At 70.2% G+C, this 57671-nt stretch carries 37 protein-coding genes, 2 tRNA genes and 1 pseudogene (1 of these 40 running past the window's edge); 32 read left to right on the top strand and 8 right to left on the bottom strand.

Going from position 1 to position 57671, the window contains the following annotated elements; translation table 11 throughout:
* From AC0T5L_RS18755 to AC0T5L_RS18730, 6 genes are all read left to right on the top strand, one after another.
* A protein-coding gene (locus tag AC0T5L_RS18755; protein ID WP_476166741.1) for an AfsR/SARP family transcriptional regulator crosses the window boundary here: on the top strand, window positions 1–835 show its final stretch. The gene continues 1016 nt to the left of window position 1, outside the view; only the last 835 of its 1851 coding nucleotides appear in the window; the start codon falls outside the window, past its left edge; it ends in the stop codon at window positions 833–835.
* 154 nt (window positions 836–989) lie between these two features.
* Complete coding sequence (locus AC0T5L_RS18750) at window positions 990–1175, top strand: hypothetical protein (protein ID WP_476166740.1); 186 nt, start codon at window positions 990–992, stop codon at window positions 1173–1175.
* 140 nt (window positions 1176–1315) lie between these two features.
* Window positions 1316–1389, top strand: a tRNA-Lys gene (locus tag AC0T5L_RS18745).
* Between the two features lie 179 nt (window positions 1390–1568).
* Window positions 1569–1642, top strand: a tRNA-Lys gene (locus tag AC0T5L_RS18740).
* Between the two features lie 443 nt (window positions 1643–2085).
* The gene (locus AC0T5L_RS18735; protein WP_476166739.1) at window positions 2086–2586 is read left to right on the top strand and encodes a septum formation family protein; all 501 of its coding nucleotides are present in this window, start codon (window positions 2086–2088) and stop codon (window positions 2584–2586) included.
* A 222-nt stretch (window positions 2587–2808) separates the two neighbouring features.
* Complete coding sequence (locus tag AC0T5L_RS18730) at window positions 2809–3405, top strand: septum formation family protein (protein ID WP_476166738.1); 597 nt, start codon at window positions 2809–2811, stop codon at window positions 3403–3405.
* A gap of 75 nt (window positions 3406–3480) precedes the next feature.
* On the opposite strand, the gene AC0T5L_RS18725 is transcribed toward AC0T5L_RS18730, so the two are convergent.
* On the bottom strand, window positions 3481–5175 hold the full coding sequence (locus AC0T5L_RS18725; protein ID WP_476166737.1) for an alpha/beta fold hydrolase: 1695 nt from the start codon (window positions 5173–5175) through the stop codon (window positions 3481–3483).
* Window positions 5176–5449: 274 nt separating this feature from the next.
* Here AC0T5L_RS18725 and AC0T5L_RS18720 point away from each other — a divergent pair, with 274 nt between their 5' ends.
* The 14 genes from AC0T5L_RS18720 to AC0T5L_RS18655 all read left to right on the top strand — a co-directional run bounded on the left by AC0T5L_RS18720 (window position 5450) and on the right by AC0T5L_RS18655 (window position 36211).
* Complete coding sequence (locus tag AC0T5L_RS18720; RefSeq protein WP_476166736.1) at window positions 5450–6505, top strand: ABC transporter permease; 1056 nt, start codon at window positions 5450–5452, stop codon at window positions 6503–6505.
* A 10-nt stretch (window positions 6506–6515) separates the two neighbouring features.
* Window positions 6516–7394 carry an ABC transporter permease gene (locus AC0T5L_RS18715; RefSeq protein WP_476166735.1) on the top strand — a complete coding sequence of 293 codons (879 nt, stop codon included), beginning with the start codon at window positions 6516–6518 and terminating at the stop codon, window positions 7392–7394.
* Between the two features lie 5 nt (window positions 7395–7399).
* Window positions 7400–8458: an ABC transporter ATP-binding protein gene (locus tag AC0T5L_RS18710; RefSeq protein ID WP_476166734.1), complete on the top strand. Its 1059-nt coding sequence runs from the start codon at window positions 7400–7402 to the stop codon at window positions 8456–8458.
* Window positions 8451–9491: an ABC transporter ATP-binding protein gene (locus AC0T5L_RS18705; RefSeq protein ID WP_476166733.1), complete on the top strand. Its 1041-nt coding sequence runs from the start codon at window positions 8451–8453 to the stop codon at window positions 9489–9491. Before AC0T5L_RS18710 ends, AC0T5L_RS18705 begins: the two co-directional genes overlap by 8 nt.
* A gap of 6 nt (window positions 9492–9497) precedes the next feature.
* On the top strand, window positions 9498–9686 hold the full coding sequence (locus AC0T5L_RS18700) for a hypothetical protein (RefSeq protein WP_476166732.1): 189 nt from the start codon (window positions 9498–9500) through the stop codon (window positions 9684–9686).
* A complete protein-coding gene (locus tag AC0T5L_RS18695; RefSeq protein WP_476166731.1) occupies window positions 9683–11485 on the top strand; it encodes an ABC transporter substrate-binding protein in 1803 nt (600 codons plus the stop codon). Before AC0T5L_RS18700 ends, AC0T5L_RS18695 begins: the two co-directional genes overlap by 4 nt.
* A 1288-nt stretch (window positions 11486–12773) precedes the next feature.
* Window positions 12774–15236 (top strand): sensor histidine kinase, encoded by a 2463-nt coding sequence (locus tag AC0T5L_RS18690; protein ID WP_476166730.1) that lies wholly within the window; start codon window positions 12774–12776, stop codon window positions 15234–15236.
* 100 nt (window positions 15237–15336) lie between these two features.
* Window positions 15337–15762 carry a roadblock/LC7 domain-containing protein gene (locus AC0T5L_RS18685; RefSeq protein WP_073702711.1) on the top strand — a complete coding sequence of 142 codons (426 nt, stop codon included), beginning with the start codon at window positions 15337–15339 and terminating at the stop codon, window positions 15760–15762.
* A gap of 45 nt (window positions 15763–15807) precedes the next feature.
* Window positions 15808–16167 carry a DUF742 domain-containing protein gene (locus tag AC0T5L_RS18680; protein ID WP_013151545.1) on the top strand — a complete coding sequence of 120 codons (360 nt, stop codon included), beginning with the start codon at window positions 15808–15810 and terminating at the stop codon, window positions 16165–16167.
* A gap of 22 nt (window positions 16168–16189) precedes the next feature.
* A complete protein-coding gene (locus tag AC0T5L_RS18675) occupies window positions 16190–16747 on the top strand; it encodes a GTP-binding protein (RefSeq protein WP_476166729.1) in 558 nt (185 codons plus the stop codon).
* A 62-nt stretch (window positions 16748–16809) separates the two neighbouring features.
* Window positions 16810–18066, top strand: coding sequence for a styrene monooxygenase/indole monooxygenase family protein (locus tag AC0T5L_RS18670; RefSeq protein WP_476166728.1), 1257 nt, complete (start codon window positions 16810–16812; stop codon window positions 18064–18066).
* Between the two features lie 409 nt (window positions 18067–18475).
* Window positions 18476–26596, top strand: coding sequence for an SDR family NAD(P)-dependent oxidoreductase (locus AC0T5L_RS18665; RefSeq protein ID WP_476166727.1), 8121 nt, complete (start codon window positions 18476–18478; stop codon window positions 26594–26596).
* A complete protein-coding gene (locus AC0T5L_RS18660; RefSeq protein WP_476166726.1) occupies window positions 26583–29930 on the top strand; it encodes a type I polyketide synthase in 3348 nt (1115 codons plus the stop codon). The genes AC0T5L_RS18665 and AC0T5L_RS18660 overlap by 14 nt, the downstream gene beginning before the upstream one ends.
* Before the next feature lie 20 nt (window positions 29931–29950).
* Window positions 29951–36211, top strand: a complete 6261-nt coding sequence (locus tag AC0T5L_RS18655; protein ID WP_476166725.1) for a type I polyketide synthase — start codon at window positions 29951–29953, stop codon at window positions 36209–36211.
* Window positions 36212–36328: 117 nt separating this feature from the next.
* Here AC0T5L_RS18655 and AC0T5L_RS18650 read toward each other — a convergent pair whose 3' ends face one another.
* Window positions 36329–36904: a TetR/AcrR family transcriptional regulator gene (locus AC0T5L_RS18650; protein WP_476166724.1), complete on the bottom strand. Its 576-nt coding sequence runs from the start codon at window positions 36902–36904 to the stop codon at window positions 36329–36331.
* 252 nt (window positions 36905–37156) lie between these two features.
* On the opposite strand from AC0T5L_RS18650, the gene hrpA reads away from it, so the two are divergent.
* The 3 genes and pseudogenes from hrpA to AC0T5L_RS18635 all read left to right on the top strand — a co-directional run bounded on the left by hrpA (window position 37157) and on the right by AC0T5L_RS18635 (window position 43742).
* Entirely contained in the window at window positions 37157–41107 is a 3951-nt protein-coding gene (gene hrpA, locus AC0T5L_RS18645; protein ID WP_476166723.1) for an ATP-dependent RNA helicase HrpA, read from the top strand.
* A 339-nt stretch (window positions 41108–41446) separates the two neighbouring features.
* Window positions 41447–42817, top strand: a complete 1371-nt coding sequence (locus AC0T5L_RS18640) for an MFS transporter (RefSeq protein ID WP_476166722.1) — start codon at window positions 41447–41449, stop codon at window positions 42815–42817.
* An 85-nt stretch (window positions 42818–42902) separates the two neighbouring features.
* Window positions 42903–43742 (top strand): annotated as a pseudogene (locus AC0T5L_RS18635) (IS5 family transposase).
* 175 nt (window positions 43743–43917) lie between these two features.
* On the opposite strand, the gene AC0T5L_RS18630 reads toward AC0T5L_RS18635, so the two are convergent.
* The 4 genes from AC0T5L_RS18630 to AC0T5L_RS18615 are packed head-to-tail and all read right to left on the bottom strand — an operon-like array spanning window position 43918 to window position 46772.
* The gene (locus AC0T5L_RS18630) at window positions 43918–44916 is read right to left on the bottom strand and encodes an L-histidine N(alpha)-methyltransferase (protein WP_476166721.1); all 999 of its coding nucleotides are present in this window, start codon (window positions 44914–44916) and stop codon (window positions 43918–43920) included.
* Window positions 44913–45914, bottom strand: coding sequence for an iron-containing redox enzyme family protein (locus AC0T5L_RS18625; RefSeq protein ID WP_476166720.1), 1002 nt, complete (start codon window positions 45912–45914; stop codon window positions 44913–44915). Before AC0T5L_RS18625 ends, AC0T5L_RS18630 begins: the two co-directional genes overlap by 4 nt.
* Window positions 45911–46126 (bottom strand): CDGSH iron-sulfur domain-containing protein, encoded by a 216-nt coding sequence (locus AC0T5L_RS18620; RefSeq protein WP_476166719.1) that lies wholly within the window; start codon window positions 46124–46126, stop codon window positions 45911–45913. The genes AC0T5L_RS18625 and AC0T5L_RS18620 overlap by 4 nt, the downstream gene beginning before the upstream one ends.
* Window positions 46119–46772, bottom strand: a complete 654-nt coding sequence (locus tag AC0T5L_RS18615; RefSeq protein WP_476166718.1) for a HemK2/MTQ2 family protein methyltransferase — start codon at window positions 46770–46772, stop codon at window positions 46119–46121. The genes AC0T5L_RS18620 and AC0T5L_RS18615 overlap by 8 nt, the downstream gene beginning before the upstream one ends.
* 282 nt (window positions 46773–47054) lie before the next feature.
* On the opposite strand from AC0T5L_RS18615, the gene AC0T5L_RS18610 reads away from it, so the two are divergent.
* Together AC0T5L_RS18610 and AC0T5L_RS18605 are read left to right on the top strand one after the other, a co-directional pair.
* Complete coding sequence (locus AC0T5L_RS18610) at window positions 47055–48011, top strand: hypothetical protein (RefSeq protein ID WP_476166717.1); 957 nt, start codon at window positions 47055–47057, stop codon at window positions 48009–48011.
* 181 nt (window positions 48012–48192) lie between these two features.
* A complete protein-coding gene (locus AC0T5L_RS18605) occupies window positions 48193–49278 on the top strand; it encodes a lactonase family protein (RefSeq protein WP_476166716.1) in 1086 nt (361 codons plus the stop codon).
* 81 nt (window positions 49279–49359) lie between these two features.
* Here AC0T5L_RS18605 and AC0T5L_RS18600 read toward each other — a convergent pair whose 3' ends face one another.
* Entirely contained in the window at window positions 49360–49524 is a 165-nt protein-coding gene (locus AC0T5L_RS18600; protein ID WP_476166715.1) for a hypothetical protein, read from the bottom strand.
* Window positions 49525–49878: 354 nt separating this feature from the next.
* On the opposite strand from AC0T5L_RS18600, the gene AC0T5L_RS18595 reads away from it, so the two are divergent.
* From AC0T5L_RS18595 to AC0T5L_RS18570, 6 genes are all read left to right on the top strand, one after another.
* Window positions 49879–50574 carry a glycoside hydrolase family 11 protein gene (locus AC0T5L_RS18595; RefSeq protein ID WP_476166714.1) on the top strand — a complete coding sequence of 232 codons (696 nt, stop codon included), beginning with the start codon at window positions 49879–49881 and terminating at the stop codon, window positions 50572–50574.
* Window positions 50575–50903: 329 nt separating this feature from the next.
* The gene (locus AC0T5L_RS18590; protein WP_476166713.1) at window positions 50904–52502 is read left to right on the top strand and encodes a hypothetical protein; all 1599 of its coding nucleotides are present in this window, start codon (window positions 50904–50906) and stop codon (window positions 52500–52502) included.
* The gene (locus AC0T5L_RS18585) at window positions 52499–53011 is read left to right on the top strand and encodes a hypothetical protein (protein WP_476166712.1); all 513 of its coding nucleotides are present in this window, start codon (window positions 52499–52501) and stop codon (window positions 53009–53011) included. Before AC0T5L_RS18590 ends, AC0T5L_RS18585 begins: the two co-directional genes overlap by 4 nt.
* 310 nt (window positions 53012–53321) lie before the next feature.
* Window positions 53322–54329, top strand: coding sequence for a hypothetical protein (locus AC0T5L_RS18580; protein WP_476166711.1), 1008 nt, complete (start codon window positions 53322–53324; stop codon window positions 54327–54329).
* Window positions 54330–54529: 200 nt separating this feature from the next.
* Entirely contained in the window at window positions 54530–55012 is a 483-nt protein-coding gene (locus AC0T5L_RS18575; RefSeq protein WP_476166710.1) for a hypothetical protein, read from the top strand.
* 154 nt (window positions 55013–55166) lie between these two features.
* Window positions 55167–55904, top strand: coding sequence for an immunity 49 family protein (locus AC0T5L_RS18570; RefSeq protein WP_476166709.1), 738 nt, complete (start codon window positions 55167–55169; stop codon window positions 55902–55904).
* A gap of 344 nt (window positions 55905–56248) precedes the next feature.
* On the opposite strand, the gene AC0T5L_RS18565 is transcribed toward AC0T5L_RS18570, so the two are convergent.
* Complete coding sequence (locus AC0T5L_RS18565) at window positions 56249–56605, bottom strand: DoxX family protein (RefSeq protein WP_476166708.1); 357 nt, start codon at window positions 56603–56605, stop codon at window positions 56249–56251.
* A gap of 376 nt (window positions 56606–56981) precedes the next feature.
* Between AC0T5L_RS18565 and AC0T5L_RS18560 the strand changes: the two genes are divergently transcribed.
* Window positions 56982–57671: cbb3-type cytochrome c oxidase subunit I (locus AC0T5L_RS18560; protein WP_476166707.1), on the top strand; the 690-nt coding region annotated here is incomplete at its 3' end.

Below are 57671 nucleotides of genomic sequence, written 5' to 3'. Positions count from 1 at the left end.
CGCCGCGCCCGCCGCGCTGGTGGGACGCGAGGAGGCCCTGGCCGAGCTGGACCGGCTGGTCGGCCCGCGTGGCGCCGCCCCCGGCGGCGTCCTGGTGCGCGGACCCGCCGGCGCGGGCACCAGCGCGCTCACCCTGAGCTGGGCGCACGCGGCCGCTCCGCGTTTTCCGGACGGGCAGCTCTACGTCGACCTGCGCCGCGGCGACGGCACCCCGCGCGATCCCGCCGAAGTGCTGCGCCGCCTGGTGCGCTCCCTGACCTCCGACACACGCGACACTCCGGCCATGGACGTCGACGAGTCGGCCGCGCGGGCCCGTACGCTCCTGGCGCACCGACGCGTCCTGCTCATCCTGGACAACGCCGCCTCCTCCCGCCAGGTGCGCCCTCTGCTGCCGGGCGGATCCGGTTGCGCCGCGGTGGTCACCAGCCGGTACTGGCTGACCGACCTGCTGGTGCGCGACGGTCTGCGGACCCTGCCCGTGGGACCTCTGCCCCCGGACGTCGCGGTGGAACTGCTGCGCGCGCACGCGGGACCGGGGCGGTGCGCGGAACCGGTGCTGCGCCGCCTCGCCCGCCAGGCCGGTCTCCTGCCCCTGCCGTTGCGCATGGCGGCGGTCTGGCTCGACACCCATCCGAACCGGTCCGCCGTCGAGCTGGTACGGCGTCTGGAGGAGGTGGACCCGGCACGCTGTGGCACGCCCGCGGGCCGGATGGCCGTCGTGCTGCGCGCCGGGCCCGAGGAGGGCCGGGACGGCCGCGGGGAAGTACCGGTCGCACCCCGCCCTCCCGATACGAGTGTCGGCCAGAGGTCTTACGTTCGGCTTTCACACGGATGAGCGGCGGTGACCCGTCCCGTGGACGGGGAGTCAGCGCCTCGCTCCACACTGTTCGGGGCGCACGTCCGAAGGGGTGCCCCGGATCCGGGACGCGCTCACGATCAGCCCTTGGGATGGTTTCTCACCACTCATACGATTCGCTAGTGTCAATCCCATGACACAGAACAACGATCCCAACATGGACCCGGCGGGGAACACCCAGCACTTCCGCCGCTTCGTCGACGAGAACCCGGAACCCGAGGAGCCCGCGCGCCGCCCGGTCCTACCGATCCTGCTCGCGGTCGTCGGTGTGGCCCTGATCGCCGCCGTGATCGTCGCGGTGTTCCTGGCCTTTGCCTAGGCCTTCCCCCAGGAGGAGGTCAAGCGGTACGGGGCTGACCACAGGCCGGCCCTGCATCGGTTCGCGGCTCCCTCGTGGTCCTGCTAGAGTTAACGACGTCGCCGGGTGCGGCCCACGAGGTCGACACCGGTGAGCGGCGGGCGCCATTAGCTCAGTTGGTCAGAGCAGCTGACTCTTAATCAGCGGGTCCGGGGTTCGAGTCCCTGATGGCGCACAGCGAGAACGGCCCCGGGTGGAGCATCCCCTCCTCCCGGGGCCGTTCTTCTGCCGGAGCGGGGGTCGGGTGGTGTGCCCCACATCCGGCCCGAAGTGGCCCGGAGCGCTCCGCGAGTCGGGTAAGGTTGAAGACGTCGCCAAGGCCGGAAGGCCGGGCGGTGAACAAGTGGACAACAGGCGTCATTAGCTCAGTCGGTCAGAGCAGCTGACTCTTAATCAGCGGGTCCGGGGTTCGAGTCCCTGATGACGCACACGAGGCGAAGGCCCCGGTCGATACGGCCGGGGCCTTCGTGCTGTCCGGACGGGCTCCGCCGGTGCCCCGCGTGAACGCCGGGGATGGTTCTTCACCTCTCCTCGCGATTATTACCCGACGCATTCCGGTGAGAGCATTCCGTCCCCTTTCCAGGAAGGGGAACCGGTGCTCCGTAGGTGTGGGAATGGTTGCTCTCGGTCGTGGCCGGAGGGGAGCGCGATCGCGCGGAGAATGTCGTAGCCGCATGATGTGCTGCTTCGTGTCCAAGGACGTCCGCAGGGGTGCGATCCGGTCTGCGCGGCGGCACGGCGCGTTACCGCGTGCTTGCTTTTCGCTGCTGGCGCAAATGAGATTGACATGAATTCCCTGATGGTGAATGGTTGCCCACCCGCCATCCTCCTGTGGGCGGTAATCACCATGCATAACCTCCGGAGTATCCCCATGTCTACTGTCTCCTCCGCCCTGCGTGCCGTTGGTGTGTCGGTGCTCGCCACGGGCACCGTGTTCGCCCTCAGCGGCTGCGGTGCCCTCATGTCCGCCCTCGGCGGCGGCAACGTGATGGAGCTCAACGTCGGAGACTGCTTCGTCGAGTCCGAGATGAGCGCCGCGCTCTCCGGCGGCGAGGTCACCGACGTCCCGCTGGTCGACTGCGCGGAGGAGCACGACTCGGAGTTCTTCCACTCCAGCGAGATGACCGGGTCCGAGTACCCGGGCCAGAGCGAGGTCGAGTCCCAGGCGGAGGAGGTCTGCACCGGCGACGGCTTCACCGACTTCGTCGGTCTCCCCTACGAGGACTCGGAGGTCCACGCCGCCTACCTCGTCCCGACCCAGGAGACCTGGGAGCAGCTGGACGACCGCGAGATCCTCTGCTACGCCACCACCGTCGGGCCCGACGGGGCCGGGGAGCCGGTCACCGGCACCCTCGAGGGCACGGAGCGCTGACCGCCACCCGTCCGGCCCGGCGGGGGCCGTGGCCCGCCTTCGCCTCCCCGCGCTCCCACCTGCGGTGGAACACGACACGCCGCGCCCGGGAAACACCAGGAAAATCTGATTCGTCCGGACCCGGGGCGGAACCTTCCCCCAGTCCCGTGCATCTGGACAGGTGTCGCCGACTCCCTCCCCCCCGCGTCGGCCCGAGTACCTCAACGATCCAGTGGAGTCCCCATGCTGTCCGAAACGCGCCGCCCCCTGCTCGGCCGCGCCACCTTCGGGACCCTGGCCGTCGGCGCCGCCCTGGCACTCACGGCGTGCGGTCCGCTGCCCCTGCTGCCCCCCGCCTTCACCGACGGCGGGGAGGAGGCCTCCCCGGAGCCCGCGGACACCGAGACCCCGGCCGAGCCCACCGATACGGCCGAGGCCGTGGAGACCGAGGAGCCCGAGCCCGCCGGGCCCGAGGACACCGACGTCTTCGCGATCTTCGTCGGTGACTGCGTCAACGAGGTCGACTCCGACGACGAGTTCTCCGAGGCGCCCACGATCGACTGCTCGGAGCCGCACGACTACGAGGTCTACCACTCGGGGGACCTCCAGGAGAGCGGTGCCTACCCGGGCTTCGACCAGGTCTCCGAGATGGCCGGTCAGATGTGCTTCGACGAGTTCGAGGGCTTCGTCGGTGCCTCCTACGAGAGCTCCGCCCTCGATTTCACGCCCTGGTTCCCGACTGAGACGGGCTGGACCGACCACGATGACCGCGAGGTCCTCTGCCTGGTCTTCGACCCGGCCGGTCAGAGCACCGGCACGCTCGCCGGTTCCGGTATCTAGACGCTTCCTCCTCCGACGGGGGACGGCCCGCACCAACCGGTTCTCCGGTGGTGCGGGCCGCCGCTGTTCGCGGGGTCAGACCACCGGGCCGTGGGGAACGGTCCGGCTCGGTGGCAGCACGATCTCCTCGGTCTCCGGTGCGGGCTCGGCGTCCAGCAGGAGCTCCGCGCCCGTCCGTGCCGGTGCCAGTCCCCGGCAGGTGAGGTCCTCGGGCGCCTTCCCGTCCACCAGGTAGGCGTCCACCGCGTCGGCCACGCAGTCCAGGCCGTAGCCATGGTAGAAGCCGTGTCCGCCGTCGCCGGCGACGGTGATCAGGGAGTCGTCCAGCCGCTCGGCCATGGCCACACCGCCCTCGTAGGAGGTGTTGGCGTCGAACTCGCCGGCGATGACCAGCCCCTCGGGGTATCCGTCGCGTTCCAGCTCGACCGGGGACTCGGGCCGGTCCAGGGTGTCGAAGGCGCAGGGTTGGGGGGAGGCCCAGTAGGCACCGCTCCCGTACGGGTGCTCCTCCCGGTACTCGTACGTGTCCGCCCGGTAGAGGCTCATCCGTGAGGGCCACTCGGCCTCGCACAGAACCGCCGTCTGGAGGTCGAGGGTGGAGGATTCGTGCTCGGCGGGAGCGAAGAGGGTGATGGCCGAGAATTCCTCGGGTACTGGCTGGTCGTTGACGAAGAACCACAGGTACGTGGCCATGAGGCTCCAGTTGGCCTGTAGACGCGAGTGGTAGCCCACCTCCATGTCGAACATGTGGTTGTCGTAGAACTCCATGTGCGGGTGGCCCGTGCTCGGCTGTGCCCGCAGCCGCTCGGAGGTCGTGTCGATCGTCGTGTACACCTCCTCCTGTGTCGTACCGAAACCGAAGGCGTCGTCTTGCTCCGCGAGCCAGGCGGTGTACCGGTCCATGTTCGCGCTATAGGCCGGGGCCTGCTCCAGGAAAGCCTCGCGCCAGACGCCGTCGGGGGACACCGCCGAGTCCAGGACGCTGCGGTCCAGCCGCTCGGGGAACAGGCTTCCGTACACCGCGCCCAGATAGGTGCCGTAGGAGTAGCCCAGGTAGTTGGTCTTCTCCTCGCCCAGCGCGGCGCGGATGACGTCCATGTCCCGGGCCGTGTTGGCCGTCGTCATGTGGGGCAGCAGGTGGCCCTGGTTCTGCTCGCAGGCGCGCTGGTAGTTGATCGCCGCCCTTGTCAGCTGGGAGAACTCCTCGTCGTTCGGGCGCGGGTAGAGGGACGGCGGCTCGGCCCCGCAGTCGATCCGGGGCGATGAGCCGCCGCTGCCGCGAGGGTCCATGCCGATGAGGTCGTACACCTCAGCGGCCCGCGTGTCCCCGACGAGGCCGAGTCCCGTCTGCGGGTCGAGCGGAAGGGGCAGGTGGCGCCCGTGCCCGCCCGGGCCCCCGGGGTTGGTGAGCAGGATGCCGCGCCGCTGGTCGGGGTCGGTGGCGGTCGCACGGCTGATGGCCACCGTGATGCGCTCACCGCCGGGGTCGGAGTAGTCCAGAGGGGCCTCGACGTCAGCGCACTCCAGGCCCTGGAGCACTTCCTCGGTGCAGGGTGCCCACACGACCTCCTGGTCGTGGAATTCGGCGAGCGCGGTGTCGCCGGTGGGGGAGCCGTCGGTCAGGGGGTCGGCCGCGGCGGGGGAGGCCGCCGCGAGGGATGCGGACAGGGCGGCCACGAGGACGCCTGCGCTGATGGTGTTCGCGCGTGCTCTGCGCACGGGGGTTGCCTCCGCGTTCTCGGCCCGTTCGGGGAACGGGGTCGCGTACATCGGGGCAGCAAACGTACGAATCACCCGGGCGGGGGCAACACCAACAAAAGTCATATGTGTGCGTAAGTGGCCAGATGCGGTCACCTGTTGGGCGTCTTTATGTGATGGTTTATCGATTTTTGTTCGTTTTGTAATGCCGATCTTGTCGCGCGCAGGACGCCGTTTGGTCACGAAGGTGGCGTGGGCCACGCGGGCCGGGTTACCGTGATCTTCTATTAGGAAACTTTCCTAATAGAAACGTGGTTCCCCCAGACGTACCTCCCGAAGGAGCCCCGTGGCCACCGAAATCGCGGACTCCCCGCCACCGCCACCCGTCCCCCTGCCGCTGCGCATCTGGCGCCACTACGCCCTCGTCAAGGTCCGCAAGGCCGTCGTCGTGGTGTTCGTCGTCGCCAACGCGACCTTCTTCCTCGGCCGCGCCATGCCGGGCGACCCGATCGACGTGATGGCCGGACGCCTCACACAGGGCGGTATGACGATCGAGGAGGCCCGCGCCATCGCGGCGAACTCGATGGCCTACGACCCCGGCGCCCCCCTGTACCAGCAGTGGTGGGACTTCCTCGTCGGCCTGGTCACCCTCGACATGGGCATGACCATCAACCGGCCGGGCCAGAGCGTCATGGAAGCCATCGGCGCCTACCTGCCCTGGACGCTGTTCAGCATCGGCGTCGGCACCGTCGTCGCCATCTGCCTCGGACTGGCCCTGGGCATGGTGATGGCCTATCGGCGCAACCGCTTCCTGGACCATGTCCTCAGCGTCCTGGCCTCGGTCCTGGGCGCCGTCCCCAACTACCTCATCGCGATGGTCCTGGTCGTGGGCGGAGGCATGTACCTGGGGTGGTTCGACCCCATCGACCTGCGCGGCACACTCAGCCCGGGTGTGGCCCCCGGGTTCACGGCGGAGTTCCTCGGCGACGCCCTCTACCACGCGGCCCTGCCGATCCTCACCTACGTGCTCGCCATCATCGGCACGTGGATGCTCATCATGAAGGCCTCCACCACCGAGGTCCTCAGCGAGGACTACGTCACCGTCGCCTACGCCCGGGGGCTGTACGACCGCCGCATCGCCACCTCCTACGTCGGACGCAACGCGGTCCTGCCCCTGGTCGCCCAGATCGCCATCTCCTTCGGCACCCTCGTCGGCGGCGCGATCTTCGTCGAACAGGTCCTGGTCTACAAGGGCGTCGGCGGCCTGCTCCTGGACGCCGTCAACTACCGCGACTACCCGCTCCTGCAAGGGCTGCTCGTCATCATCACCTCGTGCGTGGTGATCGCCAACCTCACCGCCGACCTGCTCTACAGCCGCCTCGACCCGCGTATCCGGAAGTAGGACCCCTCACATGGCAGTCACCACCGCCACCCCCGCGGCCGGGGTCTGGGGAGCCATCTGGCAGGGCCTCACCCGCAGTACCAGCGGGTTCGTCGGCTTGTGCCTCGTCCTCAGCGTCCTGGCCTTCTCCTTCGTCGGGCCGTTCCTCGTCGACGCCCACAACCCCACGGACGTCGCCAGCATCTGGGGCCCGATCAGCGCCGACCACTGGCTCGGCACCAACCATGAGGGCAAGGACACCTTCGTCCAGCTCGTGCTGGGCGGACGCGAACCCATCTGGGTCGGCTTCGTCGCCGCCCTGGTCACCGTGGCCGTCGCCGTCGTCCTCGGCGGAGTCGCCGGGTACGTCCGCGGGCGCGTCGACCACTTCCTGCTCCAGCTCACCGACATCACGATGACCATCCCCTTCATCGTGCTGATGCTGGTCATCGCGTCGTTCTACCGCACCGCCTCGCCGCTGATGGTCTCGCTCATCATCGGTCTGGTCACCTGGCCCCACCTCATGCGCTCCATCCGCGCCCAGGTGCTCACCCTCAAGGAGCGCGAGTTCGTCGAGGCCGCCCGACTACAGGACCTGGGCACCGCACGCATCCTCTTCATCGAGGTGCTGCCCAACATGGCGGGCTACATCTTCATCAACTTCATCATCGCCATCACCAACGCGATCTACGCGGTGGTCGGCATGTACCTGCTCGGCCTGCTGCCCAGCACAGCCAACAACTGGGGCTTGATGATCCAGCAGGCCTGGGACAACAACGCGTTCCTGCTGCCCCAGGCCGCGCCCTTCCTCCTCGCCCCGATGGTGATGATCATGCTTTTCCAGATCGGCCTGGTCACCATGACCCGGTCCCTGGAACAGGCCCTCAACCCACGACTCCGGGACAGGTGAGCCACGTGACCGACCACCCCGCCGCCCCGCCAGCCGAGGGGACCCTGCTCTCCGTCCGCGGTGTCGACGTCGGCTACCGCACCGGCCGTAGGAGCCAGGTCACCGCGGTCCACGACATCTCCTTCGACCTGTACCCCGGCCAGTCCATGGCCCTGGTGGGGGAGTCCGGCTGCGGCAAGACCACCCTGGGCCTCGGCCTGCTCCGGCTGCTACCGCGCACCGGCGTCGTCTCCGCCGGAGAGATCCTCTTCCGCCGCAAGGACGGCCGTCTCGTCGACGTGCGCACTCTGGCCCGGGAGGACCTGCGCCGCTTCCGCTGGAACGAGGCCGCCATGGTCTTCCAGGGAGCCATGAACGCCTTCAACCCCGTGCTCAGAGTGCGCGACCACTTCCTCGACACCTTCCGTGCCCACGGCAGCGGTCGCCGCCCGCGCGCGCAGATCCTCGAACAGTCCGCCGAGCTGCTCCGGACGGTCCGGCTCGACCCCACGCGTGTGCTGGACAGTTTTCCGCACGAGCTCTCCGGCGGCATGCGTCAGCGCACCCTCATCGCGCTCGCGCTGGCCCTGGAGCCGCAGCTGCTCATCCTGGACGAGCCCACCACCGCGCTGGACATCCTCACCCAGCGCTCCATCGTCGAGCGTCTGGCCGAACTGCGCGAGGAACTGCGCTTCGCGATGGTCTTCATCACCCACGACCTGGGGTTGGCCGCCGAACTCGCCGACCGCGTCGGCACCATGTACGCGGGGCGGATGGTCGAGACCGGTACCACCCGCGACATCTTCCACCGCGCCAGGCACCCCTACACCTCGGCGCTGATCAACTCGGTCCCCCCGGTCACGGGCGACCTGAGGGTCCCCGAATCCCTGCCGGGCGGCCCGCCCGGCATCTCCGCCCTGCCACCCGGGTGCTCCTTCGCGCCGCGCTGCGCGCACGCCGTGGAGCAGTGCACGTCCACCCGACCCGCGCTCGACGTGCTCAGGACCCGCACCGAGGGCATGAGCCACGCCGCGGCCTGCCTGCGTTCCCACGAACTCTCCACCGAGGGGGCCATCCGTGATTGACCGGACCGTTCCAGCCACCCCGCAGCACGCACCCGAGTTCCCCTCCGCCCCCGGGACCGCACCGCCGGTGCTGCGCCTCCAGGGCGTGCACCAGGTGTTCTCCACCCCGCGCGGCGACGTTCCCGCCGTCGCCGGGATCGACCTGGACGTGCGCCCCGGACAGGTGCTGTGCCTGGTGGGGGAGTCCGGCTGCGGCAAGACCACCAGCGCCCGCGTGGCCGCCGGGCTGGCCGCCCCCACCCGCGGCTCGGTGTCCTTCCGGGGCAGGGACGTCGCCTCGATGGACAGGCACGAGCGTGCCCGCTTCCGCCGCTCGGTCCAGTACATCCATCAGGACCCCTACTCCTCCCTCAACCCCGTGCGCACCGTCTACTCGACCGTCTCGGCCGGACTGCGCCGCCACAAGCTGGTCCGAGGCCATCGCGAGGCCCGCCGTGCCACCGCCGAACTGCTGGAGCGGGTCGACCTGACCCCCGCGGGCGACCACCTCGACAAGTACCCGCACCAGATGTCGGGCGGCCAGCGCCAGCGAGTCGCCGTCGCCCGCGCCCTGGCGATGGAGCCCGAGGTGATCATCGCCGACGAGTCCACCTCGATGCTGGACGTGTCCATCCGGGTCAGCCTGCTCAACACCCTCGGCAGCCTGCGTGACGATCTCGGTGTCGGCTTCCTGTTCATCACCCACGACCTGGCCGTGGCCAAGTACTTCGCCTGGGCCGGCGAGATCGCCGTCATGTACCTGGGCAGGGTCGTCGAGCACGGCCCCACTCCCAGGGTGGTCAACGATCCCCAGCACCCCTACACCCGGGCGCTCATCTCCGCGGTGTGCGAACCCGACCCCGACCTCGCCCGGACCAGGGATCGGGTCAGGCTGCGCAGCGCCGAGATCCCGGACCTGACCGACCTGCCGCCCGGATGCGACTTCCACCCGCGCTGCCCGCTCTACGAGCAGGGCGACTGCGACACCGTACGGCCTCCGCTGGCGCGCGGCCACGACCGGCTGCTCGCCTGCCACGTCGTCAGCAGGGGGTGAGGGAGGGTGCTCCTCGTCGTCGGCCGTTTCGGGCTCCTCGCCGGAGCCTTTCTCACCCTGACCAGTGCCCTCTCGGTAGTCCTCTCTCCCCCCGGCACAGCCGAGTCCGTCATCAGCGTCGTCACCGTCGTGATCGGCCTGGTCGTGCTCTCCCTCGGGCTGCTCGCCGTCCTACTGGAAAGGAAGCGTCAATGACCTCCACCCCCAACCCCCTGATGCACGATCTGAGCCGCAGGCGCCTGCTCCGTGCAGTCGGTTTCGGTGCGGCGGGCGCGGCCGGAGCCGGGCTGCTGTCATCCTGTGCGGGCGGAGACGGGGGCTCCGGCGGCGTCAGCCAGTTCACCGGGGTCTTCGACTTCGACCTGGACGCCCAGACGCGCAACGTGGCCGTGGAGGACGGCGCGCTGCTGATGAACTCCGTCTACGCCGACCTCTTCCTGCCCGCCGGCGCGTTCTACAACTGGGAGACCCACGAGTGGGACTACCTGCTCCTGGAGAACAGCGTCTGGGAGGGCGACGACCTCATCGTGACCCTGCGTCCGGGCCTGAAGTGGAGCGACGGCACCGACCTGACGGCTGAGGACCTGCACCAGAACTACGCCATCCGGGTCCTGGAGGCGTCCGCCTGGTCGGTGGGCTTCCCCCAGATCACCGAGCTGGAGCAGGTGGACGACCTCAGCGTCCGCGCGCGCTTCGACAACCCCTTCCCGGGCATCGAGCTCCAGGTCGTCAAGCACCGCGTCTTCTCCAAGTCCACCTACGGGGACTTCGGCGAGCGCGCGATCGCCATGGTGGCCGACGGGGTCCGCCAGGGCGACGACGAGCACACCGAGTTCAACGCCGAGTTCATCGAGTTCAACCCTGAGGAGATCGTCACCAGCGGTCCCTACAAGTTCGACCGGGCACAGCTGTCCGACGCCCGGATCACGCTGGTACGTGACGAGACCGGATATCAGGGAGAGCAGGTGAACTTCGACGAGCTGGTCATCCACAAGGGTGACAACCGCCAGGCGTCCCTGCTGGTCCAGCAGGGCGAGATCGACTACTCGACCCTGGCCACCTCCGCCGCCGACCAACAGGCCTTCCGAGAGGTGGAGGGGTTCCGCTGGATCGAGCACCCCGGGTACGACGGCTGCGGCCTGATGTTCAACTACGAGGCCAAGCCCGAGCTGAAGGACGCGCGGGTGCGCAAGGCGCTCAAGCACATCCTCGACAGCGACCAGATCGGCCAGGTGGCGCGGGGCGAGGCCTACAGCCGGGTCGACTACTACGCCGGGCTGGTCGACCTCCAGGCCGAGCAGATCTTCTCCGCCGAGGAGCTCGCGGAGTTCGAGACCTACGACCAGGACCTGGACCGGGCCGCCGAGCTGCTGAGGGAGGCGGACTGGACCAAGGAGGACGGGATCTGGCACACCCCGGACGGCGAGGAGGCCAGCTACGAGATCATCGGTGTCGCGGGCTGGGGCGACTTCGAGCTGACCGCCACCCAGGTCGAGGAGGCCTGGAACGACTTCGGTATCAGGACGACCGCCCGCAACGTGCCAGCGGACAACCCGTGGGGAACCTGGGCCGCCGGGGACTTCGAGGTGGCCGTGCGCCACTGGGGCAACCCGGAGATCCCCAGCTACTGGGGTGCCTTCCAGATGAACTACCTCGTGGAGAACGCGGGTACCGATGACTCCCCGGGCCAGTCCTTCGAACTGCGGGTGGACAGCCCCAGCCAGGGTGAGGTGGACCTGGCGGAGCTCGTCGAGACCGCCAAGACGGCGCAGAGCGAGGAGGAGCAGACCAAGGCCCTGAAGACGATGGCGATCGTCTTCAACGAGCTGCTGCCGCGTATCCCGATCTGGACGTACAAGTACCTGGCTCCGGCCCTGGAAGGACCACGGGTGGAGTCCTTCGTCGATGACCACCCCGCCGGCCAGAACCAGATCTACATGGACAACCACGTCATCCTGTCGCTGATCCAGGGCGACCTGGACTCGGTCGGGTAGCAGGACGGCGACGGCCAGGGAGGCCTGGCCGCCGGTAACAGGGGCGGGGCCGTGCGGCCCCGCCCCGACCTGTGCGCGGCACTCCCCATTTGTTGGCGTGCGACTCGTTCGTGTCGGTGTGAGGGGCGGGGAGGCAGCCTCCCCGCCCGCATCGCGCGGGCCTTTCCGAAGTGCCGTTCGTGTCCGCCGGAAATGTCCTTGTGTTGGGGTTTTCGGATTCACATCCGGTGTCGTGGAAATTTTTCCCTTTCTGTTTTATTTGTGGTTTGATGAGTGTGTCGGTATTGGGGGCGAAGATGGTGGAAATGGCTTCGTATTCCAGTTCGGAGCCGGGACTGGAAGGGTTTCGGGCGCGGCGGAGAACGGGAGGGCGAGTAGCCGATCGAAGAGCCGTGGCCCCGCGCCCCGCGGCCTCGCGCCTTGCGTGCGGCGGGCCCGCGACCCCCGCGGGTGTACGTGCGCCCTCCCGGGCCGAACCCCGTACGGGAGAGGGGCGGGCTCGGTCGCGGGCGTCCGACCCGGGCCGCGTGTGACGAGACGTATGTGACAAGAATCGTGGAGTCGGGTGGTCCAGGGGCGGGGCGAGCCGCTGGGGCCGGGGCGGTGCGTAGCCACCTGGATGGTGTTCTCACTGGTCACGGTGTGTTTCGGGTGGAGCTGGGCCGGGGGCGCGGGGTGCTGGTCGACTGGTTGTTGACATCAGGCCGAAAACAGACAAGACTCCATAAATCTCACAAAAGACTCCAGGGCGCGGTGTCTCCGTGACGGTGTCTGCGCACGTCAGAGGGGTGTGCCCGGGTGCTTTTCCGATGCTTCCCCGATTCGTCTGCCAAGTCCGCCGTCCTTTGTTAGTCTGACGAACCGAACGACGGTTCTCGGTGGAAGTACAGGAATTGTGCGGGGCATGGGTGCTTGTCACCGGATGAGTGCCATGTCCGTCTGGTCCCCGCCCACGCGGGGGCGCACCGCTCCCGTCGAGGCGTTCCCCCGGCGTACGGGGCTCACGGCTGCCACGGGCCCCGCCGCGGTTCCCGAGGCAGCCGCCTCCCAGGTCAGGGCGGTGGTGCGGGACCACCGCCGATCCGCCCACCTGCATACGAGGAGACGAATTGTGGCAGAGGCGCCGTCGCCGCGAGACAGCCCCGCTCCCCGCCCTCGCGGGGACGGGCCGAGACCATTGGCGGAGGACGGGCAAGGAGCCAGACGAGAGGGCAGGTTCCGCAGGGCCATTTCCCGCATGATCCGGGCCCAGGAACCCCTCTCACCGGAGACCGAGCAAGGAAATCCCGTGCATCATCCCGTGCATCCGCACTCTCAGGACCCCGGCCGTACCTCGGACCGGGAAGGCGGCCAGCACACGGCCGGGGACGCTCCCGAGGCCAGTGCCACGGAACGCGGTGGTGACCCCGTCCCGCCCGCCACCGGGCCCTTCTCCGGCTCCGCCGAGAACGGGTACCGCCCCGCCGCGAGGACGAGCGTTCCCAACCCCTACACCACCCGGCGGGTGAACGTCGACGACGTCGACACCGGGGCGACCCCGGTCAGCCAGTGGCGCGGTGTCGGCCTCGACGAGCCCGAACCGCGCCCCCCGCACATCCCCGCCACCACGGACGCCATGACTGACATCTCTTCCTCGACGGAGCGCACGGAGCGGCCAGAGGCCCCCGCGGCGCACACACAACCGTTCGCGTCGGCCCCCGACCCCGAACCCTCGCAGCCCCAGGCGCAGCGGCCCGAACCCCCGCAATCCCAGGGGCAGTACCCCCAGGGGCCGGAGGCGTCCGCCGGCGCTCAGCAGGCCGCTCCTCAACAGGCCGCGCCCCAGCAGCCCGGGACCCAGCAGGCCCCGGGCGGCGCGCCCCAGGGCGGGCAAGCGCACCAGCAGCCCCCGCAGGCAGCCGCGTGGAGCGGGTACGAGCCCGCGCCCCAGCCCTACCAGGTGCCCGGAGAGCGCCCCGCCGCGCCCGCGCCCCCGCCCGTCCAGGGGCAGCACGGGTACGCCCCGCAGCCGGGTCCCGGCCCGGCCGGCCACGACCCCTACGCGGCGTACGGCGGCCCCTACCAGCAGGCCCCGGGCCCGCAGTACGGCAACCCCTACGAGCCGCGCTGGCAGGACCAGCATCACCCCTACCAGGCACCGCCGCACCCGCCGCAGGCGCCCCGCCCCGAGGGGTACGCGCCCGCGCCACCGCAGCACGGCGGCTACGCCCACCACCCGCAGGGCCAGCCCGCTCCGTACCCCCCGCCGCACGCCGCTTACCCGGCGCCGTACCCGCCCCAGCCCATGGTCGCCTACCAGAACGCCTATCCGGCGCCCTTCCAGCCCCCCGGCTACGTTTTCCAGGGGCAACCGGTCTTCTACCCGGGCCAGTACAACCCCTACGGGCAGCCCGTTCAGCACGTCATCGTGCTCACCGCCGGGCAGCAGCCGAAGGTGGTCAGCGCCGAGTCGGCCAGCATGCTGTTCGCCGAGCACGCCGAGTCGGCCAGGTCGGAGGACGCGCGCGAGGGCCGGGCCCTGACCCGGGCCGAGCCCGAGGAGGAGGCCGAGCCCGAGAAGGAGGGGGAGGCCGAGAAGGAGGGGGAGTCCGAGAAGGCCGCCGACCCCGGGGAGGAGTTCGCCGAGGCCCAAGCCGCCACGGAGGAGCCCGCGGCCGTCGAGGCCGAGGAGGCCCCACGGCCCGCGCCCCCCGAGGAGAAGGGCGCCCTCCTTCACGAGGCCCTCGCGGGCCTGGCCATGCGCGACCTGTCGCTCGTGGACGCTCTGCTGGAGATGGTCGAGGACCTGGAGACCGACGCACAGGACCCCGACCTGCTCGACAAGCTCTTCCAGATCGACAACTTCGCGACCCGTATGCGGCGCAACGGGGAAAACTTCCTGGTGCTCACAGGACACGACGGCGGCGAGTCCGACGCCCACGACGAAATCGTCCCCCTGCTCGACGTGGCACGCGCCGCCACCTCCGAGATCAAGGACTACCCCAGGGTCCGGATGGGCAAGATCCCCCAGAGCTCCATCACCGGTATGGCGGCTGACGACATCAGCCACCTGCTCGCCGAGCTTCTGGACAACGCCACCGCCAACTCGCCCGAGCACTCCCAGGTCGTGATCAGCGCTCAGGAGCTGGACGACGGGCGGCTCATGCTCATCGTCGAGGACGAGGGCGTGGGTATCCCCGAGGGCCAGCTCGCCGAGCTCAACCAACGCCTGAGCGGCGAGCCGGCCCTGGACGACGAGGTGCCCCGCCACATGGGTCTCTACGTCGCCAGCCGGATCGCCAGGAGGCACGGGCTGGAGACCAGGCTCGAATCCCGCTCCTTCCGAGGGGTGAACGCCTACACGATCGTTCCCAAGGAGCTGCTGCGCGTGGCCACTCCTCGAACTCCCGGACAGGCCCGCACGTCAACCGTCCCGGGGACCGCCCCGGTCACCTCGGCCCCGTCCGCCCCGACGCCTCCCCGGCCCGCCCAGGGAGCCAACGGTTCGGCCAAGCCGCCCGCGGGCGGTAACTCCTCGGTCACCTCCGCTGGCCTGCCCCGGCGCAGCGCCACCCCGCACGGCTCACCCCTGCGAACGATGCCGCACCCCGGCAAGGGAGCGGACAATCCGCCCAAGAGCCGCGAGGACACCCCGCCCAAGCTGAGAGGCGAGGCCAGAGCGGAGCAGATCCGCGACGAGCTCGGCGACTTCTTCGACGGGGAACGCGAGGCGCGCGAGGGCACCGACGAGCCGGGGGACGACCAGAAGTGACGGCTCATCCGATCCCGCTCGCGGGTACCCCCTCACGGGTGCCCCCGTATCCCCAACCTCAGCGAACACCACACTCAGCCCAGGCAGGTAAGGCACAGCGATGACTGAATCCGTGAACGACAGTGTTGAGAACTTCTCCTGGCTCATCGACCGGTTCGTCCGTGACGTGCGAGGTGTCGAGCACGCCGTCGTGGTCTCCTCCGACGGCCTGGTCCTGACCCACTCCAGCGACTTCCCCGAGGAGCACGCCGAGCAGCTCGCGGCCATCGCCAGCGGCCTGCACAGCCTGGCCGTCGGCGGTGCCAGCCTCTTCCAGCGGGGCGAGTGCGAACAGCTCCTCGTCCGCTTCAACCACGGGCATCTGTTCATCATGGCGATCAGCGACGGTTCCTGCATGGCGGTCCTCACCGCCCCCGGCACCGAGCTCAAGATCGTCGGATTCCAGATGACCAAGCTCGTGGAGAACGTCGCCCACGTGCTCACGCCGCAGTTGCGTTCGCAGCTGCGCGAGGTCATCCAGAACTGACGACGGTGACCGTAACCGTTCGGGAGGAATGAGGTTGCCTCGGCTATGAGCTTCCGCAGGCGAAGGAGTAACCGTGTGCGCCCGTTCACCTTCACAGGTGGACGGACGCGCTCACGGCATCCGCTGATGGTGCAGACCCTGGTCTCGACGTCCGAGCCCGGGCAGGAGCCTCCTGGCACCCTCATGCCGGAGTCAATCAGTATCTACAAGCTGTGCCGGGAGACCCGGTCGCTGGCCGAGGTCTCGGCCGAGTTGAACATCCCCCTGGGCGTCACCCAGGTCCTGGTCAGTGACCTGGCTGAACAGGACCTGGTGTACATCCACCCGACCATCACCGGCAGCAGTCCATCGGAAAACCAGGTTCTGGAGAGGGCTCTTCGTGGTCTCGAACGACTTTTCCAGTGACAACAGGTCGAATCGCAAGAAGATGTCGAGCAAGATCGTTATCGCTGGCGGCTTCGGTGCCGGCAAGACGACCTTGGTGCGCTCGGTGTCGGAGATTCCACCGGTCACGACAGAGGCGATCATGACCGAGGCCAGCATCGGTCATGACGACAACTCGATCACACCCGACAAGACGACCACCACCGTCGCGATGGACTTCGGTCGCATCACCGTCGACGACGAGCTGGTCATGTACATGTTCGGCACACCGGGCCAGGCGCGTTTCTGGTTCATGTGGGACGATCTGGTCCGGGGCGCCGTGGGTGCCGTCGTGGTCGTCGACTGCCGAAGGCTCGCGGACTCCTTCGACGCCGTCGACTACTTCGAGACGAACAAACGCATCCCCTACATCGTGGCGTTGAACAAGTTCGAGGGCCATCTCGACTACACCTCCGAGCAGGTCCGCGAGGCGTTGGAGGTCAGTCCGGAGGTACCGATCATCGACTTCGACGCCCGGAACCGCCTGTCCGGGGGTGAAGTGCTCAAGACGCTGCTCAAGTACGCGTTGGAGCACAACCGCGCCAGCGAGCCCGTCGCCTGACGGACGGGGAGCCCCTCAGCCCTCCCCACCGCCCCGCAGATTCCCCAGGAAAGTTAGCGACAATGCGCAAGATCCTTATCGTCGGCGCGGGTCACGCCGGCCTGCACCTGGCTCACGGTCTCCTGACCCATGGCTACGACGTCACGGTGATCACGGGGCAGTCCTCGCTGGAGATCCGGACGGGCAAGTGCTCGGTGGCCCAGTTCACCTTTCCCACCGCCCTGGAGTACGAGCGCGAGTTCGACCTCGACTTCTGGAGTGCGCTGGCTCCGCAGATCCGGGAACAGAAGCTCTTCATGTACACGGCGGATGGAAACACGAGCGCCCTGCAGGGAAGCTCGCACCCGGGCAACGGCTACTCGGTCTCGGTCGACCGCCGGGTGAAGATGGCCGACTGGCTGGAGTTCTTCGAGGACCGGGGCGGCAAGGTGGTGATCCACGGGGTCACCGTCACCGACCTGGACTACTTCTCCCGGATGTTCGACCTGGTCATCGTCGCCGTCGGCCACGGCGAGCTGGGGCAGCTCTTCGACGACGACACCAGCCGCTTCAGCGGGGCCAGGCCCAGGGCCCTCGCCCAGGCGCACGTCTACGACGTGTGGCCCGACCCCGAGGCCGACGACAACATCAGCTGGGCGGCCACGGCCCAGACCGCCGGCAACCTGATGCTCATGCCGATGCTGGCGCAGGACGGGCCCTGCCACAATCTCCTGCTCGTGGACCGCAAGGGCGGGCCCATGGACGCCTGGCCGGACCGGCCGCGGCCGGAGGAGCAGCTGCGCCGGATGAAGGATCTGCTGAGGCGGCACGCGCCTCACGCCTTCGAGCGGATCAAGGACGCCGAACTCGTCGACGGTAGGAGCACGCTGGTCGAGGAGCTCACCCCGCAGGTCCGCAACCCCGTGGGCAGGCTGCCCGGCGGGGGACGCGTCCTGGGCATGGCCGACGTGGTCGTCACGATGGACCCCTACACCGGGGAGACCTGGAACAACTCCACCCGGTGCGCGCAGGCCTACCTGGAGGCCATCATCGAACACGGGGACCGGACCTTCGACGAGGAGTTCCTGGTCGCCGCCTTCGATCGGTTCTGGAAATTCGGTCAGGACAATCAGATGTGGGCGGAGTTCGTCTCCACACTCTGGGACCATGATCTACCGCCCCATGTCGGTGCGGTGATGGGTGCCGCGGCGCGGTACCGAGAGATCGCCGATCGATGGGTCCAGTCGTGGGACAACCCCTCCGAGTTCAAGGACTGGCTGTTCGACCCGGAGGTCGCGATGAAGTACGTCGAGGACGTCAAGGCCAGGAACGGCGGCTAGAGGTCCAGCGTCGGCTCTACGGCAGTGGCCCGGTGCCCCCTCGGGGCGCCGGGCCCTTTGTGTTCCGCCCTCCGTTGCGTGCGAGTTAATACCCCATCTGATTGCGCAGATGGCATGTCCGAAAAAGCTGAGTTCGTTGTCAGCGGTTGTGAACAACCGTTACTCTCCTTCAGGTTGGTGCCTGTTAGTCCCTATTGGTTCGTTGTGCGTGAGGTAAGTCATTTCTTGCCCCCCTTGACGAACGTTCGCGGGCGTGGGATTCACCTGTCACATCGAAACCGCCCCTGGCGTGGTCGGGAAATACGAGTCGCGTGCACCTGCACGGGCACCGGATGCCGATCGGCCGAAAGTAACCGGACGGCTCGGGGCGCGGAACGAGCAGGGCAGGCGAGAGTGAAAGGCAGCGATCGTGAGCGGCAGATCAGTCGGAGCCCCAGCCCACGGCCCTTGGGAGCCCATCGCCATCGTCGGACTCTCCTGTCGGCTTCCCGGTGCGCGCACACCCGAGGCCTTCTGGCGTCTACTGTGCGAGGGGCGCGAAGCCATCTCCCCGCCGCCCGACCGTCTGGGCGAGCCGCCCGCCGAGCGGGGCAGCGCCTGGGGCGGCTACCTCGACAACGCGGAGGACTTCGACGCCGCCTTCTTCGGGATCTCCCCGCGTGAGGCACTGGCGATGGACCCCCAGCAGCGTCTGATGCTCGAACTGAGCTGGGAGGCGGTGGAGAGTTCCCGCACGGCGCCCGGCACGCTGCGCGGCCTGCGGATGGGCGTGTTCACCGGAGCCATCGGCTCCGACTACGCGCTCCTGCACGACCGGGGCGGCCCCGAGGCGATCACCCACCACACGCTCACCGGCACGCACCGGAGCATGATCGCCAACCGGGTCTCCCACGCCCTGGGGCTGGTCGGTCCCAGCCTGACCGTCGACGCCGGGCAGTCCTCCGCACTGGTCGGCGTCCAGCTGGCGGTGGAGAGCCTGCGCCGGGGCGACTCCGACCTCGCGCTGGCGGGCGGTGTCAACCTCATCCTGGTCCCCGAGAGCACGGAGAACGTCGCGAAGTTCGGCGGGCTCTCCCCGGACGCGCGCTGCTACACCTTCGACTCCCGCGCCAACGGCTACGTCCGCGGTGAGGGCGGCGCCGTGGTCGTCCTCAAACCGCTCAGCCGGGCCCTGGCCGACGGTGACCGCGTCCACGCGGTGGTCCACGGCGGCGCCGTGAACCACTCCGGCGAGGGCGAGTTCCTCACCCGCCCCACCGTGAACGGGCAGGAGAGCGCGGTCCGCGCCGCCTACGCCGACGCGGGCAAGGACCCCGGCCAGGTCGCCTACGTGGAGCTGCACGGTACAGGCACCCCCGCGGGCGACCCCGTGGAGGCCGCGGCCCTGGGAGGCGTCTTCGGCCCGGGCCGCGAGGAGCCGCTGCGGGTGGGCTCGGCCAAGACCAACGTCGGGCACCTGGAGGGCGCGGCGGGCATCGTGGGCCTGATCAAGGCGGTGCTCAGCCTGGACCACCAGCAGATACCGCCCACCCTGAACTTCGCCGAGCCCAACTCCGGTATCGACCTCGACGGGCTGGGGCTGTCGGTGCAGACCCGGCGTGAGCCCTGGCCCGTGCACACCCCGCTGGCGGGGGTGTCCTCCTTCGGCATGGGCGGTACCAACTGCCACCTGGTGCTGGGCCCCGCCCCCGTGCCCGACCGCACCGCCTCCAAGCCGGTGACCAAGCGCTCCCTGGACCCGGTGCCATGGGTGCTGTCCGCCCGCTCCCCCGGGGCCCTGCGCGCCCAGGCGTCCGCTCTGCACGCCTACGTCTCCTCACGCCCCGGCATCAGGGCGCACGACGTGGGACTGTCCCTCGCCACCACCCGCGACGTGATGGAGCACCGCGCGGTGGTCCTCGCCCCCGGTGACGACAGCGCCCGCGAACTGGAGTCGGTCCGCCTGGAGAGCGGAACCGGTCCCGACATCGGGGGCCCCGGCCCCGTCCTGGTCTTCCCCGGACAGGGCGGCCAGTGGGTGGGGATGGGCCGCGACCTGCTCGACGGCGAGGGCATGCTGGCCGAGGCCTTCACCAGGCGGCTGCGCGAATGCGAACGGGCCCTGGAGCCCCACACGGACTGGTCGGTCTCCGCCGTGCTGCGCGGCGATCCCCAGGCCCCCCCGCTGGCGGGCGAGGGCTCGCGGGTGGACGTGGTCCAGCCGGTGCTGTGGGCGGTCATGGTCTCACTGGCGGGTGTGTGGGAGGCACTGGGAGTGCGCCCCTCCGCGGTGGTCGGACACTCGCAGGGCGAGCTGGCGGCGGCGTGCGTGGCCGGGGCGCTGCCCCTGGAGGAGGCGGCCCGCGTCGTGGCGCTGCGCAGCCGGGCGCTGACCACGCTGGCGGGCAGCGGCGGCATGGCCTCGCTGGGTGTCTCGGCCCAGGAGGCCGGGGAGCTCGCGGCGGCCATCCCCGACCTGCACGTGGCCGCCGTCAACGGGCCGGAGGCCGTGGTGGTCTCCGGCAACCAGCGTTCGGTGCGCGAGGCCGTGGAGCGCTGCGTGGACCGGGGCCTGCACGGCGCCCTGGTGGACGTGGACTACGCCTCGCACTCAGCGCACGTGGAGCACATCCGCGACCTGATCGCCGGGGCTCTGGGCGAGGTGACCTGGCACGCCCCGCACATCCCCTTCTACTCCACCCTCACCGGCACGCCGCTGGACGAGGACGGCCCCGCCCTGGACGCCGGGTACTGGTACGAGGCGTTGCGCAACCCGGTCCTGTTCGCCCCCGCGATCGACGCGCTCATCGCCGACGGCCGGCGCGTCTTCATCGAGGTCGGCCCGCACCCGGTGCTCTCCTACGGGGTGCGGCGCTCGCTGGAGGCGGCGGACGTGCCCGGCCACGTGCTGAAGACCCTGCGCCGTGGAGAGGGAGACCAGGCCCAGCTGCTGATGGCGGCGGCGCGTGCCTTCACCACCGGCGTGGACATCGACTGGCCGGTGCTGTTCGAGGGCACCGGTGCGCGCCGTACCGACCTGCCCACCTACCAGTTCCAGCGCGAGCGCTACTGGCCCGACCACCTGGCGGTGCGCCGGAGCCCCGTGACCGGGGAGGACGGGCGACCGTCGGCCGAACCGGCCCCGGACGAGAGGGAGGTACGGGAGCACACCACGCCGGTGCTGGAGTTGGTGTGTGAGCGCACCGCGCGCGTTCTGGACCGCGATGCGCTCGATCCAGGCGACGCGAACAGGGCTTTCCGCGACCTGGGCTTCGACTCCATCATGTTGCTCGAACTACGTGACGGACTGGGGAGACAGACCGGGGTCCGCCTGGAGGACACCGTCCTGTTCGAGGCGCCTACCCCGGTCGAGCTGGCCGCGTTCCTGACCTCGGAGCTGGGCAGCGACGAGGTCGTCACGGCCGGGGAGCCGTCCCGGCCCGCCCCCGCGTCCAAGGCGGCGGCACCGCCTCGGCCCGCCTCCACCTCCGTGGCGGTACCGGCCCGGCGCCCCGACGAGAACGACCCCATCGCCATCACCGCGATGGCCTGCCGCCTGCCGGGCGGCGCATCCTCGCCCGAGCAGCTGTGGCGCCTGGTCGAGGAGGGCGTGGACGCCACGGGCGATCTACCCGAGAACCGGTTCTGGGACCTGGACGCGCTCTACGACCCCGAGCCGGGCACCCCCGGGCGCACCTACGCCCGCAGGGGCGGCTTCCTGCACGACGCCGACCTCTTCGACGCCGAGTTCTTCGGGATCTCCCCGCGAGAGGCCGACGCCATGGACCCCCAGCAGCGGCTCCTGCTGGAGACCTCCTGGGAGGCGGTCCACCGGGCCGGGCTGTCCACCGAGGGCCTGCGCGGTGAGCGGGTGGGCGTCTTCGTCGGGGCCATGCCCAGCGACTACGGCCCCCGTCTGGCCGACCCCGTGCGCGGAAACGACGGCGGATACCGGCTCACCGGCTCCACGCTGAGCGTGGTCTCGGGCCGCATCGCCTACGTGCTGGGGCTGAGCGGCCCGGCCCTGACCATCGACACCGCCTGCTCCTCCTCCCTGGTCGCGATCCACCAGGCCGCGGAGGCGATCCGCCGGGGCGAGTGCGCAATGGCGCTGGCCGGGGGAGCGACCGTCATGGCCTCGCCCGGCATGCTCCTGGAGTTCGCCGCCCAGCGCGGGCTGTCCGCCGACGGGCGTTGCAAGGCCTTCGGCGACGGTGCCGACGGCACCGGCTGGTCCGAGGGCGCCGGTGTCCTGCTCCTGGAACGCGCCTCCCAGGCCCGACGAGCCGGACGTCCGGTCCTGGCGCTGCTCAAGGGCGGCGCGGTCAACTCCGACGGTGCCAGCAACGGGCTCACCGCCCCCAACCCGCAGGCGCAGCAGCAGGTGATCGAGAGCGCCCTGGTCTCCGCCGGCCTGGAACCGGGCGAGGTGGATGCGGTGGAGGCGCATGGGACCGGCACACGGCTCGGCGACCCCATCGAGGCCAAGGCACTCATCTCGGTCTACGGCCGGGGCCGGGCCGAAGGAGACGAGCCGCTGCGCCTGGGCTCGCTCAAGTCCAACATCGGCCACGCCCAGGCGGCCGCCGGGGTGGCCGGGGTGATCAAGACCGTGCAGGCCCTGCGCCACGGTCGACTGCCCCGGACCCTGCACGCCGACACCCCCACCACACGGGTGGACTGGGACGGCGCGGGGGTGCGCCTGCTCACCGAGGACGAGGCCTGGCCCGACACCGGCCGCCCCAGGCGAGCCGCGGTGTCCTCCTTCGGTATCAGCGGTACCAACGCCCACCTGGTACTGGAAGGGGTCGTCGACGAGGGTTCACCGGTCAGCATGGTCGATCTGCCCTTCCGCCGCCGCAGGCACTGGGTGGAGCCCGCCGCGGCGGAGGCCGAGCCCGTCCCGGCGGTCGCGAGGCTGCTGGACGAGGCGGGCCTGGAACTGGTCGACGGCAGCACGGTGTTCAGCGGCCGGGTCCGCGACACCGACCACCGCTGGGTGCGCGACCACCGCCTGTTGGGCCGGACCGTCCTGCCCGGGACGGCGCTGGCCGAGCTGGTCCTGCACGCCGGGGCGCGCACCGGCGTCCCCGCGGTGGCCGACCTGACCCTGGAGCGGCCCCTGGTGCTGGCCCGGAACAAGGAGACCTCCGTGCAGGTGGCCGTCGCCGCGCCCGACGCGGTCGGGCGGCGCGCGGTGAGCGTGCACTCGCGTGGCCAGGGCGCGGGGGAGTGGACCCGGCACGCCTCCGGTGCGCTGGAACCCGACACCGGTCAGGACGTGGTGTTCACCGAGGCCTGGCCGCCTCGGGAGGCCGCTCCGGTGCCCTTCGACCCCGGCGCGGACTACGCGCGGCTGGTGCGGCGCGGCTATGCCTACGGACCCGTCTTCCGAGGGCTGCGGTCGGTGTGGCTGCGGGGAGGCGAGACCCTGCTGGCCACGGTCGCCCTGCCTGAGGGACACGTTCCCGGGGCCTTCCAGGGCCCGCACCCGGCGCTGCTCGACGCCGCCCTGCACGCCGCGTTGCTGTTCGGCGCCCAGAGCGGTGAGGCCCCCCTGGTCCCGTTCGCCTGGAGCGGTATGCGCGTCCCGGTACGCGAGGCCCCGCCGCCCACCGAGCTGCGGGTGCTCCTGGAACCGCTCGGCGCCGACCGCCACCGCCTCACCGCCTTCGACGAGCGGGGACGACTGGTGGCGGGTGTGGACGAGCTGGCCCTGCGGCCGATCGACACCGAGGCCCTGCCGCCGTCCCCCGAGGAGGAGCCCGGGCTCTACCGGGTGCGCTGGGACCGGGTGGAGGAGTCCGCCCCCGCGGCGGAGATCCCCAGCGGACTGGCATCGCTGGACTCCCTCGGCCCCGACGACCCCGTCCCCGAGATCGTCTACTCCGAACTGTCCCCGCACGAGGTCTACGCCGACCCCGACCCGGTGCCCTCGGCGGTGTACGGAGGGCTGCGCTCGGTCCTGGACACCGTGCGCGGGTGGCTGTCCGAAGACCGGTTCGCGCACTCCCGCCTGGCCCTGGTGACGTGGCGCTCCATGTCCACATCGCCGGAGGACCGGCTCGGCGGCCCGGCGGCCTCCCCGGTGTGGGGCCTGATGCGCTCGGCCCAGCGCGAGCACCCCGACCGGTTCGTGCTCGTCGACTCCGACGGCTCGGAGGACTCCCACCGCGTGTTGTCCGCGGCCGTGGAGCTGGGCGAGCCCCAGGTGGCCCTGCGCTCGGGCCGCGTCCTGGTGCCGCGTCTGGTTCCGGCGCACGGGGAGGACACCCCCGTGCCGCCCGCCCCCGCCTGGCGGATGGATGTCAGCGCACCGGACGGTCCGGCACTGTCCGCCGTCCCCGGGGCGTCGGCCCCGCTGGGCGCCCACGAGGTGCGGATCGCCGTGCGCGCCGCAGGCACGGCCCCCTCCGACACGCCCTCTGGCCCGACCGGGGTCGTGCCCGGCCTCGACGGGCAGAGCACGGCCTCCCCGGGCGATGACGTCCAGGGCTCGGGCGTGGTCCTGGAGACCGGCGCCGAGGTGGACGACCTCGCCCCCGGGGACCGTGTCACCGGCCTGTTCGACGGTGCCTTCGCGACACAGGCCGTCACCGACCGGCGCAGGATCGCCCGCGTACCCGCGGGGTGGACCTTCGAGGAGGCCGCCGCCGTTCCGTTCCCCGCTCTGACGGCCTACCACGCCCTGGTCGACCTGGCGGCGGTGCGGCCCGGTGAGAGCGTCCTGGTGCACGCCGCCGCGCACGGAGCGGGGCCGGTGGCCGTCCAGCTCGCCCGCCACATGGGCGCCAAGGTCTTCGCCACCGCCGAAGCGCGCCAGCAGCCGCTGCTGAGGGAGTTGGGAGTGGCCGAGGAACACCTGGTCTCCGCTCGGGAACCCGGGTTCGGAGCCGCCCTGCGCGCCGCCAACGGCGGCAGGGGCATGGACGTGGTCCTCGACCCGCTCACCGGAGAGGACACCGACGCCCTGATGGGCCTGCTCACCGCTCCCTCCGACGGCGGGGGCGTGGGCGGGCGCCTCGTGGTGATGACCGGAACCGGTTCGCGCGGGGGACCGGACGGCCCCGCCGCCGATCACCCCGGACGCGGCTACGAGTCCTTCCGGCTGCTGGACGTGGGCTCCGAACGGATCGGGCAGATGCTCGACCGCGTCATGGAACTGTTCGGATCCGGCACCCTCAGCCCGCTCCCGCTGGACGTCCACGACCTGCGCGACGCGCGGGGGGCCCTCGCCGCCCCGCGGCGGGCCGCGTTCGAAGCCACCGTCCTGACGGTCCCGGCACCCTTCCCCCAGGACGGCACCGTCCTGATCACCGGAGGCACCGGAACCCTGGGCCACCAGGTGGCCCGCCACCTGGTCACCGGATACGGGGTGCGCCACCTGACCCTGATCAGCCGCAGCGGTGCCGCCGCACGCGGCCAGGACGAGCGCACCGCCGAGCTACGGCGACTGGGCGCGGACGTGGAGGTCCACTCCTGCGACGCGGCCGACCGCGACGCCCTGGCCCGCCTGCTCGACTCCCTGCCGGCCGACCGGCCCCTGCGCGGGGTCGTCCACACCGCGGGCGTCCTCAGCGACGCCACCGTGCTGTCCCTGGGAGACGAGCAGCTGGAGGAGGTACTGCGGCCCAAGGTGGACGCCGCCTGGAACCTGCATGAGCTGACCGCCACCTCGGACCTGGGCGCGTTCGTCCTGTTCTCCTCGGTCACGGGCACCCTGGGCAGCCCCGGACAGGCCAACTACGCCGCCGCCAACGTCTTCTGCGACGTGTTGGCCCGCTTGCGCCGTGAACGCGGGCTGCCCGCCCTGTCCCTGGCCTGGGGCCTGTGGGAGGAGGCCAGCGGTATGACCGCCCACCTGGACGGGGGCGACCTCGGGGCCCTGGGCCGCGCCGGACTGCTGCCGATGCCCCTCGACCGCGCTCTGGCCAAGCTCGACGCCGCCCTCTACCTGGGGGAGGAGGCTCTCGTCCCCGCCCTGCTCAACCTGGACGACGGGCTCGACCTGCCGATCCTGCGCGAGCTCACCGGCGGGGAGGGCGGCGACGGCACGGGCGGCGGAGCGGACACGGCCGGGGAACCGCCGCTGTCGGCCCACAGCCTGTCCGAGCTGGCCCCGGCCGAACGCGAGCGGACGCTGCTCACCGAGGTACGCGAGCGCACCGCGCTCGTCCTGGCCCGGGAGGACTCGGGCGAGGGGGTCCCGGCCGACCGGCCCTTCCGCGAGCTGGGACTGGACTCCCTGACAGGGGTCGAGCTGCGCAACCGGCTGGGTGCCGCCACCGGCCTGCGCCTGCCCGCGACCGCGGTGTTCGACCACCCCACCCCGCGCGCCCTGGCCCGGCTCCTGGAGGAACTGCTGTTCCCGTCCTCGGCGGCCGAGCCGGAACACCACGGGGACACGTCACCGACCGTGGACACGGAACCGGCCGCGGCCACGCAGAACAGCATCGACGACATGGACGTGGAGGACCTCCTGCACCTGGCCCTGAGCCAGGACGGGGCCGCGTCAGACGGTGAACAGGAGACGGCCGATGGCCACCGATAGCGCCCAGAACACCAAGCTCGTCACCGCTCTGCGCTCCGCGCTCAAGGAGAACGAGCGCCTGCGCAGCCGCAACCAGGAGTTGGACCGCGGGGCCGACCCCGTCGCCATCGTGGGAATGGGGTGCAGGCTTCCCGGCGGCGCGGACTCACCCGAGGCGCTGTGGGAGCTGGTGGAGCGGGGAACCGACGCGGTCGGGCCCTTCCCCGACGACCGCGGCTGGGACCTGGACGCCGTACTGGGCGGCCCCGCGCCCCTGTCCGCCATGGCCCAGGGCGGCTTCCTGGAGGGTGCCGCCGACTTCGACGCCGCGTTCTTCGGCGTCTCCCCGAAGGAGGCCGCCGCCATGGACCCCCAGCAGCGGCTGCTGCTGGAGGTCACCTGGGAGGCCCTCGAACGCGCCGGGATCGATCCCTCGGGCCTGGCCGGCACGCCCACCGGCGTCTACGTCGGGATGATGGCCACCGAGTACGGTCCCCGGCTGTCCGAGGCGCCCGAGGAGGGGCACCTGCTCACCGGGACCATGCCCAGCGTGGCCTCGGGCCGTATCGCCTACACCCTGGGGCTCTCCGGCCCCGCGCTGACCGTCGACACCGCCTGTTCCTCCTCCCTGGTCGCCCTGCACCTGGCGGCGCGGGCCCTACGCGAGCGGGAGTGCTCCCTGGCGCTGGTCAGCGGCGCCACGGTCATGGGCACCCCGGGCGTACTCGCCGAGTTCACCCGCAAGCAGGGGCTGTCCGCCGACGGCCGTTGCCGTGCCTTCGGTGCGGGCGCCGACGGCACCGGGTTCGCCGAGGGCGCGGGCGCGCTGGTCCTGGAGCGCCTCTCCGACGCCCGGCGCAACGGGCACCGCGTGCTCGCCCTGGTACGGGGCAGCGCGGTCAACCAGGACGGGGCCTCCAACGGGCTCACCGCGCCCAACGGCCCCGCCCAGGTGAGGGTGATCCGGGCCGCGCTGCACGACGCCGGGATCTCCCCGGACGAGGTCGACGCGGTCGAGGCGCACGGCACGGGGACCGCCCTGGGCGACCCCATCGAGGCCCAGGCGCTCATCGAGGCCTACGGCAGTGCGCGCAAGCACCCGCTGCTGGTGGGCTCGCTCAAGTCCAACATCGGCCACGCCCAGGCAGCCGCCGGGGTGGCCGGGGTGGTCAAGTCGGTGCAGTCCCTGGAGCACGGGACCGTCGCGCCCACCCTCCACGCGGAAGAGCCCTCCCACCACGTGGACTGGGACGACGACGCGGTCCGCATCGCCTCCCAGGCCGCTCCGCTGCCCCCGGTGGACCGCCCCGCCCGAATGGCGGTGTCCTCCTTCGGGATCAGCGGGACCAACGCCCACATCATCCTGGAGGAGCCGCCCGAGGAGACGGCCTCCGCCGAGGAGGCCGAAGGGCCCGAGGCGAAGGACGAGACCTCCGCGCCGGCCCCGGAGGCACTGCCGTTCGTGCTCTCGGCGCGCGGTGCGGACGCCCTGCGGGAGCAGGCCGTGCGTTTGCGCGTGCATCTGTCCGCGACGCCGGGGACCACCGGCTCACTGGCCGCCACGGCACACTCCCTGGCCACCACCCGTGCCCGGCTGGAGGACCGCGCCGTCGTCCTGGCCTCCGACACCGACGGCCTCATCGACGCCCTGGACGCCCTGGCCGAGGGGCGCCCCGACCCCCGCCTGGTGCGCGGACGCGCGCACACGAGCGGCTCCATCGCGTTCGTCTTCTCCGGGCAGGGCTCCCAGCGCCTGGGTATGGGACGCGACCTGTACCGGACCTATCCCGCCTTCGCCCGGGCACTGGACGAGGCGGCCGACGCGCTCGACCGTCACCTTCCGCGCCCGCTGCGCTCGGTGATGTGGGCCGAGGAGGGCACTCCCGAGGCGGCCCTGCTCGACCAGACCCTCTACACCCAGGCCGGGGTGTTCGCGGTCGAGGCGGCCGCGGTGCGGCTGCTGGAGTCCCTGGGCGTGGTGCCCGACCACGTCATCGGCCACTCCATCGGCGAGCTGGCCGCCGCGCACACGGCGGGCGTGTTCACGCTCGACGACGCCGCCGCCCTGGTCGCCGCTCGCGGTGCGCTCATGCAGGACCTGCCCGAGGGCGGAGCTATGGTCGCGGTGCAGGCCCAGGAGGACGAGGCCCGCCAGGCGGTCGCCCGCTCCGGCGGACAGGTCTCCGTCGCGGCCGTCAACGCGCCCGACGGCGTCGTGCTCTCCGGAGACGAGGCGGCCGTGACCGCCCTGGCCGACCACTTCGCCGGACAGGGCCGCCGCACCAAGCGCCTCCCGGTCTCCCGGGCCTTCCACTCCCCGCTGATGGACCCCATGCTCGGGGCTTTCTCCCGGTCGGCCGAGCGGGTCTCCTACCACCGGCCCGCCCTGCCCCTGGTGTCCAACCTGACCGGCACCAGGGCGGGGGAGGAGATCCGTGAGTCCGGCTACTGGGTGCGGCACGTACGCGAGGCGGTCCGCTTCGCCGACGGCGTCGCCCACCTGCGCGGGGCCGGGGTCACCGAGTTCGTGGAGATCGGACCCGGCGGTGTGCTCAGCTCCATGGTGCAGGCCTGCCTGGCCGACCGGGGCGGTGCGGAGGTGACCGCCCTGCTCGGCGGGGGACGCGCCGAGCCGCACGAGCTCACCGCGGGGCTGGCCGCCCTGCACGCCCGCGGCGCGCACGTGGACTGGAACGCCTGCCTGCCGCCCAATCCCGGGACGGTCACTCTGCCCACCTACGCCTTCCAGCGCGAGCGCTACTGGTTGAACCCGCCCGTAGGGGGGCGCGTCGTGGTGGAGGCCGGGTCGGCCGTCCCGGCGGCCGAACAGCCCGCCCCGGCGTTCGCCGCGCGCGCCGACCTCGCCGCGCTGGAGGGCCGCGAGCGCGCCGAGGCCCTGCTGGACCTGGTGCGTCAGGAGGCGGCCGTCCTGCTCGGCCACGCCTCGATGCGCGACGTGCCCACCGACCAGGGCTTCCTGGAGATAGGTCTGGACTCCCTGGGCGCGGTCCGCCTCGGCACGCGGCTCAGCACCGCGATCGGCCTGGAGGTCTCGGCCGCCACCGTGTTCGACCACCCCGGGCCCCGGGCCCTGGCCGACCACCTCAGCGCCGAACTCGCACCCGAAGCCGCTGACTCCGACGGCCCCCGGGGCCCGGAGGACGAGGATCGGGTCCGCGCCGCGCTCGCACGGATCCCCGTGGAGCGACTGCGCTCCGCCGGGCTGCTGGAGGCCCTGCTCGACCTGGACGAGGGCGGGGCGGCCGACACCGCCGAGGAGAAGACCCCCGCTGACGAGGACGTGGACGCCATGGACGTCGACGACCTCATGCGCATGGTGTACGGCCGAGACTGAAGAGCGATCGAGGGACACTAATGCAGAACCCAGCCGACGGCCGCCCGGACGAACGGGTGGTCCAGGCGCTGCGCGCCTCCGTCAAGGACAACGAGCGACTGCGCGAGGAGAACAGGCGCCTGTCGGACGCCGCCGCCGAACCGATCGCGATCACCGCGATGAGCTGCCGCTACCCCGGTGGCGTCCAGACCCCCGAACAGCTGTGGGACCTGCTGGTCTCCGAGCGCAACACCGCCTCGGCCTTCCCCGAGGACCGCGGGTGGGACCTGGACGGGCTCTTCGACGACGATCCCGACCAGCCCGGCCGCAGCTACACGCGCACGGCCTCCTTCCTGGACGATCCAGCCGGGTTCGACGCCGCCTTCTTCGGGATCTCCCCCAAGGAGGCCCAGACCATGGAACCCCAGCAGCGGCTGCTGCTGGAGTGCGCGTGGGAGGCCGTCGAACGCTCCGGTACCGACCCCACCGAGCTACGTGGCACCCGCACCGGCGTGTTCGCCGGGGTGGTCGCCGCCGCCTACGGTCCGCGTGCCGTGGACACCGCCGACGGCAGTGAGGGCCACCTGGTCACCGGTACCGCCGCCAGCGTCGCCGCGGGACGCATCTCCTACACCCTGGGCCTGGAGGGGCCGGCGGTCAGTTACGACACCGCGTGCTCCTCATCCCTCACCGCGCTGCACGGAGCCATGGGAGCCCTGCGCCGAGGCGAGTGCGAGCGCGCCCTGGTCGGCGGGGTCAGCGTGGTCACCGACCCCGCCGTGTTCGCCGGGCTCAGCGGCCAGCGCGCGCTCTCCCCGGACGGACGCAGCAAGGCCTTCGACGCCAGCGCCGACGGCACCGGCTGGAGCGAGGGCTGCGGCATGCTGCTGGTGGAGCGGCTCTCCGACGCCCGCCGCCACGGCCGCCCCGTCCTGGCGCTGGTGCGCGGTGTGGCCGTGAACCAGGATGGTGCCAGCAGCGGCCTCACCGCGCCCAACGGCTCGGCCCAGCGCAGGGTCATCCAGCAGGCGCTGGAGGCCGCCGGGGCCACCGCCGACCAGGTCGACGTGGTCGAGGCGCACGGTACCGGTACCGCCCTGGGCGACCCGATCGAGGCCGAGGCCGTCATCGCCACCTACGGCCGGGCGCACACGCCGGACGACCCGCTGCGCCTGGGCTCGCTCAAGTCCAACATCGGCCACACGGTCGCCGCCGCCGGGGTCTCCGGCGTCATCAAGATGGTGCTGGCGCTGCGTAACGAGACGCTGCCGCGCACCCTGAACCTGACCGAGCCCACACCCAAGGTGAACTGGTCGGCCGGGACCGTCGCCCCCCTCGTGGCGGCCCTGCCCTGGCCGAACAGGCAGGACCGACCCCGCATGGCCGCCGTGTCCTCCTTCGGGATGAGCGGCACCAACGCCCACGCCGTGTTGGAGGAGGCTCCCCCGGAGGAGCCGCCCACCGGACGGGACGACGCCGTGCCCCCGGCGGCCAGCGATCTCCTGCCCTGGCCCGTCTCGGGCCGCGGCAAAGACGCGCTCGCCGCCCAGGCCGCCCGGCTCGCCGACCACGTCGACGCCCGCCCCGACCTGTCACCCGCGGACGTCGGGCACACCCTGGCCACCGCACGCACCGACCTGCCCGACCGCGCGGTGGTCCTGGCCTCCGAGGCCGGCGGCTTCCGCGACGCCCTCCGTGCCCTGGCCGAGGGCCGTGACACCGACGCCGTCGTGCGCGGGCGCGTGCGCGAGCAGGCCAAGACCGCCCTGGTCTTCCCGGGGCAGGGATCGCAGTGGGCCGGCATGGCCGTCTCCCTCCTGGACACCGTCCCCGAGTTCGCCGAGCGCATCGATCAGTGCCAGAAGGCGTTCGCGCCCCACGTGGACTGGACGTTGACCTCCGTGCTGCGAGGGGAGCCCGGAGCACCCGACCTGAACCGCATCGACGTGCTCCAACCGGTGCTGTTCGCCGTGATGGTCGCCCTGGCCGACCTGTGGCAGGCCCACGGCCTGCGGCCCTCGGCGGTCGTCGGCCACTCCCAGGGTGAGGTCGCCGCCGCGTACGTGGCCGGGGCCCTCAGCCTGGAGGACGCCGCGCTCATCATCACCACCCGCAGCCGCCTGTTCACCTCCCTGGTCGGCCGGGGCTCCATGGCCACCCTGGCGCTCTCCCCCGACGAGGCCGCCAAGCGCATCGAGCCCTGGAAGGGACAGGTCTCCGTCGCCGTCGTCAACGGCCCCAACAGCGTGGTCGTGGCCGGAGACAAGCAGGCCGTGGCCGAGGTGGCCGACGTCTGTGAGGCCGAAGGCGTCAAGACGCGCCGCGTCGTGGACGGCGTCGCCGGACACACGTTCCACGTGGAGGGGATGCGCGAGGACCTGCTCGCCGCGCTCGCCGGCATCCGGCCCGGCCCCGCCCGCGTCCCGCTCTACTCCACCGTCACCGGTGAGCGCATCGACGGCACCGCCCTGGACGCCGAGTACTGGTACCGGAACCTGCGCCGGACCGTGCTCTTCGAACCGGCCGTGCGCGCCCTGCACGACGCCGGGTTCTCCGCCTTCGTCGAGGTCAGCAGCCACCCCGTGACCGCTTACGGTGTCCAGCAGACGCTGGACGCGGCCGGGGACGAGGGCAGCGCCGTCCTGCACACCCTGCGCAAGCAGGAGGGCGACTACGAGCACTTCCTCACCGCGCTGGCCCGGGCCCACGTGAGCGGCGTGGCCGTGGACTGGACGCGTGTCCACGCCCCCCACAGGCCCCGGACGGTGGACCTGCCCACCTACGCCTTCCAGCGCGACCGGTACTGGCTGGCCCCCAACCGGGCCTCGGACGTGCTCGGCTCGGGAGCCGACCCGGCCGGACACCCGCTGCTGGGCGCCGCCGTGGACCTGCCCGACGAGGGCGGCCACCTGTTCACCGGACAGCTGTCCCTGCGCACCTTCCCCTGGCTCGCCGACCACGCCGTGGGTGACACGGTCGTCCTGCCCGGCGCCGCCCACCTGGACCTGGTCATGCACGCCGCCGAGCACGTGGGCCGGCCGCAGGTCCGCGACCTGACCCTGCGCGCACCCCTGATCCTGCGCTCCGGCACCGACACCCGTGTCCAGGTCGCGGTGTCCGGCCCCGACGGCTCCGGCCAGCACACCGTCCGGGTGCACGCACGTCCCGCCGACCAGAACGACGGCTGGACGCTGCACGCCGAGGGCGTCATCGGACCCGACACCGCTTCCCCCGCCCCGGCCGGGGCCGTGCCGCCGTCCGGCGCCGAGCCGGTCCCCGTCGACGGCTTCTACTCCGGCCTGGCCCGCGACGGCTACGGCTACGGACCCGCCTTCCAGGGGCTGCGCGCGGCCTGGCGCGACGGCGAGGACGTGTGGGCCGAGGTGCGGCTGCCCGACGGCCACCGCGAGGACGCCGCCGCCTTCGGCGTGCACCCCGCCCTGCTGGACGCCGCCCTGCACTCCATCGCCCTGACCGCGCCGAGAGAGAGCGGCCGGGTGCGACTGCCCTTCACCTGGACGGGGGTGCGCCTGCACGCCGCGGGGGCCGGTGCCCTGCGCGTACACGCCAGCCCCGTCGGCCCCGACGAGTACGCGCTGACCATGACCGACCCGGACGGGAACCCCGTCCTCACCGCCGAGGCCCTGGCCGTGCGCCCCGTCGACGCAGCGAGCATGGCGGAGGAGGCGAACCGGGCCCTGCCCAAGGAGCTGTACGCCCTGGAGTGGCCCGCCCTGGACCTGGCGGACGCCGCCGCGGCCCCCGCCCTGGCCGTCCTGGGCCCCGACACCACCGGCCTGACCGAGGCACTCGCCCGTACCGGCGCCGTGGTGCACCCCGTCACCGGCCTCGAAGACCTGCGTGAACTGCCCGGAGAGCTCACCGTCCTGGCACCCTTCGCCGCCGCGACACCCGGGGCCGGCACCGCGCGGGTGGAGGCGGCGAAGGAGACACCCGCGGCCTCGGGATCCGACGTGCCCGAGGCCATGGCAGCCGGACTGCGCCGGGCACTGGCCCTGCTCCAGGAGTGGACCGACGACGATGCCACGGCCGACCACCGGCTCGTCTTCGTCACCCGGGGCGCGGTCGCGGTGAACTCCGGGGAGGACGTCACCGATCTGGTCCACGCCCCGCTGTGGGGCATGCTGCGGTCGGCCCAGACCGAGCAGCCCGACCGGTTCGCCCTCGTGGACCTGGACGGATCCGACGCCGCCGCGGCCGCGCTCACGCGCGCCCTGGCCCGCGACGAACCGCAGGTCGCGCTACGCGGCGCGACCGCGCACGTTCCCCGCTTCGCCAGAGCCGAGCTCCCCGACGAGCCCCTCCCCACGGACCTGGGCGGCGGCACCGTCCTGGTCACCGGCGCCACGGGTGCGCTCGGTTCCGCTTTCGTCCGCCGCCTGGTCGAGCGCCATGGCGCCCGCGACCTGCTGCTGCTCAGCCGTAGGGGCGGCGGCGCCCCCGGCGCGGCGGCCCTCGCCGAGGAGCTGACCGCCCTGGGCGCGCGGGTCTCCTTCGCCGCGTGCGACGTGTCCGACGCCGACGCCCTGGCCGCCGTCATCGACGCGGTGCCCGCCGAGAGCCCCCTGCGGGCCGTGGCGCACATCGCCGGGGGCCTCGACGACGGCGTGCTGACAGCGCTCACCCCCGAGCGCATGGACACGGTCATGCGTCCCAAGGCCGATGCCGCCCACCACCTGCACCGGCTGACCGAGCACCTGGACCTGGCCGCGTTCGTGCTCTTCTCCTCGGCCGCGGGTGTGCTGGGCAGCCCCGGCCAGGCCAACTACGCGGCGGCCAACTCCTTCCTCGACGCCCTGGCACACCACCGGCGCTCCCGCGGCCTGGCAGCCCAGTCGCTGTCCTGGGGCATGTGGGGGGCGCGCGGTGAGATCGTCTCCCACCTGGAGGACACCGACATCTCGCGTCTGCGCCGTCTGGGCATGGCCCGGGTGCTGACGCAGGAGGAGGGGCTGGACCTGCTGGACTCCGCCCTGGCCTGCGGCGCGCCCCACCTGGTGCCGCTGCCGCTGGACCTGAACGGCCTGCGCGCCCGCGCCGCCCGCACCGGCCAGCTGCCGCCGCTGTTTCGCGCACTGGTCCGGCTGCCCCGGCGCCGGGCCTCGGCCGGGGGCGGGGCCGGCGGTTCCGGGATGTCCGCCGCCCTGGCGGCCAGCACCGGTGAGGAGCGTGAGCGCCTCCTGCTGGAACTGGTGGGCACGCGCGCCATGGAGGTGCTGGGCCGCCCCGAGGCCGAGGAGATCGACCCCGACCAGGACTTCCTGGAGATGGGCATGGACTCACTGACCGCCGTCGAGCTGCGCAACGAGCTGCGGGCGGCGACGGGGCTGCGGCTGGCCGCGTCGGTGGTGCTGGCGCATTCCACCCCCGCCCGGTTGGCCCGCCATCTGGCCGCCGAGCTCCCCGAGCCCGGGGCCGCGCCCGGCGCGGCCCCGGTCCCGACCGAGGCCGATCCCCTGGAGGGCGCGGTACCGCTGTTCCGCGAGTCGTGCCGCCGGGGCCGGATCTCGGAGGGCATCCGCATGGTCCAGGCGGCCTCCCATCTGCGCCCGTCCTTCACCGGGCTGGACGACTTCGGTCCGCTACCCCGCCCGGTCACCATCGCCCGGGGACCGGTGCGCCCCCGGCTCGTGTGCCTGCCGTCGCTGGTCATGGTCTCGGGCATGCAGGAGTACGCCCGCTTCGGCGCGGCCTTCCAGGACCGGCGTGAGGTGGTGGTCCTGCCTCAGCCCGGGTTCACCTCCGGCGACCCGCTGCCGCGGACCCTGGAGTCGGCGGTGGACGTGCAGGCCGAGGCCGTGCGCGAGGTGGTCGGTGACGAACCGTACGTGCTGGTCAGCCGCTCCTCCGGCGGCTGGGTGACGCACAGTGTCACCTCCCTCATGGAGGCCGAGGGGAGGGCACCCGAGGCGGTGGTCCTGATGGACACGCCCATGCCGGACGACCAGACCGCGTTCCCGATCATCCAGGCCGGTGTGCTGGAGCGCGAGACCCAGTTCGGGCTGATGGACAGTACCCGTGTCACCGCGATGGGCCGCTACATCCAGCTGTACGAGGACTGGACACCCGCACCCACCGCCGTGCCGACCCTGGCCGTGCGCCCGGGTCGGCAGATGGCCGACGGGGAGGGGAGGCCGATCGGCGGGGAGCACTGGCGGTTCGACTGGCCGCTGCCGCACGAGGCCGTGGACGTGGGCGGCGACCACATCACCATGCTGGAGGAGCACGGTGTGGACACCGCCCTGACCGTGCACGCCTGGCTGGAGGAGCTGGTGCCGTAATCGGAGAGGGAACCTCACACGTCACACCGGCAACGTCTGCGGCCAGCACACCGGTGCTAGTTACGGTGACCACACGCTGGCCCGCCGGGTCCCGGTGGCGACATGCCACCGGGACCCTCAGCGGTCCGCCGCGTTCGCCAGTAGTTCCAGCAGGTCGTCGACGACGTCCTCGGGGCCGGTGCCGCCCTTGTCCGTGCCCAGATGGCCGGTCAGCGCGAGGTCCACCGCGCCGTGCGGGGCGGCCAGTAGCAGTGCGGTGCGCCGATCCGGGGCCCCGACCGGGATGACCGTCTCGACCTGGCACTGCCGGACCACCGCGGTCAGGGCGGCCCGGGTACGCCGGCCCGCGGCCCCGAGCTCCTCCTGGGGGCCGGACCAGGCGCCGAAGACCAGTGCGAACCGTGCCGGGTGGTCCATGGCCCAGGCCGTGTAGGAGTGCAGTACCGTCCGCAGCGCCTCCCGCGCGGTGAACGCCTGTCCCGCGGCCCGGTCGATGATGCCGCCCAGCCGTTCCAGCTCCTTGGCCGCCACCGCGGCCAGGAGGGACTCCTTGTCCGTGAAGTGCTTGTAGGGCGCCATGTGGGAAACCCCGCTCAGGCGCCCGACCTCGCGCAGCGTCACCGCCTCGGCCCCTCCGGAGTCCAGCAGTTGCCGTGCCGAGGCGACGAGGGAGCTACGCGTGTCCTGGGGCATGCGGACCATCGTAGGCACACGACCAGGCCGGGGCGGTGCTCGACCCGGAGAGGGCCGTGGACCCGCGGGCCGACCACGGCGCCCGCTCCCGGCGACCGCCGGGCCTGGCCGGGGCCGTGCACGGAACAACCCGGCCTTCCCCGGCGTTGGGTCCTACGTGCCCGCGGCCCCATGCGCGCCGGAGCGCCGCGCCGTGCAGGTGTGGTCCCGGCGGCGAAAACCGGTTGCCGCTCCTTCTACCCTTGACTATTGATGAGCACCACCACGCCCGCGCCCGCCGCGGACACACTCCGGTCCCGGCTGCGCGACCTCATGCCCTCGGACCGCCACCGGCTGCGCCGGCGTATCGACGGCCTGGACAAGATCCGCGACGAGCGCCGCCGTGCCTCGGTCACCGCACAGATCGCGGGGGACATCGACGAGGCCGCCCTGCGAGTGGACCTGCGCCGCGAGGCGGTCCCGGAGCTCACCTACCCCGAGCAGCTCCCGGTCAGCGCCCGGCGCGAGGACATCGCCGAGGCCATCCGCGACAACCAGGTCGTCATCGTCGCCGGTGAGACCGGTTCCGGAAAGACCACCCAGCTGCCCAAGATCTGCATGGAGCTGGGGCGCGGCGTCATGGGCACCATCGGCCACACCCAGCCCCGGAGGCTGGCCGCCCGCACGGTGGCCGAGCGCATCGCCGAGGAGGTCGGCACCCCGCTGGGCGAGACCATCGGCTACAAGGTCCGCTTCACCGACTCCTCCAGCACGAGCACGCTGGTCAAGCTGATGACCGACGGCATCCTGCTCGCCGAGATCCAGCACGACCGCATGCTGCGCCAGTACGACACGCTCATCATCGACGAGGCCCACGAGCGCAGCCTCAACATCGACTTCCTGCTCGGCTACCTCAAACAGCTGCTGCCCAAGCGCCCCGACCTCAAGGTCGTCATCACCTCGGCCACCATCGACCCCGAGCGCTTCTCCCGCCACTTCGACGACGCCCCCATCGTCGAGGTCTCCGGCCGCACCTACCCGGTCGAGGTCCGCTACCGGCCGATCTCGGAGGAGGTCCTCGACCCGGAGGAGAAGAATCCGGGCGGCGGTACCGACCGCGACCAGACCCAGGCCATCCTGGACGCCGTCGACGAACTCGGCCACGAGGCGCCCGGCGACGTACTGGTCTTCCTCAGCGGCGAACGCGAGATCCGCGACACCGCCGAGGCCCTGGAGAAGAAGAAGCTTCCGGGCACCGAGGTCCTGCCGCTCTACGCGCGCCTGTCGGTCGCCGAGCAAAGACGCGTGTGGTCCTCCCACGGCGGGCGCCGCGTCGTCCTGGCCACCAACGTCGCCGAGACCTCCCTGACCGTCCCCGGCATCAAGTACGTGATCGACCCGGGTACCGCGCGCATCTCCCGCTACTCCCACCGCACCAAGGTGCAGCGCCTGCCCATCGAGGCGGTCTCCCAGGCCTCCGCCAACCAGCGCAAGGGCCGCTGCGGCCGCGTCTCGGAGGGCGTCTGTATCCGGCTGTACTCGGAGGAGGACTTCCTGTCCCGCCCCGAGTACACCGACCCCGAGATCCTGCGCACCAACCTGGCCTCGGTCATCCTCCAGATGGCCGCGCTGGGCCTGGGCGACGTCGCGGCCTTCCCGTTCGTGGACGGCCCCGACCACCGCCAGATCAAGGACGGCGTCAACCTCCTCACCGAGCTGAGCGCCCTGCACCCCGACACCTCCGGCCAAAAGCGCAAGCTCACCCGGACCGGCCGACGCCTGGCCCAACTGCCCGTCGACCCGCGCCTGGGCCGGATGGTCCTGGAGGCTCACGAACGCGACTGCCTGGGCGAGGTCCTGGTCATCACCGCGGCCCTGTCCATCCAGGACCCGCGCGAGCGCCCCGTCGACAAGCAGCAGCAGGCCCAGCAGGCGCACGCCAGGTTCTCCGACAAGGAGTCGGACTTCCTGGCCTTCCTCAACCTGTGGAACCACCTGCGCGAGAAGCAGCGGGAGCTGTCGGGCAACCAGTTCCGCAGGCTGTGCCGCGATGAGTACCTCAACTACCTGCGCGTACGCGAGTGGCAGGACATCCACGGCCAGCTCAAACAGGTGCTGCGCTCCATGGACATCGACGTTCCGCGCCCACGCGAGGAAGCCGCCGACCCCCGCGGCGTGCACATGTCACTGCTGGCCGGGCTGCTCTCGCACGTCGGGCTCAAGGACCCCGACAAGCACGAGTACCTGGGCGGACGCGGCGCCCGCTTCGCGATCTTCCCCGGGTCGGCGCTGTTCAAGAAGCAGCCCCGCTTCGTGATGGCCGCCGAGCTGGTGGAGACCTCCAAACTCTGGGGCCGCATGGTCGCCAAGATCGAACCGGAGTGGGCCGAGGAGCTGGCCGGCGACATCGTCAAGCGCCACTACAGCGAACCGCACTGGGAACGCAAGCGCGGCGCCGTCATGGCCTTCGAGCGCGTCACCCTCTACGGCGTGCCCATCGTCGTGCAGCGCAAGGTGTCCTACGGCAGGATCGACCCCGAACTGTCCCGGGAGCTGTTCATCCGCCGCGCCCTGGTCGAGGGCGACTGGGAGACCCGCCACCACTTCTTCCACGACAACCGCAAGCTCCTGGACGAGGTGGAGGACCTCGAACACCGGGCCCGCCGCCGCGACATCGTCGTGGACGACGAGACGCTGTTCCAGTTCTACGACGCGCGCGTGCCGGACTCGGTGGTCTCGGCCGCCCACTTCGACTCCTGGTGGAAGAAGGCCCGCCGCACCGACCCCGAGCTGCTGGACTTCACCCGCGAGGAGCTCATCAACGAGGGCGTCGACGTCGTCAGCGAGGACGACTACCCGGACGTGTGGCGCCAGGGCGAGTTCACCTTCCCGCTGACCTACCAGTTCGAACCGGGCAGCGACTCCGACGGCGTCACCGCGCACATCCCGGTGAAGTTCCTCAACCAGGTGGACAACACCGGGTTCGACTGGCAGATCCCGGGCCTGCGCGACGAGCTCATCACCGCGATGATCCGGTCCCTGCCCAAGCCGCTGCGGCGCAACTTCGTACCCGTCCCCGACAACGCCGCCCGGGCGCGTGGCGGCCTGGACCCCTACTCGGGGCCGCTCGCCGAGGCGCTGGCCGCCGAACTCACCCAGATGGCGGGGGAGCGGATCAGCCCCTCCGACTTCCAGCTGGACCGGGTGCCCGACCACCTGCGCATCACCTTCCGCTCGGTGGACGAGCGGGGCCGGACCCTGGCCGAGTCCAAGGACCTGGAGCAGCTGCGCGCCAAACTCAAGCCGCGCCTGCGCGAGGCGATCTCCGCCGAGGCCAAGGGCGTGGAGAGGAAGGGGATCACCTCCTGGGACTTCGGTCCGCTGGAGCAGACCCTGGAGCGCAAGGCGCTCGGCCCCAAGGTGAAGGGCTATCCGGCGCTGGTGGACGGGGGCGACAGCGTCGCGATCCGCATCTTCGACACCCGGCCCGAGCAGCGCGCCGCCATGTGGGCGGGTACCCGCCGCCTGCTGCTGCTCACCGTGCCGTCGGTGGCGCACGTGGTCAGCAAGGGCCTGAACAACCCGGACAAGCTCGCCCTGGCCGACAACCCGCACGGCTCGGTCAAGAAGATGCTGGAGGACGCCGAGTCGGCCGCCGTCGACCACCTGCTCGCCCGCGAGGGCGGCCCGGTGTGGAACGGCGAGGACTTCCACAAGCTCTCCGAGCGGGTGCGCGCCGACCTCGGCGACACCCTCGCCGAGGTCATGGACAAGACGGCGCGTGTGCTGGTGCTGTGGCGCAAGGTGTCCAAGAAGGTCAAGGGCACCACGTCCCTGGCCGTGCTGCCCTCGCTCAACGACGTGCAGGGCCAGCTCGGTGACCTGGTCGGGGACGGGTTCGTCACCCGCACCGGCCTGTCGCGGCTGGACGACGTGCACCGCTACCTGCGCGGGGTGGAGTACCGGCTGAACAAGCTGCCGGAGAACCCGCGCCGCGACCAGGTGAACATGGCCAAGGTCGAGCAGATGCGCCAGGCCGTGGACAGGCTGCGCGGAAGCATCGGCCACGGCCGTGCGTCCGACCCGGACGTGGTGGAGCTGCGCTGGATGCTGGAGGAGTACCGGATCAGCCTGTTCGCCCAGGAGCTGCGTACGGCCTACCCGGTCTCGGACAAGCGCATCATGAAGGCGATCGAGGCGGCCAAGGCGGTGGGCCGGAAGTAGTCCCCTCTCCCCGGTTGATCTTGTACTTATAGCGAGGTTCGAGCGCCCAACCTCGCTATAAGAGCTCGCGCGGTTAGGGGCACAGGCCCGGAGGCACAGGTTCCCGCTGCTAGCATTTGCAGCATGTCAGCCGCTTCGTGCTCGGCCGCTTGCGCGGCAGTGACCAGGACGTCCCGCTAGCGGCGGGACGTCCGGCTCACAGCAACACCTCACCTGGAACGTCCAGCCGCTTCGTGATCCATCCGGAGCGGCCCTTTGTGCTGCTCGTAACGCTTCAGAGCGACGGAGCAATCGATGCTTTCAGGCACTTCCTCTTCCCGCGGGCAAAGCCCGTCCTCCATGCGCGCATGGCTCGTGCTGTGCGCGATGTCCATGCTGCAGTTCTTCATCGCGGTCGACGTGACCGTGGTCAACATCGCGCTGCCCTCGATCGGCGCGGACTTCGGCGTCGAGGGCCACTCCCTGACCTGGGCCGTGGTCGGTTACACCATCACCGGCGGCGGGCTGCTGATGCTCGGCGGCCGGCTCGGTGACCTTCTCGGCCGCCGCCGCACCCTTCTGGTCGGCACGACTCTCTTCGGCGCGGCTTCCCTGCTGGCGGGCCTGGCCCCATCCTTCCCGGTCCTGGTCGCCGCGCGCCTGCTCCAGGGAGCCGGCGAGGCCGTCGCGCTGCCCGCGGCGATGGCGACCATCGTGCTGCTCTTCCCTGAGGGCCCGCGCCGGTCGCGCGCCCTGAGCGTGTGGGCCGCCGTGGCCAGCTGCGGCCTGGTTCTCGGGTTCGCCCTGTCGGGGATCATCACCGCCCACCTGGGCTGGCGCTGGATCTTCCTGATCTCGGTGCCGTTCATCCTGGTCGTGATCGTGGCCGCGCTCGTCCTGGTCCCGGCAGACCGGTCCGCGTCTCGTGAGCGGGTCCGACTGGACCTTCCGGGCTCGCTCCTGCTGACCGCGTGCCCGCTGCTGTTCGTCTACGCCGCGGTCGAGGCGGGCGAGCCTGCGACCAATCCGTGGGTGAGCGTGGCCGCGCTGGTCGGCGCGGTGCTGGCCGCTGTCGGGTTCGTGCGGGTCGAGTCGAGGTCGCCGAACCCGCTGGTCCCGCTGACGTTCTTCGCGGACCGCGCTCGGCTGCGTGCGAACCTGACGACGATGCTGCTCAGCGGTGCGTTGTCGACCTCGTTCCTGCTGTTCACCTTCTACCTGCAGGACAGGCTCGGTATCGGGCCTCTGGGGGCAGGCCTCACGATGCTGCCCCTGGCCGTGGCGCTGATCGCGGCATCGGTGCTCGTGCCCCGGCTGCTGGGATGCTGGGGCGCGCGTGCGTGCGTGCTGGCCGGGCTCGCGGCTGCTGCGGGCGCGATGGCTGTGGTCGCGCTCGTGGCCGTCCTGGGCGGCGGGGCGGCATGGCTGCTCCCGGCGATGCTGCTGATCGCAGCGGGCATGGGCTTCGGACTCGTGGGTCTGCAGTACATCGCGGTCAGCGGGACCACTGACGAGGACGCCGGGATCGCCTCCGGCGTCCAGCGAGCAGCAGACCAGCTCGGCGGAGCAGCCGGTGTGGCTATCTACGTAGGTCTCGGGTTCGCCCCGGCCCTGCACGCCGGAGACCCGTTCGTGATCGCTGCGGTACTCGCCGTCATCGGGCTGATCGTCGGTGCCGTGGTCATCTCCCGGTCGCCGGCCACCGCGGTGGGGCAGCCACAGGCCGGGTAGCAGAGCAGGCTGCCGCGCCGCGCCCAGACGGCTGCGGCGCGGCAGCCCCTCCCCTTCGCTCCGCCGACGACGATCAGAAGACCACGTGCCCGTCCTGCCCACCTTCATCGCTGACCCTCTGTGGGAGCAGTTCCAAGCGCTGCTTCCCGAACGGAACATCAACCACCCTCTGGGTTGCCACCGGCCGCGCATCCCTGACCGGGTCGTCTTCGGCAAGCTTCTGGCCCGCCTCGTCCTGGGCGGCAGCTATCAGCAGCACGCCGACGAGTCCTGCTCGGCGACCACGATGCGCGCCCGGCGCGAAGAGTGGATCCGCGCCGGCGTCTTCGAACAACTCCACCACCTGGCCCTGGAGGCCTACGACTAGGCCGTCGGCCTCGACCTGCACAACCTCGTGGTCGACGGATGCATCGTCAAAGCACCGTGCGGAGGAGAAAACACCGGCCGCAGCCCTGTCGACCGCGGCAAATCAGGTCTCAAGAGATCGGTGCTCGTGGACGGCGGCGGAATTCCGGTCGGATGGGTCCTGGCCGGGGCCAACAGGAACGACTCCCCGCTCCTGCGTCCCACGCTGGAGACTCTCGCCGTGCTCGGGTTCTGGCTTCCAGAGGTCATCACAGTCCACCTGGACGCAGGCTACGACTCGGCTCGGACCCGGGATCTGCTCGCCGAGCTGGGCTGCACCCCGAACATCACTCCTCAAGGAACCTTCCTACCTATCAGCCACACTCATCGATGGGTCGTTGAGCGGACCAACTCATGGCACAACCGAGGGTTCTCGGCGCTGGCAAAGGTGACCGACCGGCAGGGGTGTGTGCAGAACGCCTGGGTCGCGCTGGCCAGCGCAGTCATCATCATCCGCCGCCTGGTCCGTCAGTCCTGGAACCGCTACAGGTGGGACGCTCGCCCTGTCCGGTGCCCTTGACCCACACGCCCTATCCGCGCGACCTCTAAGTACAAGATCACCGCAGACGGAGTGGGTTTCCCACAGGTGCGATGCGTGTTGGCGCGTCGGGCACCGCGCATCTGCGCTATGGGCTCGGTGGTGACTGACGGTTGACGAAGGCGCTCGGGAGAGCGGGCAGCGGTGTCCGTTCGGATCAGGCCTCGTCGCGCCGGAAGAGGAAGAGCCCGTACTGTGCCTCGGGATCCCGCCACCGGGCCCGCAGGCGGAAACCGTGCGCTTCCACCTCGCGGGTCAGCTGTCGGACGCCGAACTTCGCCGAGTAGCCGACGTTGAGGAACTGCCCGCGCGGTATGCGCAGTGTGAGTCCGAGTCCCGGTACGGGCACCGTCCGGTCGGCTCGGGCGCGAAGACGCCCCTCCACGGTGGAGGTGTCCGCGTTGTAACAGGCCTCCGGGACGAAGTCGTCGAGCACGAAGTCGGCGCCGTAGCGGCGATTGAGCTGGGTGAGGTAGTTGAGCCGGAAGTCGGCAAAAGCCGAGTGCCCGGCGGGATCGTTGTAGCAGGTCTCCAGGACCTCGCGGCTCTTGTCCAGATCGGCGGAGACCAGGAAGCCCTCGCCCGGGCCCAGGCAGCGGGCGACCTCGCCGAGCAGGCTGTCACGTTCCTCGCGCGTGGCGTTGCCGAAGCTGCTGCCGAGGAAGACGACCGCGAGCTGCTCACCGGGGTGGGTGCGCAGCCAGTCGAGACCGGCTTCGTAGCGCCCCCACAGGCCCGTGACCTCCAGGCGGTCCAGCTCCGAGCACAAGGCGCCGCTGGACCGCAGCATTCCCCGGTCGACGTCGATCGGAAGGTAGGTGGTCTCACGTAGGCGCACGCAGTGCTCCAACAGCAGCCGTGTCTTCTTCGCACTTCCGCTACCCAGTTCCGCGATCCGCCCGCAGGCGAGCAGCTCGGCTATCTCCGGGGAGTGGCGCTCCAGCAGGCCGCGTTCCACGCGGGTCAGGTAGTACGTGGGCAGCTCGGTGATCTGTTCGAACAGTTCGGAACCGACCGCGTCGTAGCCGAGCCAGGGCGGCAGCCGGGGCGGCGTCTGCTGGAGGCAGTCGCGCACGACCGTCTCCTCCGGCACCGCGTCGCCCCGGTCGGCGACCGGGAGGACGCCGGCTCGCACCGCTGGTCCAGGTGGTCTCATGGTCTCCCCCCGTCCACCCTGTGGCGAAAGCTCGACTCGCCGCGGTTCCAGTGGCGCAACAGGCGGTCCTCCAACCGGGCGGCCAGGAACGTGCTACTGCGGATTCCGAACACGACGTCGGAGGCCAGCCCGGGTTCGGCGCTCAGCAGCGGTGCGAGCACCTCGCGCCGGACGAGTTGCTCGTGCACCGCGTCGGCTTCGACGTGCTCGGCGTAGAACCGGATGGCGGCCGGACCGCAGCCCAGCCTCCGCATGGCTTTGACCAGCCGGTCCGAGCCGGGGGAGGAGGTGAGTTCGACGGTGGCGAACTGCCCGATCAGCGCCGCACGCAACCCGCGGTGCAGCCCGCACAGCGACATGAAATTGACCTCGGCCAGCATTTCGGCGGGAGCGGAGTCGAGATAGGCGCCATAGGCTGCGGAGAGGCCGAGCTCGGTCATCATGTCGGCGAAGAGCTTGGAGTGCGCCCGCTCGGGATCTCCCGCACCGTACTCGTCGTGCTGCACCGTCACGAGGGCGGCCTTGGGCGGGCCGTCCAGGCGCGGGATGACGAAGGTCTGCGGGTCGGCCTCCTTCAGGTGGTAGAGCGAGCGGTGTGCGACGTACTCGCGCAGTTGCCACAGTTCCCCGTGGCGGCGCAGGTGATGGGAGACGCCGAACGCGTCGACGTGTTCGACGAGGAGTCCACCGAGCTCGCTCTCGACGTCCGCACCGGCGGGCACGTCGTCTCTGAGCGCGCCGAGGAAGGCCCCTTCCAGCTCGGCGCGGATCGTCAGCAGCGCCGGGTCCCATTCGCGGTCGGCGTCGACTTCCCCGAACCCGCGGTAGTGGGGTTCGTAGCAGCAGTAGAGGGCCAGTTGGAGGTCCTCGCCGTAGGGCGGGGACCCGTCCACGGCAGGAAGCTCGGGCCGGTTCCCACGCAGTGCGCACAGAACCGCCTCGGAGACCGGGCCGCGAGGGGCGGGAAGTGTCGGCGCCTTCGGCATCGTCGCGGTCATGGGCCGTGCTCCTCACCCTCTGTGTCACGTACACGTCGGCGGTGGCTGGTATCGCAGAACGGGCGGCGCCGGCTGCGGCCGCAGGCGCACAGCGCGGTGACCGCCCGGTCGCTGTGCACGCGCGTTCCGTCGGACATCTCCACGTCGACCGGGCCGTAGACGAGGATCGGGCCCTCGTCGGTGACGATGACCCGGCGATGGGCCTCAGCCATGGTGCGCCTCGATGACCACGAGCCTCTCCTCCACCTGGTCGGGGCCGAGCAGCCCGCGGGCGCGCAGTGCCGGAGCACGTGCCCGCAGGACCGGCCCGAACGGGACGTGGGTCCTCGCGAGGACCTCAGGAGCCAGCCCGGCCTCCTTGAGCTGGTCCAACGTGATCTGCTCGTCGGCGAGCTCGGACTGCACGAGCAGTAGCGCGCCGTCCTCGCTGAGCACCGAGGACACCCCCGCGCAGATGCGGTCCAACAGGAGCCGCCCGTCCGCTCCCGCGTCCCAGCACCTCGCCATCCGGTGACGGGGCGGCAGCAGGCCGGCGGCGGGCATGTAGGGCGGGTTGGCGAGCACGAGGTCGAAGCGACGCGGGGCCACGGGAGCGAACAGGTCACCGCGCCGGACCGTCGCCGGGACCCCGTGCAACCGGCTGTTGACCCAGCTCGCCAGTACTGAGCGCCGCGACAGGTCGATCGCGGTGAGGCTGGCCGCGCCTGCGCGGAAGGCCTCGATGCCCAGCGCCCCGGTACCCGAACCGACGTCGAGGACCGAGCGGTCGGCGACCTGGCCGCGCCGGCGCAGCACGGCACGGAGCAGTGAGGTGTCCTCCTGCGCTGGGTAGACGCCCGGCGGCCTTACTAGCAGCATGCGAGCACCACTACCCGGCCTCCCCACCACCAATCGCGCCCGCTGAGCATCCCGTGCAACGAGTGGTGGCCTTGGGTGACCGTAGGCCAGACGGTGCGGACGTGTCCGAGCAGGAGCAGGACCAGGCCGGAATCGGCCCCGTTTTCCCCGGTGATCTTGTACTTATAGCGAGATTCGAGCGCCGAGCCTCGCTATAAGTACAAGATCAACGCAGGTGGAGGGGTTGTACACAGGCGGGTCCGTCCCATAGCGCCCGGAGCCCGGACCGCGGATAGTGGGTCCATGGCACACCTCCCACAGCGATCGGGCGGCGGCCCCCTCGCCGCGGCCAACGGAACCGCGCTGCGCCAGTACGGGGTCCTGAGCTGGCAGCAGGCCCACGCCCACGGACTGCGCCAGGCCGACATACGCTGCCTGCTCCGCGGTGGTGAGTGGGGGCGGCCGTACCGACAGGTGTACTCGGTGCGCTCCCTACTCCCGCCCGCCGGCAGTACCGACAGGCTCCGCAGCAGTGTCATGGCCGCACAACTGGCCCTGGGCCCGTGCTCCTTCGCCGGGGGTGAGACCGCCGCACTCCTGTGGAACATGCAGGGGCTCCCGCCCTGGAACGGCGACGACGTCCACATGGTCATCCCGGCGCTCGGAGCCCAACGCCACGTCCACGGCATCACACTGCACAGCTGGGACACCCCTCCCGAGGAGATCACCGAGGTAGGCGACGGCATCAGGATCACCCGCCCGGGTCGCACGCTGCGCGACACCCTGCTGAGAGTGGGCCGGAACACCGCCGTGTGCCTGATGGACTCGGCCCTGAACCAGGGGCTCGTCAGGCAGGAGGAGGTCCAGGAGCTGGAGGAGGCCAACCGGGGCCGCAAGGGCTGTGTGAACGTGCGCCGATGGTGGTCCCTGGCTGACTCCCGGTCCCAGAGTGCGTTGGAGACGAGAGTCCGCCTGGTCTGCGTCGACGGCGGTCTGCCTCCCGACGAGCTGCAACGCCGCTTCGTGGACGGATGGGGCAGGACGATCGCCATGGCCGACTTCTGGTGGGAGGCGGCCGAGCTCATCGGTGAAGCCGACGGTCTCGGCCCGCACGGCAACCCGCGTGCCCTCGCCCGGGACCGGGAGCGGCAGAACGCCCTCCAGCGGTGGCACCCCCATGTCCGGATCGCCCGCTTCACGTGGAAGGACCTCAAACGGCCCGAGTACATCCTGGCGACCGTCGCCAACGCCGGACGCTGACATTTCGCCTCTGGCGCGTTCACTGGTTCCGGCATCGCTGCGTACGGCACGGGGGGGCTGGCAGCTGGCCGCGAGTGGGAGCCCCACGGCGGTCGGGTGACCGCCGCGCCTGTAGCATGCGCCCTGTGGTTCAGACCACCGACGGGTGCGAGACACAGGCGCGAGGGAAACGAGGATCCCGGTGGGCGAAGCGGTGGACGGACGGCGGCTCCTGCTGGTGGGCACCTACACCCCCGACTCCGAGCCTCCGGGGGAGGGCGCCGGGGTCCACCGGGTCTGGTTCGACCCCATGACGGGGGAGATGGCCGACGGCGGCGTGGCCGCCCGCACCCCCGGGCCGTCGTTCCTGGCCTTCCACGAGGACCCGCCCACGGTGTACGCGGTCAACGAGCGCGCCGAGGGCACCGTCGCCGCCTTCCGGGTCGACGGGCAGGCCCGGCTCACCGAGCTGGGGCAGGCCCCCACCGGCGGCGGATCTCCCTGCCACGTGCTGGACCTGGGCTCCGAGCTGGCGGTCACCAACTACGCCAACGGCGTGGCGACCGTGTACGGACTGGAGAAGGACGGCACGTTCACGGCCGGGGCGGCGGAGTTCGCGCACACCGGGACCGGGCCGGTCGCCGACCGCCAGGAGGGACCGCACGCGCACAGCGCCGCCGCTCCCGACGACCGCCACGTGCTCGTGGTCGACCTGGGCACCGACGAGCTGCGCGTCATCCGCGACGGCGAGCAGACCGGTACGGTCGTGCTGCCCCCGGGCACCGGCCCCCGGCACGCGGCCGTCTCGGGGGAGTACCTCTACGTCGTCGGCGAGCTGGACTCGCGGGTGCACGTCCTGCACTGGGACCCCGACACCGGCACGGGGGAGTACCTCGGCTCGGTCCACGCCACCGGCGAGGAGGCCGCGGGCGACAACTTCCCCGCCGAGATCCTCACGAACGGCGACCACGTGTACGTGTCCAACCGGGGGGCCGACTCCGTCGCGACCATCGCCGTCCGGGACGGGGGCGCACGCCTGGAACACGTGGCCAACACCCCCGCAGGAGGGCCGTGGCCGCGCAACTTCACCGTCGTGCGCGGCCACCGCGAGGAGCCCGACCACCTGGTCGTGGCCGCCCAGAACGGGGACTCCCTGGCCTCCCTGCTCATCGACCCCGACACGGGCGTCCCCGCCGACACCGGCCACCGCCTGCGCGTCCCCGTTCCCGTGTGCGTGCTCCCGGTGCCCATCACCCGCATCCGCCGCGCCGAGGCCGCCCGGGACTGACGGGAACACCGCCACCGGGTGCCGCTTCCGCGCCCGTGAGCCGCCACCGGGCGCGGGGCCGGTCACGGGAGCCGAAGAGGCTCACGTGTGGTCCTCGACCCGGAAGGGGACGGTCTCCTCCCCGGCGCGGGCTTCGATCACCGCGCCGTCGGCGATGTCCCCCGTCTCTTCCAGGTACGCGGCGAACACCAGGACCAGGCCGCGGTCGGTCGCCGTCCCCTCCGGTCCGGCCGGTCCAGTGGTCATACCTTCCCCTCTCTCGCCGCATGACAGGGCTCGAAACTATCCGAAAACTTTCGGCGCCAGTGGCCTGGTATCCGCGCCCCGAATCGGGGTATTCCGTGTCATTTTCAGATTCACCGGCCATAGATCGCTACTGACCAGGGGATCTGCTTCCTTGGCGAGGATTAATCTAACCGAAATTTTCCGGAAACCATTGACAACCCGGCGGGGGCGGGCAAATACTCTCACACACGGCAATCAGCCAAACCCGCCGCGTTATACGACGCCGAGCGCGGTGGCCGTCCCCTGGCCACCGACGACCCCTCCGGCTCGTATCGCGCTGGCTGACCCCCCTGCCAACCTTCGCAAGGAGGAAACATGTCAACGGAAGACACCCCCACCCCCCACCTCCCCCAGATCAGCCGCAGAGGACTCATCGGCGGTGTCGGCGCACTGGCGCTGGCAGCGCCCGCGCTCATGGCGGTGCCCGGTATCGCCCACGCCCAGACCATCACCCAGAACCAGACCGGCACCCACAGCGGCTACTACTACTCGTTCTGGACCGACGGCGGCGGCTCGGTCTCCATGACCCTGGGCAACGGCGGCAACTACAGCACCCAGTGGAGCAACACCGGCAACTTCGTCTGCGGCAAGGGCTGGAGCAACGGCAGCCGCCGGAACGTGAACTACTCGGGCAGCTTCAACCCCTCCGGCAACGGATACCTGTGCCTGTACGGGTGGACCTCGAACCCGCTCGTGGAGTACTACATCGTCGACAGCTGGGGCACCTACCGGCCCACGGGAGAGCACCGGGGCACGGTCTACAGCGACGGCGGCAACTACGACGTCTACCGCACGATGCGTTACGACTCCCCCTCCGTCGAGGGCACCCAGACCTTCCCCCAGTACTGGAGCGTCCGGCAGTCGAAGAGGGTGGGCGGGACCATCACCACCGGCAACCACTTCGACGCCTGGAACAGGGCCGGAATGAACCTGGGCGGCTTCGACTACTACATGATCATGGCCACCGAGGGGTACCAGAGCAGCGGCAACTCCAACATCTACGTGGGCTGACGGACCTCCGGTCCCCGGCGGGGTCGTTGGCTCCCGGAACGTCAACGCCCCCCGGCCACAGGGGCGCCCGTGACCACGGTGGCCCGAGACACCCCTGATCCCCGGTGCCCGAGGGGCGGAGCCGAACGGCTCCGCCCCCTTTTTCGCGTGTGCGTGTCCCGCGCCCCGGCGATGCGGTTGCCTCCGCCCCCGTCGCCGACGGCCCCGGAAGCCGCAACCACGGGAGGTCTTCTAGCATCGGACACAGCGAGTGAAGCGGCGGCACGGGCATCGACGCCGGCACCGGCCTGCCCGCGAACGTTCCCGGCTTTGACGGCAGCGGCTCGCCCGTGTTCAACCTGGACCTGGACCGGTTCACCGGCGGCAACGCCGCCTCCGGCCGGCTCGCCGACGTCAGCTCCGCCCTCAACCGGCTGCTCGGCCACACCCAGGGCTCCCCGCCCACCGGTGAGGGAACGCCCGACGGCCCCAGGGCCCGACCCGCCTCCGGCACCTCTGATGCCGCCGGGGAGCGGCCCGCGCGCGGGCCCCGGCCGAACAGAAGACAGGACGAGGGCTCCCAGGACTCGGGCGAGGGTGCCGGGGCCGATCCCACCGCCCGGCAGCTCCAGGACACCGAGGATCTTCTGGAGGAGCTCTACCCCTCCTTCGACCTGGACGAGCTCACAGACACCGAACGCCGTGTCCTCGCCGAGGAGGGCGACGCCTCACGCGGCCCCGAGCTGGGCCCCTCCCAGCAGGCCGAGCAGGCGGGCCTGGACCCCTCGCTCAACTCCGTCTTCTCCGACGGGCGCGCCCTGGCCTCGGACTACCCAGCCTGGGAGGTCGGCCCGGGCACCGACGGCCCGGACTCGGCCGGGGTGCCCGCCCACGCCGGCGGCGGCAGCCCCGACACCCTGACCGCTTCCCGGGACCTGCCGGGCGCCACGCCGAGCTCCCGGGTCGATCTCACCGGCATCGGCGGCGACCGCTTCCCCGATCACCACCGCGACGGAAGTCCCAACACCCACAACCCCGACGGCCGCGGTGCCGACCACCGCCACGACGGAAGCGCTGGCGATCGCGGCCCGAACCTGCGCGACGATTCTCCAGCAGCCCGCACCAGCGCTGACGGAGGTACTCCCCACGACAGCAGATCTCCGGTTCTAGAGGATTCAGACATATCTGATTCCCGCAAAAGAGGAGAGGCAAAATATACTACCGGAAATGATTCCCCAGAACATTCAGGAGGACCACAACTTCCAACAGGACATGAAGGCACGGAGACAGAAGCAGGGGGGAACCGCCCAGAGGGCGAAGAGTACACACAGAGGACCAGTAATGGCCCCCCTGACCCCGAGGGCATGGAAAAGAAAGACGATCACGACACACGAGAGGAAGAAGACGCCAGCAATCCCGCCAAGGAAGAACAGCCACCCGAGAGCGAGGGAAAGAAGAAGCGAAGCATACCAGAAGCCGTCCTAAAGAGAATGGAGGAAGGCAACGCCTTCAATAGAAAGAGAGAGCCATACTATGAGAGCAATGGCGGACACAACGAACTGAGAGTAGGAGACATAACAGAGAAAGGTGGACGCCAGTCGGTGGACTCATACGTCCCCGGACAGGAAATTGTATCCAGGAAGCACACACAGATATCAAAGGTCCAACCCGGCACCTTCGAAGGTTACCTGAACGAACTTGCAGAAAAATACAAACCAGGAACCAAGATCCCCGACACACCAAGAAACCGGCATATTGCCCCGCATCTGATCGGGAAAGCAATGAAGGGGAACATGACCCTAGAAGTACCAGTCCAGAGGGATCCGCCTCCCAACAGGGCACTTGAGGCCGCAGCTGAAAGAGGTATCATCGTAAGAGACGAGAACGGCAAGGTTTGGCGACCAGTAAAACCCGACGAGGACACGCCAGACCAAGGAGAAAGCAAATGACAAAACCAGGCGGCCGGGAAGTTTCTTACTGCACTCGATGGAATCCAGTGCTGAAAAAACCGCTGGAACCCCTGACGGCAGAAGAGGCATCGGAGAGAAGCCAGCAGGGGGACGAGTACACGGTCCTGGTCAACTCTGACAAAGGTGACACCTGGCCGGTACTGATAGAGATCATGTGGGAAAACGGACATGCCGAAGTAAAATTCCTGGACCACTTGGGACGAGAAAAGGCATCCTACATATTCCAGAGGGAGAGTGGTGACCTTCTTTTCCTGCGAAGTCGCTACTACTGGGAATACGGAAGCGAAGACCCCGACCTACATACATTTGACGCCGTGGAAATCAACGAGATCCACGAAGATCCAAACGGCTACATGAAACACATAGCCATCGACAAGAAAAGCAACACAAAGGACACCACCGAGTACAGGGATATGCCAAACGAAATCAACTGGGAGTCGATCCCACAGTTTGGAAAATGGGACTCCATATCCAGGTTCGAAAGGTGAGCGGACAGGCCCCATCCAAATTTAGCGACACAGAGGGCTCATCTCGAAAGCCATCATCATGCTTGGCCAGGTGCTTGTAGCGGATGAGGATGCAGGCGATGCCGAGCATGGCCGGGAAGGTGAAGGCCTTGCGCTCCCAACGCACATTCAGCCTTCGGTAGGAGCCCAGCCAGGCGGATCGAGCGCTCGACCTTGTACCGATGCCGTCCCAGTCGTTGGGAGGATTCGATCCCGGTACGGGCCAGGCGCCCCCGATCCCGCACTCGCGCAGCCAGCGGCGCCGCTCCCTGGAGCAGTAGGCCTTATCGCCGTGGAGCTTCGCCGGACGTCCCCGCCGGGGAGCGGCCAGCGCGCGGGCCCCGGCCTGAAGCCCTCCCAGCAGGCCGAGCAGGCGGGGCTGGACCCCTCGCTCAACTCCGTCTTCTCCGACGGGCGCGCTCTGGCCTCGGACTATCCCGCCTGGGAGGCCGGCCCGGGCACGGGCGGCCCGGACTCGGCCGGGGTGCCCGCCCACGCCGGCGGCGGCCCCGACACCACCAACCCCAACGACCGCGGTGCCGGCCACCGCCACGACGCGAACTCCGGCGATCGCGGCCCGAACCTGCGTGACGACGGGCCCGGTGCCACCAACCGCACGGATGTCACGCCCTCCCGGGACGGGGACATTCCCAGGGACCGGGACACGTCCAGGAATGACTCCACCGACCGCCGTACCACGGGCGAGACCTCCACCCGCTCGGACAGGAGTGACGGTGAGCGTTCCGGCCCGAACCGTGACGGTCTCGACGGAGCCAGGATCGATGAGGACGGCCGCCGGCACTCGGCCTCCGGACCGCATGATCCCGAAACGCCGGATACACGCCGCGACAACGACACGACCCGGTCGTCTTCCGGGGACAGAGCAGACAGCAAGACGGAAGAACCCATCCCGGTTCCCAGGACACGGGAGGAAGCTCAGGCGAGCGCCCGCGAAATCCTCAATACCATGAATCTCGGCAAGGGCACCGACTTCATGAAGAACTTTGTCGACCTGGTCAACAATAAGAAGTACGAAGGCCTACTGGAGAGGGCTTTCTACAACAGTCTCGGACACAGGTACAGAGAAGGCATCACTATCAACGGTGAGCCCCCTTCCCAGCCTAACGAGGACCGATCCGAGCGACCCCTGGATAGCCAGGGATCTCCTTCCCCCTCCCGCCCAAATACCTGCCGGGGACGATCAGGGGTACACGATCAGGAATCGACAGCAAGAACCTCCGTAAGCTGGACTCATTCGCCGATCTTCGGCAGATCTAACTCAATGCGTACAACCCGCTGAACAAGATCGTCAAGGGCATCAAAGACAGGATCAAGAACAGCAAACCTACATCCCTAGTCCAAGAGCTCGAAGCGGCACGCGAGGACCGCAGGCCCATGGGCAGAATGAAGAAGAGACTCACCGAGCAGTTTGGGGAGCGGGCTGCAGAAAGAACGGTCAGGGAAAACTTCACCGGATCCGAGGTCTCTTTCTAAGAGCCCATGCGGAAACCGAACGGAAGCGTCGTCAAGGACGCTCGGGGTAATGAGGTCACAACCACGTGGCGCGGGACTCTACCGGAGTTGGCGGAGAACCGGCCCCCTGACAACCCGAATCCCATCCCTACAGGTGAGAACGCCCCTAAAAATGGGAACGACCAGTTCGATCAGATCTGGCGCACCAAGGACGGGGGTTTTGTCATCGTAGAGGCCAAGAGTAGCCTTGGCACCGAACTCAACGAACGGACGGTTAAGTCCGGAGACGGACCCAAGCGCGTCAAACAAGGAACCCGTGAGTACTTTGACGATATCTTGGAAGCAATGATCGACCGCGGAGGAGAAGAAAAGAAGATCGCAAATAAAATCAAACGCACTCTGAACGAAAACGAAGGGAAGGTCCACTACGTAGAAGCCAAGGGGAATCCAGATAAATCTGGACAGTATCAAGGAAATGCCATGAGGTTCTTTAACATCAGAAGGGAATAAAATGAGCCTTCATGTACCTAGTCATGACCTCTCGCATCGTGTGGATTCTGACCACTGGGAGGAAAGTGCCGACAATCGAAACTATTGGCCTTCGTCCTTGGAGTCAAAGCCCAAATCGGTTGATCTCTCTTTGAGTACCTTGCATATGGATGTGATGTTCAGTACCGCTGCGGACCCCGAGGTGACACGCCTGGAGACCTGGGAGGCGTGGACCGCTGACATGCAGATGCACCATGCCCTGTTCGCAGTGGAAACCAACCTACCGGGTACTGATCTTGAGTTGATGGTCCACCACAGGATCCGACGGACCAAAGCAACCGGCCCCAGCTATGCCACCAGTGCCAGCAACTGGACCACCGCCTTCTTCCTCGCCGTCATCTGCCGCGACCAGAAGCGCTACCAAGAACTGTGCGAGATCCCGGTCGATCTCCTCCGCGAGGCCGGGCAGTCCCAGGGGACCCAGTACAACCCCTTCACCTATCACTGGATCTCCGCCCTCCAGGCATTCGTCCTCAACCGCCCCGGTCTGGGCGAGGAACTCCTGGCCGCGATGGAGCTGTCCACACCCGAACGTGTCGACTTCGGCGACACCGAACTCCTCGACGAACTCGCCTTCCCGCCGATGAACACCTTCCTTCGCCTGGTGGAGCGCGACAGCGACAGGTTCAACGAGGCCCTCGCCCAGGGCCTGGCGCTGCACCGTGGTTACTACACCGCCAACGAGGATCGGAGCCGCAGCATCAAGGGCGCGGTCCCGCTAAGCCTCCTGGCCATGGCATGCCTGGCCTACGACACAGCCGAGATCGATCCCGACTTCCACTTCGACGTCGAGTCCGGCTACCTGCCCAAGCACATCCTCCAGCGCTCCTGGTACGGCGAGTTCCCCGTCTGACAGACCGGCCCGAACTGCACAACGCGGAAGAGGAGACGGATGAGGTACTGAATCATCCACCGGATCCCTTGGCTTGCAGGGCTTGTCCAAGTTCCGTGATCGCTTGGCAGGTCTCTCAAGCAGCGGATTCGCCCGCGTATGATGTAGAGAGTCAGCGTCGACTGGACGCGAGGAGGCACGGCCGTCCTCTCCCAGTCCGTCGCTCTCTTCCCGAGCCCCGGACTGGACCCGAGCCCGGAGCCGACGCCCCCCGGATGCCGGTAGTCGGCAAACGTGTGTCGGGGGACGCGCCCGGAGCGGCATTCGGGTGTGTCCCCGAGACCGAGCCCGATCACGCCATCGGTTCACCAGGGGCCGTGGTAGGCCAGGTTCACGGCCAAGGCACCCGCCGACAGGCAGAAGAACACGGACCAAGGCCCCAATCGGTAGTCACGGACCCGCAGGTGGGCCCAGAGCGCACCGAGGAAGTACAGCACGAGACCGCCGGCGGCGAGTGCGCCCAGCACCGGCACGGCGAACCCGGCCAGCAGCCCCAGTGAACCCGCCGCCAGCAGAGTGCCCAGCGGGCGTATCCAGGAACGGGGCACGCGCAGCCTGTCCGCCTCGCTCTTGGGGTGGTCGTGGCCGACGAAGTTGGCGGCGGCGGCCAGACCGCTGACGGCCGAGGCGAGGAGGACGACCACGAAGTAGGTGGCGAACACGGGGCTCCTTCTGCGTGAGGATGACGGCTGGGTGGTCGCTCCATGGACGAGACGGCGCCCGGGAAGGTGACACGCTCTCCCCACCCCCTTCGGCTGGCCACCCCGCACGTCCTTCCGCCACGGGGCACGGTCACTCGCCTCGGAAGCCCAACCGTAGTACTAAATGGGAAATTGTCGTTCCCAATCACCATGACCGCTGGCAAGTCGGACAACGCGTGAAATGGTGAATAGGCGCTGAATCTGCAAGGCAAACGCGTGATAAAAAGTGAGCGCGGGGCCGGTGTCCTGCGTTAACGTGTCCCCTTGGGGGCAGAAGAGAGGGCCGTAGGGGCTCGGGAAGGATGCGGTCAGCCTTTGGCTGTCCGTATTTTCGCATATGGGGGGTTGGATCGTGTCACCGGCGAAAACCGAGGCGGAGGAACGTGAGGGAACAGTACCCAGGGGGACGATCGTCAACTGGTTGACGTCGACCGATCACAAGATCATCGGGTACATGTACATCATCACCGCCTTCGCCTTCTTCCTCGTCGGCGGCACTATGGCGGTGATCATCCGCGCGGAGCTGTTCGCCCCGGGCATGCAGATCGTGTCCAACGAGCAGTTCAACCAGCTGTTCACCATGCACGGCACGATCATGCTGCTGCTCTTCGCGACCCCGCTGTTCATCGGGTTCTCGAACGTGATCATGCCGTTGCAGATCGGCGCGCCCGACGTGGCCTTTCCCCGGCTGAACCTGTTCAGCTACTACCTGTTCCTGTTCGGCGGGCTGATCGTCATGGGGGGGTTCCTCTCTCCGGGCGGCGCGGCCAGCTTCGGCTGGTTCGCCTACACGCCGCTGTCGGACGCGGTCCGCTCACCCGAGATCGGCGGTGACCTGTGGATCCTGGGCCTGGTCGTCTCCGGTTTGGGCACGATCCTGGGCGCGGTCAACTTCATCACCACCGGCCTGTGCATGCGCGCGCCCGGTATGACGATGTTCCGCATGCCGGTCTTCACCTGGAACACGTTGCTCACCAGTGTCCTGGTGCTCATCGCGTTCCCGGTGCTGACCGCCGCCCTGGTCGCC

It is taken from the genome of Nocardiopsis sp. TRM 82005 (assembly GCF_056312425.1).
The sequence above is the reverse complement of the archived record's forward strand: the minus strand, read 5'-3'. Positions and strand labels throughout refer to the sequence as shown.

Excerpts from the sequence above, each read along its gene's own strand:
- AC0T5L_RS18750 (WP_476166740.1), top strand. The coding sequence starts at position 990 with ATGACACAGAACAACGATCCCAACATGGACCCGGCGGGGAACACCCAG.
- AC0T5L_RS18735 (WP_476166739.1), top strand. The coding sequence starts at position 2,086 with ATGTCTACTGTCTCCTCCGCCCTGCGTGCCGTTGGTGTGTCGGTGCTC.
- AC0T5L_RS18730 (WP_476166738.1), top strand. The coding sequence starts at position 2,809 with ATGCTGTCCGAAACGCGCCGCCCCCTGCTCGGCCGCGCCACCTTCGGG.
- AC0T5L_RS18725 (WP_476166737.1), bottom strand. The coding sequence starts at position 5,175 with ATGTACGCGACCCCGTTCCCCGAACGGGCCGAGAACGCGGAGGCAACC.
- AC0T5L_RS18715 (WP_476166735.1), top strand. The coding sequence starts at position 6,516 with ATGGCAGTCACCACCGCCACCCCCGCGGCCGGGGTCTGGGGAGCCATC.
- AC0T5L_RS18695 (WP_476166731.1), top strand. The coding sequence starts at position 9,683 with ATGACCTCCACCCCCAACCCCCTGATGCACGATCTGAGCCGCAGGCGC.
- AC0T5L_RS18685 (WP_073702711.1), top strand. The coding sequence starts at position 15,337 with ATGACTGAATCCGTGAACGACAGTGTTGAGAACTTCTCCTGGCTCATC.
- AC0T5L_RS18680 (WP_013151545.1), top strand. The coding sequence starts at position 15,808 with ATGAGCTTCCGCAGGCGAAGGAGTAACCGTGTGCGCCCGTTCACCTTC.
- AC0T5L_RS18675 (WP_476166729.1), top strand. The coding sequence starts at position 16,190 with ATGTCGAGCAAGATCGTTATCGCTGGCGGCTTCGGTGCCGGCAAGACG.
- AC0T5L_RS18670 (WP_476166728.1), top strand. The coding sequence starts at position 16,810 with ATGCGCAAGATCCTTATCGTCGGCGCGGGTCACGCCGGCCTGCACCTG.
- AC0T5L_RS18660 (WP_476166726.1), top strand. The coding sequence starts at position 26,583 with ATGGCCACCGATAGCGCCCAGAACACCAAGCTCGTCACCGCTCTGCGC.
- AC0T5L_RS18655 (WP_476166725.1), top strand. The coding sequence starts at position 29,951 with ATGCAGAACCCAGCCGACGGCCGCCCGGACGAACGGGTGGTCCAGGCG.
- AC0T5L_RS18650 (WP_476166724.1), bottom strand. The coding sequence starts at position 36,904 with ATGCCCCAGGACACGCGTAGCTCCCTCGTCGCCTCGGCACGGCAACTG.
- hrpA (WP_476166723.1), top strand. The coding sequence starts at position 37,157 with ATGAGCACCACCACGCCCGCGCCCGCCGCGGACACACTCCGGTCCCGG.
- AC0T5L_RS18640 (WP_476166722.1), top strand. The coding sequence starts at position 41,447 with ATGCGCGCATGGCTCGTGCTGTGCGCGATGTCCATGCTGCAGTTCTTC.
- AC0T5L_RS18630 (WP_476166721.1), bottom strand. The coding sequence starts at position 44,916 with ATGAGACCACCTGGACCAGCGGTGCGAGCCGGCGTCCTCCCGGTCGCC.
- AC0T5L_RS18625 (WP_476166720.1), bottom strand. The coding sequence starts at position 45,914 with ATGACCGCGACGATGCCGAAGGCGCCGACACTTCCCGCCCCTCGCGGC.
- AC0T5L_RS18620 (WP_476166719.1), bottom strand. The coding sequence starts at position 46,126 with ATGGCTGAGGCCCATCGCCGGGTCATCGTCACCGACGAGGGCCCGATC.
- AC0T5L_RS18615 (WP_476166718.1), bottom strand. The coding sequence starts at position 46,772 with ATGCTGCTAGTAAGGCCGCCGGGCGTCTACCCAGCGCAGGAGGACACC.
- AC0T5L_RS18610 (WP_476166717.1), top strand. The coding sequence starts at position 47,055 with ATGGCACACCTCCCACAGCGATCGGGCGGCGGCCCCCTCGCCGCGGCC.
- AC0T5L_RS18600 (WP_476166715.1), bottom strand. The coding sequence starts at position 49,524 with ATGACCACTGGACCGGCCGGACCGGAGGGGACGGCGACCGACCGCGGC.
- AC0T5L_RS18595 (WP_476166714.1), top strand. The coding sequence starts at position 49,879 with ATGTCAACGGAAGACACCCCCACCCCCCACCTCCCCCAGATCAGCCGC.
- AC0T5L_RS18585 (WP_476166712.1), top strand. The coding sequence starts at position 52,499 with ATGACAAAACCAGGCGGCCGGGAAGTTTCTTACTGCACTCGATGGAAT.
- AC0T5L_RS18575 (WP_476166710.1), top strand. The coding sequence starts at position 54,530 with ATGCGGAAACCGAACGGAAGCGTCGTCAAGGACGCTCGGGGTAATGAG.
- AC0T5L_RS18570 (WP_476166709.1), top strand. The coding sequence starts at position 55,167 with ATGTTCAGTACCGCTGCGGACCCCGAGGTGACACGCCTGGAGACCTGG.